Below are 57,671 nucleotides of genomic sequence, written 5' to 3' on the forward strand. Positions count from 1 at the left end.
CGCCCCGGCTCGTGCGGCCCGGCATGCACGGCGCGCCGCGCACGCGCTCGCCGGCCTCGCCGCCGCGCAGCCGGGCAACACCGAACTGAAGTGGCTGATGGCCGCGTTCGCCGACGTCCACGTGCTGCTGCACACGTACGCCGCCTATTTCACCGCCGTTCCGGAGCGCACCCGCGATGCTCAGTGAATTCCCGCTGGCCGGCATCTACCTGCCGCCCTTTTTCGTCTATGCGTGCGCGACCGTGCCGCTCTACATGGCCGTGCGCGCGCTGCTCGCCCGGCTCGGCGTGCTGCGCCGCGTGTGGCATCCGGCGCTGTTCGAGTTCGCGATTTCGCTCGTGCTGGTCGCCACGCTGATCCTCTATTTCTAGTCTCTCGTCGGAACGTATCGCGTCATGTCGCTCAAACCCCTCACCCGAACCCTGCTGACGCTCGCCACCGTGGCCGTCGCGATCGTGCTGGTCGCCGCGCTCTGGCATGCGTACGTCCTCGCGCCGTGGACGCGCGACGCGCGTGTCAGCGCGCACGTCGTGCGGATCGCGCCCGAAGTGTCGGGCACCGTCGTCGACGTCGCGGTGGTCGACAACCAGCGCGTCGCGAAAGGCGACGTGCTGTACCGGATCGATCCGCAACGCTTCGCGCTGGCAGTGGAACAGGCGGAAGCGCAGGTCGCCGCGACCGCCGAGTCGATGCGCCAGAAGCGCGACGAAGCGCAGCGGCGCACCGGCCTCGACGATCTCGTGCCGCGCGAGGACATCCAGCGTTCGAGCCGCGCGGTGTCGATCGCGCAGGCCGAACATCGCAAGGCGCTGGCCGCGCTCGACGTCGCGAAACTCGACCTCGAGCGCACGACGCTGCGCTCGCCGGTCGACGGCTACGTGACGCAGCTGCGCCTGCGTCACGGCGACTACGCGGTCGAGGGCAAGCCCGGTATTTCGGTGCTCGACGCACACAGCTTCTGGATCACCGGCTATTTCGAGGAAACCAAGCTGCGCCGCATCGCAACGGGTGCGCCCGCAACGATCCGGCTGATGGGCTTCGATCCGCTGCTGAGCGGGCACGTGACGAGCATCGGCCGCGGCATCGCGGACGAGAACGGCACGCTCGACGAACTCGGCCTGCCGGCCGTCAATCCGACCTTCAGCTGGGTGCGGCTCGCGCAGCGCATTCCGGTGCGCATCGAGATCGACCGGGTGCCGGCCGGCGTGCTGCTGGCGGCAGGCATGACGTGCAGCGTCGAAGTCGGCGAACGCGGGCGCGAACGCACGCCGCGCGGCCGGCTCGCGTCGTGGCTGCACGCGTGGATGTGAAGGGGGCGACGATGCGATGCCCGCTTCCTCCACTGCGTGCGACACGCTACGCGCGCACCTTCATCGCGGCCTGCACGTGCGCGCTGGCCGCATGCACGACGGTCGGCCCCGATTACGCGGCGCCGCAGCCCGTGCATCCATCCAGCTGGATCGCGTCGCGCGACACGGTAGCCGCCGATCCCGCGCAGTTGCAGGACTGGTGGCACACGTTCGGTGACGCGCAGCTCGATGCGCTGGTCGCGCAAGCGATCGCGCACAACCAGGATCTCGCGATCGCGCGCCAGCGGTTGCTGCAGGCGCGCGCCGAACGCGACCAGATCGCGAGCCGCCTCGGCCCGACCGTGACGGCAGGCGGGAACGCCGATGCGATCCGTTCGTCGCGGGCGCTCGACTGGCCGCCCGGCATCGGCCAGTCGCGCACCTACCGGCTCGGCTTCGATGCGTCGTGGGAACTCGACCTGTTCGGCGGCACGCGGCGCGCGGTCGAATCGGCCGATGCGCAGATCGACGCGCTCGACGACGATCGCCACGCGATCCTCGTGAGCCTGCTGGCCGAGCTCGCGTCGGATTACGCGGAACTGCGCGCGACCCAGGAGCGGCTGCGGATCGCGACGGACAACGTCGCGAGCCTGGATGCCACGCGGCGGCTGACCGAGCAGTCGAACCGGCGCGGCCTCGGCACGTCGTTCGCGGTCGCGCAGGCGCGGGCCGAGCTGCAGCTCGCGCAGGCGACGTTGCCGCCGCTGCATCAGGACGTCGCGCGGCTCGCCCATGCGATCGGCGTGCTCGTCGGCGGCTTTCCGGAAACGCTGCGCGCCACGCTGAGCGCGCCCGGCGCGACGCTGCCGGTCGCGCCCGCGCTGCCCGTCACGTTGCCGTCGGACGTGATCCGCGAGCGCCCCGACATCCGCGCCGCCGAACGGCGGCTGGCCGCCGCGACCGCGCAGATCGGCGTCGCGCGCGCCGAGCAGTTTCCGCATTTCGCGATTCCGTTGAGCCTCGGCACGACGGCCAGCCTCGTGCAGGACCTGTTCTCGGGCGCGAGCGTCGCGTGGTCGGTCGCACTCGACGGCACGCAGACGCTGTACGACGGCGGCCGCGCGAAAGCCGGCGTCGACGCCGCACGCGCAGCCGCCGAAGCCGCGCGGCTCGCGTATGAGCAACGCATCCGCGGCGCGTTTCGCGATGTCGAGGACGCGCTGGCGGCGATCGGCGCCGCGCGCGACCAGCAGGCCATGCTCGCCGCGGCGGTCGACAGCAGCCAGGATGCGCAGTCGCGCGCGACGCGGCTGTACCGCAACGGCCTCGGCGAATACCTGTCGGTGCTGACCGCGCAGCGCGCGACGTACCGCGCGCGCGATGCGCTCGCACTCAGCCGGCTCGCGCAGGTGCAAGGCGCGATCGCGCTCTACAAGTCGCTCGGCGTCGGCTGGCGCGACGCGCCGCCGGTCGCACAGGCCGGCGCGCCGCAAGCGAATGCGCAGTGAACGCCGCCACCCGGCGCCCCGACGCTTCGGCGTCGCTCATCCACCGGAGAAATCCCGATGCCCGCTCTCAATCCGAATGATTTCGCGTTACACGACATCCATCTGTTTCCGGTCTGCGTGTTTCGCGCCGAACACGCGACGCCGGGCTACGCGCCCCGCTGGGAAGGCGAGATCGACACGCTGATGCGCCACGGCGAGCCGTTCGTGATCGTCTACGTCGAACTCGATTCCGACGAAAGCCACGACGACCGCAAGCATCGCGCGGTCTGGCTCAAGCAGAACAAGGCAGCGCTGGGTGCCGTCTGCAAGGCGCTCATCAGCGTCGAACCCGATCCCGACCGGCGCGCGGAAGTGGCCGCGCAGGGTGAAGTCGCCGTCAAGGCATTCGGGATTCCGCATCATGCGGTGGCGTCGTTCGAGCAGGCCGTCTCGCTCGCCGCGCGGCTCACGCGGCAGCCTTCGGGGAAGGACGCGCGGCAGGCCGGACAACCGGCATGACACATGCCGGTGCGCTACGCCACGTTGCATTCACCCGCGACACGAGGGCCGGCATGCGCTATCCAAACCTGACGATCACGGGCTCGCACACGCTGGCGTCTTGTCCGTCGCGGCTCCCCGAACCCGGCGAGATCCTGTTGTGGCGACTGCGCGGCGAATGGCAGCTCGTCACCAGCGAGCGCGGCCATCTCTACCTGTCGAAAGCGGAACTGCGGCGTGCCCGCACGCATCCGAATCGCGCGCACGGCCGCCGCTTCGCGATCGGCCGGTCGGCGCTGCGCGCGATCCTCGGGACGCTGGCCGGCCGCGCGGCCGACGCGCTGACGCTGATCGACCGCGATGCCGACCATATCGCGGTCGCGGGCTGCGACTTGCTGGACGGACTCGACGTGGTGATCGGCCATGCCGGCATCTGGATCGTCATCGCGATCGCCCGTGGCCCGATCGGGCTGGGCATCGCGCAGACCAGCGCGCTCGCCGATCCGGTGTCGCGCGACCAGTTGCGGCTGGACAGCCTCTCGAATGCGTGCGGAACCGGACACGGCGCGACGCTCGGTTCACTGGCGCCGCTCGCGGGGGCATTCCGCGAGGTCGATACGCCGCATGCCGGCCGCTGGCGCCTGCTCGATATCCCGCTTTCCGGCCTGGCCTGCGCGGCCACCGTGGCCGCTCGCCGGATGGACCGGATCCACGCGGTGGGCTGGCGCGGCGAGCGGAAAGACTGGCTGGCCGATCGCGATCGGCATCTGCGGGCGGCGAAGGGGCGGGGTGAGGCTGCTAGCGTCGCGGCCGGATAGACCGGGGCGACATCCTCGTGTCGCATGCTTGCGGGACTCCCGCCTTCGACATCGCCGATGGGAGTCGTTCATGGGACCGCACAAAGGTTGTCGGTTATGGGAACGGCCGGCGTCTGAGCCCGGTGACCGTTCAATGTCCGTGCCCGGCATGCCCGTGATCGACGCCCAGCCGAGCCGCCATGTTGCTGCGATCCGCTATCCGGCGACCATCGCACCCGCTTGTGCGCGCTTGCCCGCACGTCCCGGCGATTGCTGACCCAGTCACAATCGTCCTCCACCGCAACACGCGGATGACGGTGGTCTTGCTTGCATTCGCCCAGACTTCGCGTTCCTGAACGAATTCCGGAACGAACACGACCGCAAAGAGCCATCTGCGCCATTCATTCCTTTGTGGGATGACGGGCAACCGCCATCGCCCTGAAGAACCTCAGCGGGACTCCCGACCATTCCCGTCCGCTTTGCATACCGTTGGCGACCCGCCCCTGCCCCTGCGCCGAGGCGGCGCCCCCCCTGCATGCATTGACGCAAGCGGGTTGCGCACCGACAGCCGAATTGCCATTCCGGCGATGTCAGGCCCTGCGCCCCCCTCTACCGGCGCGTACCACGCGACGACATCACCATCGCCCACCTCCCGATGCATGCCGCCCCGCCGTGTCATCGGGCAGCTCATTTCGTGCGGTAACATTGCGACTCGATGGAGCCACTAGCAGAATCCAAAGCGGACACCATGACGCAAGCATCCCAACTGTCCCGCACTAATCGAGCTGTTCGACCGCTGTCTCTGTCGGCCGGGAGCGATCCGGTCGACACCAGTGCGACCTTTTCCGCTCCTGGGCCACATGGCGCCTCCGGCGCCCCTGCCACCGGAACCCTCGACGCACCGACGCACGCAGCGACTTCCCGCACCGCTTCGGCCGCCCCTGACCGGCCCGCCGCTCACCCGCCCCGATTCCCCCTCTCCCCTGACACCACGGCAATCACGCTGCACAACCTTCCCGTCGTGAATCGACGCAACGCCACGCTTGGGAGCACGAAATGAAACTCGGTGGTCTGGGCCGCAAGATTGCGGTGTCGATGGCGGAGCTGGCGCTCGGCATCATGCTGATCGTCGTGCTGATGACCTATGTGTTCTACTACGTGATGCTCCGGCACTGGGGCGAGTTCTGCCACCAGGCAAGCTGGATTCCGTCCCCCCCCGAGTGGATATGCCTGGGCATCACGCTGCTGATCGGCCTGATACTCGCCATTGTCGTGTCGACCCGGCTCGCGCATCGGATCCTGGTGCCGCTCAACTCGGTCGCGGACGGCATTCGCCGCGTCGCCAGGGGCGACCTGACCGCGCGCGCCGTCGCCGGCGATCGATCGATTCGCGAAGCCGCGCTGATCGCGGACGACTTCAATGCGCTCGCCGCCCAGCTGCAACGCATGACGGACGAGCAGGCATTCTGGAATGCCGCGATCGCGCACGAACTGCGTACGCCGGTCACGGTCCTGCGCGGGCGGCTGCAGGGTCTGGCCGAAGGCGTCTTCCAGCCGGGCGAGGCGCTGTTCCGAAGCCTGTTGACCCAGGCGGAAGGATTGACGCGCCTGATCGAGGATCTGCGCGTGATCAGCCTCGCCGAAAGCGGGCATCTGAGCGTCAGTATCCAGGAGACCGACCTGGCGACGCACGTCAAGGCGGTCGTCGAGATGTTCGAGGATTCGCTGGCCGCGGCCGGTCAACACATGGTGCTCGATCTCGATACGCGGCCCGTGCGCTGCGACGCGTTCCGGATGCGCCAGGCGCTGCTCGCGCTGCTGGAGAATGCACGGCGCTACGCGGTGCCCGGTGCGATCCGCATTCACACCCGGGTCGAAGACGGTACGTGCCAGCTGGTGGTCGAAGACGAAGGCCCAGGCATCCCCGCCGATTGCGCAGCCCGGATCTTCGATGCCTTCCGGCGCGTGGACGATACGCATTCCGACCAGAAGGGCGGCAGCGGCCTGGGGCTGGCCGTGGTGGCGGCCATCGCGCAGGCGCACGACGGAGAAGCATCGTGTCGCCCAACCGCGCGCGGCGGCACGTCGTTCGCGTTGCGCTGGCCCGACAGCCCCGCGTCGGGGCGCACGGCGGCATCGGATCGGAAGGATGCGGCGCTCGCCCCGCAACGCACCCTCGATGCCGACCCGCGGTAAGCCTCGCCGCAAGCGGTCGACACGCCCCGTGCGCCGGTCTGCCGCCCAGCGGCGCGGCGCACACGCCCTCCACCGCTGAACCAGGGCGCCCGTGACCCGCGCGAAGCGCACGCCGCTCCGGCCGAAGCGAACCTCTCAATAGCATCCCCCGGGCACCGGCCCGTGCATGCCAATGGCACGCACGGAGACCGGCATTTCATCAGATGATTGCGGCATTCCGGGATGCCCACCCCGCATCCGGATAACGACAAGCCGCCCCGGCGCCCGTCCTCTTCCGGCTCGCCCCGCCTGCCGATCGCCCATCGGCCAATCTTTCACCCGCTCCATCAAACCTCCATCTTTCCGCACAAAAAACTCCATCGGGCGCACGCACACTTCGATCCGAAAATGCGGGCCGCTGGGTGCCTGCGTCTATGGAGTCCACATGAAAAATCAGAAACGAGCCTGCTACGGCGCCGTGTGCGCGCTGGTGGCGGCGATGCTGGCGGGCTGCGGGCCCACCGAACAGCAGGCCGCCGCGCCGGCCACCCCGGTTGCGGCGATGACGCTGGCGGCCGCTCCCCTCGACCTGACCGAAGACCTGCCGGGCCGCGTCGCGGCCGTCCGGATCGCCGAGATCCGGCCGCAGGTCAGCGGCATCGTGCAGCGGCGGCTGTTCGAGCAGGGCACGGAAGTCCGTGCCGGCCAGCCGCTGTTCCAGATCAACCCGGCGCCGTTCAAGGCCGACATGGACACGGCCGCGGCGGCCCTGCAACGCGCGGAAGCCGCGCTCGCGCGGGCCAAGGTGCAGACCACCCGTCTCAAGCCGCTGGTCGAGGCCGACGCGATCAGCCGCCAGGTGTACGACGACTCGGTGTCGCAACGCGACCAGGCTGCCGCCGACGTCGCGCAGGCGCGCGCGACGCTCGCCCGCCGCCAGCTCGACCTGAAGTTCGCGACCGTCGAGGCGCCGATCACCGGCCGCATCGACCAGGCTCTCGTGACCGAGGGTGCGCTCGTCGCCAGCAGCGACAGCCAGCCGATGGCACGCATCCAGCAGATCGACCAGGTCTACGTGGACGTGCGCCAGCCGGCCGCGTCGCTCGAAGCGCTGCGCGGCGCGCTCGCGGCCCAGCCGGACACCGCGGGCAACGGGCTGCCGGTCGACGTGCTGCGCGACGACGACTCGCGCTACGACGTGAAGGGCCGCATGCTGTTCTCGGGCGTCAACGTCGATCCGGGCACCGGCGACGTGCTGCTGCGCGTGCTGGTCGACAACCCGAAGCGCGAGCTGCTGCCGGGCATGTACGTGCGTGCCCGCATCCCGCGTGGGCACTTCGAGAACGCGCTGACCGTGCCGCAACAGGCGATCGTCCGCGCGGGCGGCAAGCCGCAGGTCTGGGTGCTCGACGCAAAGAGCCAGGCGCACCTGAAGGCCATCGAGGTGGGCGAGCTGACGAACCGCAGCTATCGGATCAAGTCGGGGCTGCAGGCGGGCCAGAAGATCGTCGTCGAAGGCATGGAGCGCCTGAGCGACGGTGCGCCCGTGACGGCGACCGCCTGGAAGGCGCCTGAAGCGGTCAAGACCGCTTCGTCGCACTGAGTCACGGGGAGCATCCAGTCATGTCCCAATTCTTCATCCGGCGCCCGGTCTTCGCGTGGGTGATCGCCCTCTTCATCATCCTGCTGGGCCTGATCGCCATCCCCGAACTGCCGGTTGCGCGCTATCCGTCGGTCGCGCCGCCGACCGTCACCATTACCGCCACCTACCCGGGCGCCACGCCGCAGACGATGACCGACAGCGTGCTGAGCCTCATCGAGCGCGAGCTGTCCGGCGTCCGCAACCTGCTGTACTTCGAATCGGCGTCGGATACGTCCGGCCAGGCGAAGATCACCGCGACCTTCAAGCCCGGCACCGATTCGGCGATGGCGCAGGTCGAGGTGCAGAACAAGCTCAAGTCGGTCGAGCCGCGCCTGCCGCCCGTCGTGCGGCAAAACGGCGTGATCGTCGAGTCCGCCTCCACCGGCTTCCTGTTGTTCGTCGGCCTGAAGTCGGACAGCGGCCGCTATGACGAAAACGCGCTGGCCGACTACATGGCGCGCAACGTCGTCGAGGACCTGCGCCGTGTCGAAGGCGTCGGCAAGGTGCAGCTGTTCGGCTCCGAACAGGCAATGCGCATCTGGGTCGATCCGCAGAAGCTGATCACCTACGGCCTGTCGATGAACGACCTGACGACGGCCGTCGCCCAGCAGAACGTGCAGATCGCCCCGGGCAGCCTCGGTGCGGCGCCCGCGCTGCCGGGCCAGCGCGTGACGGTACCGCTCACCGCGCAAGGCCAGCTCACGTCGCCCGAGCAGTTCGCGAAGATCGTGCTGCGCGCGAACGCGAACGGCTCGAAGGTCGTGCTCGGCGACGTCGCGCGGGTCGAGCTCGGCCCGCAGTCGTTCACCTTCGTCAACAGCGAGAACGGCAAACCCGCGACCTTCGCCGGCGTGCAGCTGGCGCCGGGCGCCAACGCGGTGAAGACCGCCGAGGCCGTGCGCGAGCAACTGGACATGATCGCCAAGACGATGCCGTCCGGCATGACCTACTCGATCCCGTTCGACACCGCGCCGTTCGTGAAGATCTCGATCGAGAAGGTGATTCACACGCTGATCGAAGCGATGGTGCTCGTGTTCCTGGTGATGTACCTGTTCCTGCAGAACGTGCGCTACACGCTGATCCCGGCGATCGTCGCGCCGGTGGCGATGCTCGGCACCTTCACGGTCATGCTGATGACAGGCTTCTCGATCAACGTGCTGACGATGTTCGGCATGGTGCTCGCGATCGGCATCATCGTCGACGATGCGATCGTCGTCGTGGAGAACGTCGAACGCCTGATGGTGGAAGAAGGCCTGTCGCCGAAGGACGCGACGATCAAGGCCATGAAGGAAATCACCGGCGCCATCATCGGCATCACGCTGGTGCTGACGGCCGTGTTCCTGCCGATGGCGATGTCGAGCGGCTCGGTCGGCGTGATCTACCAGCAGTTCACGATGTCGATGGCCGTGTCGATCATGTTCTCGGCCCTGCTCGCGCTGACGCTGACGCCGGCCCTGTGCGCGACGATGCTCAAGCCGGTCGAGCACGGCCACCACGAGAAGCGCGGCTTCTTCGGCTGGTTCAACCGCCGCTTCGACCGCATGACGAGCTGGTACGAAACGCGCGTCGGCAAGCTGGTCGGCCGCACGGGCCGCGTGATGCTGCTGTTCGTCGCGATCTCCACCGCGCTGGTGTTCGGCTTCCGCATGCTGCCGTCGTCGTTCCTGCCCGAGGAAGACCAGGGCTACTTCATGACCGGCTTCCTGCTCCCGTCGGATTCGACCGTCGAGCGCACGGGCGATGTGGTCAAGACCCTCGAGAAGCATCTCGCGTCTCGTCCGGGCATCGAGTCGAGCATCTCCATCATCGGCTACGGCTTCTCGGGCCTCGGCTCCAACGCGGCGCTGAACTACGCGGTGCTCAAGGACTGGGACAAGCGCGAAGGGGCAAACGCGATGGACGAAGCGATGCGCGCGCAGGCCGCGATGGGCGGCGTGACGGAAGGCACGGTCATGAGCCTGTTGCCGCCCGCGATCGACGGGCTCGGCACCAGCTCGGGCTTCACGATGCGCCTGCAGGATCGCGCGAACCAGGGCTACGCGGCACTCAAGGCGGCTGAAGCCAAGCTGCTCGAACTGGCCGCGCAAAGCAAGGTGGTGACCGGCGTCTATCCGGACAGCCTGCCGGCCGGCACGAGCGTGAAGCTGGACATCGACCGCGACAAGGCCGAAGCGCTCGGCGTGTCGTTCACGACCATCAGCGACACGCTGTCGGCCGCGATGGGTTCGACCTACGTGAACGACTTCCCGAACGCGGGCCGCATGCAGCAGGTGATCATCCAGGCGGATGCGCCGGCCCGCATGCAGATCGAGAACGTGATGAAGCTCTACGTGCGCAACGCGACCGGCGGCATGGTGCCGCTGTCCGAAGTGGTGCGCCCGGTCTGGTCGGAAACCCCGCTGCAGCTGGTGCGCTTCCAGGGTTATCCGTCCGCCCGTATCTCCGGCGGCTCGGCCCCCGGCTACTCCAGCGGCGCGGCGATGGCCGAAATGGAGCATCTGGCCGCGCAGTTGCCGCCGGGCTTCACGGTCGCGTGGACCGGCCAGTCGCTGCAGGAGCGTGAGTCGGCTTCGCAGGCGCCGATGCTGATGGCGCTGTCGATGGTCGTCGTGTTCCTGGTGCTCGCGGCGCTCTACGAGAGCTGGGCGATTCCGCTGTCGGTGATGCTGGTGGTGCCGCTCGGCCTGATCGGCGCACTCGCCGCGGTGATGTTGCGCGGGATGCCGAACGACGTGTTCTTCAAGGTCGGGATGATCACCGTGATCGGCCTGTCGGCGAAGAACGCGATCCTGATCGTGGAAGTCGCGAAGCAGTTGCGCGAGGAAGGCATGGGGCTGATCGAGTCGGCCGTGCAGGCATCCAAGCTGCGTCTGCGCCCGATCCTGATGACCTCGCTCGCGTTCGGCCTCGGCGTCGTCCCGCTGATGATCGCGACCGGCGCCAGCGCCGAAACGCAGCACGCGATCGGCACCGGCGTGTTCGGCGGCATGGTGACCGCCACCGTGCTGGCCATTTTCTTCGTTCCGGTTTTCTACGTGTTCGTGATGAGCATCCAGGAACGCATCTCGGCCTGGCGCGCATCCGGCAAGAAGCCCGCCGCCGTGACCCACGAACATGAAGGTTGATGCCATGCGATTACTCATTCTTTCCGCAGCGGTTTCCGCCGCGCTCGCGCTGTCGGCGTGCTCGATGGCGCCGAAGCTGGTCAAGCCCGAAATGCCGGTGCCGACCGCCTATACGACCGCTGTCGCGGCCGACCAGCACGCGAACGCGGCCGATCTCGGCTGGCGCTCGATGTTCGGCGACCGTCGCCTGCAGCGCCTGATCGAGCTCGCGCTCGAGAACAACCGCGACCTGCGCCTGGCCGCGCTGAACGTCCAGGCCGCCGAAGCGCAGTACGGCATCCAGCGTTCCGCGCGCCTGCCGTCGATCGGCGCCGGCGCGAGCTTCACGCGCCAGCGCACGGCCGCCGACTCGCAGTCGAACCCGCCGCTGCTCGAAAACACGCAGAACCAGTACGGCGTGAACATCGGTCTCAGCGCGTTCGAGATCGACCTGTTCGGCCGCGTGAAGTCGCTGTCGGATGCCGCGTTCGCGCGCTACCTCGCGACCGATCACGGCCGCCGGGCGGTGCAGATCGCGCTCGTCGGCTCCGTGGCCAACGCGTATTTCGCCGAGCGTCTCGCCCAGGAGCAGCGCGCGCTGTCCGAACGCACGCTGAACGACTGGCGCCAGTCGCTCGACCTCGCGCGCCGCCTGAAGCTCGCCGACCAGGCGAGCGGCGTCGACATCGCGCAGGCCGAAGGCCAGGTCGCGAGCGCCAGCGCCGATCTCGAGGCGCGTTCGCGCGCCGTCGAGCAGGCGGGCAACGCGCTGCGGCTGCTGGTCGGCACCGACCTGCCGAAGAACCTGCCCGATCCGCTGTCGCTGGAGCGCCAGCCGGTGATGACCAAGCTGCCGGCCGGCCTGCCGTCGGAATTGCTGTACCGCCGGCCGGACATCCAGCAGGCCGAGCAGAATCTCGTCGCCGCCAACGCCGACATCGGCGCGGCGCGCGCGGCGTTCTTCCCGCGCCTGTCGCTGACGTCGTCGATCGGCTTCCTCAGCCCGGGGCTGGGCAGCCTGTTCGACGGCGGCCAGCGCGTGTGGAGCTTCGCGCCGCAGGTCACGCTGCCGATCTTCCAGGGCGGCCGGCTGCGTTCCGAGCTGAATCTCGCGGAAGTGCGCAAGTCCAGCGCGGTCGTCGAGTACGAACGCTCGATCCAGACCGCGTTCCGCGAAGTGGCCGACGGCCTCGCCGGGCGCGAGACCTTCAGCCGCCAGATCGACGCGCAGACCAAGGTCGTCAAGAGCGCCGAGCGCCGTACCGATCTCGTGAACCTGCGCTATCGCGCCGGCATCGAGGATCGGCTGGAACTGCTCGACTCGCAGCGCCAGCTGTACGCCGCGCGCCAGACGTTGCTGGATCTGCGCAACGCCGAACTGGGCAACGCGGTCGCGCTCTACAAGGCGCTCGGTGGCGGGCTGACCGATACCGACGTGCCTCCCGCCAACAGCGTGGCAAAAAACTGAGCAATGGGCCGTCGCCCATCCGTTCGCGACGACTGAAAGCACGGTGAAGTCCGGCGGCGCACGTGCCGCGCCGCCGGGTCGCCAACACGCTCACTTCCAGTGAACCCGATGAACCCTCTGATACTCATTGCCGAAGACGATCCGGAAATCGCCGACATACTCGACGCGTACCTCGCCCACGACGGCTTTCGCACCTACCGCGTCGATCACGGCCAGGCCGCGCTCGACGTGGAGCCCGTCCTGAAGCCCGACCTGATCCTGCTCGACGTCAGGATGCCGAAGAAGGACGGCTGGGAAGTCCTGGTCGAACTGCGCCGCCGCAGCGACACGCCGATCGTCATCATCACGGCGCTCGACCGCGAGATCGATCGCTTGCAGGGGCTGCGTTTCGGCGCGGACGACTACATCACGAAGCCGTTCAATCCGGCCGAGGTGGTCGCGCGCATCCGCGCGATCCTGCGTCGTGTCGAAACGGCCACGTCCGGCCGCTTCCTCAAGGTCGGCAACCTTGAAATCGACACGCAAAGCTACCTGACCACGGTCCGCACCGACACCGGAGAAACCGGCGTCTCGCTGACGCTGACCGAATTCCGGCTGCTCGCGCACCTGGCCGGCTCGCCGAACCGCGTGTTCACGCGCAGCGAACTGATCGGCGCCTGCCTTGCCGACGTCGATGCGCTGGAGCGCACCGTCGACAGCCACATCAGCCGGCTGCGCAAGAAGCTCGAATGCGCGGGCGCGTCCGGGGTGCCGGAGGTGATGCGCGGAGTCGGCTACCGGCTGCGCAGCAGCCAGTGAACGCGCGTCACGGATCGCGTCGGCGCGGGGCGTGGATCGTCGGACTCCTGACGGTCGTTGTCGTGCCGACGATCGCGACCGGATGGTTCGTCGCCTACGGCCTGCTCCTGGCCGTGTCGTCTCCCGCGACCGACAACCCGATCGCGGTGGTGATCCGGGAGACGCCGAGCTATCTGACGCTGGCGGCCGTCTTGCTGGCCGTGCTGGTCGCGACGATCGTCGATCTCGTCAGGCTGGCGCGCGCAACGGGCTCATAGCAACAGGCCGACGCGCATTGCACGCCGGCCGCTACGCTGCGATTCCGTTGTTTTCGAATCGTCATCGGAAAAACGTCTTTTCCAGAGATCTGATCAACCGCATGCGCGCAGCGAGGGTCGAAATGAGCAATCACGGCAATGTCGCTTCGTCGATCGATGGCGATGCTTGCGAACGGGAACGAAGCGACGATTCACGGATCGGCCGCGTAACGTTGATTCCGATCGACGCAATCGAACCGGAGGAACGCTGGCGCCACATGATGCACTCACTTAACGCATGCAGCGACAGCGCGCGAATCAACCGGCAGCGCAACGACGGCGCACTTGATTCACGCAGAAAAATGACTTCGGGCGATCGATCGAGGTACAGCGCGACGATCGACATCCTGGATCGACCGACGTCCAGCACGGTGGTGCTTTAGTGGCGGGATTCGACGGGCGGACATTACGGCTATCAAAACTGGCACAAAGGATTCGCCAGACGGGCAGGGATATGCGCGATGAGCGGTATGCCCATCACCCCCGGCGACGAGATATTTCGGCCAAGCGTGCGAAATGGCCGACCGACGAACGCGTCCGCGATGATTCTCGCGATTCGCATCGCCTGCATCGACTTTGCGCGGATCACGACATAGACGTGGCGCCCTTCCCGCTCCCGGCCGGGCGCCGACGCTGTCCGGCTCCTGGAAACCGGGCCGCTCACTGCGCCTTCGATCCGGCCGAAGCGCTCATGGGCCACTCACCACCGAAGCGCTGAAGCGCCGACTACAGAACCCTCACCATGGCTATTTTCGAATTGATGATCGCGCTGCTGCTGGCGATCCTTGTCTTGCACTACGTCGGGCACAAGCTCGGGCTGCCCCCTGCCGTCGCGCTGATCATCGGCGGCGGTTTCATCGCCTTCCTGCCCGGCCTGCCCGAGGTGCATATCGATCCGGAACTGGTGCTGGTGATTTTCCTGCCCCCGTTGCTGATGGACAGCGCCCTGGGCATCTCACTCGACCATCTGCGCCGGCACATGCTGGGCGTCGGGGCATTGGCGATCGGGGCGGTGCTCTTCACCACGGTCGTGGTGGCCCTCGTCGCGCACTGGCTCGTGCCCGCCCTGCCCTGGGCCGCCTGCGCGGCCCTGGGCGCGCTGGTCGCGCCGCCGGATGCGGTGTCGGCCCGCGCCGCGCTGCAGCGGGTGAAACTGCCGCGCCGCCTCCTGATCCTTCTGGAGGGCGAGAGCCTGTTCAACGACGCAACGGGCCTCGTGCTGTTCCGCTTCGCGGTGGCAGCGGGCGTGACGGGCCTGTTCAGTCCGGCCGAAGCCCTCGGCAGCTTCGCCCTGCTCGCACTGGGCGGCGTACTGGTCGGCGCGCTCGTGGGGGGCGCGTGGGTCATCCTGATGCGCCATCTCGACGAAGACAGCCTGGTCATCGCCGCCGGCCCGCTGTGTGCGTGGGGCTCCTATCTGCTGGCCGAGCGCTTCCACGTGTCGGGGGTGATCGCCACGGTGACGACGGGCCTCATCTGCGCCTGGTTCCAGCACCGCGTGCTCGGCGCGTCGGCGCGCCTGTACGGCACCGGCTTCTGGTCCGTCACGATCTTCATTCTCGAGGCGTTCGTGTTCCTGATCATCGGATCCTCGCTGCATGAGTTGATCCAGCGGGGCGACGGGCTCGACTCGATGCTCGCGGAGATGGGCGTGCCAGTGCTGATCGTCGTGCTGGCCGTCATCCTCGCGCGGTTTGCCTGGGTGTATGTGTCGGACGTCGCGCTCATCCTGCTGCGGAAGCTGGGCGTGACCCGCTTCCATCCGCTCGGGCTGGCCGATGCCACGGTATTGAGCTGGGCCGGCATGCGAGGGGTGATCACCCTGGCGCTCGCCGCCAGCCTGCCGGAGAGTTTTCCGGGGCGCGACTTCATCCTCGTCACCGCCATCGCCGTCATCCTCGCCACCGTGCTGGTGCAGGGGCAGTCGCTCGGCGCCCTGATCCGCTGGACCGGGCTCGCGGCGCCGGAAAGCGACCAGCCTCGCCTGAGCACGAGCGAGGCGCAGGCCGTGATTGCCAAGGTGCAGTACGAGTTGATGGCAAAACGGGCCTACAACGCGGCAGGCGAACTCGTTCACCCGATGCTCCTGGACATTCACCGGCACAAGGCCGAGGACATGGCCCGCTACGCGCGCCACGCCGACGAATACAAGCCCCACCTCGTTGCACGTTCGGACACCGTGCTGGCATTGATCGCGGCGGGTCGGACCGAGCTCATGCGCCTCTATCGCGCCGGCGACATCGACGAGCACACGCTGCACGAACTGACGCGCGACCTCGATCTCGAGGAACTCCGCGCCATTTCCGCGAAGGCGTGACGCGATCGCCATCGATGGAGACGCAACGCCTTCGAGCCCGCTCCGGCTCCATCATTTCTCCATCAAACCGCACAAAAGCGTCCATCGACGCCCAGCACACTGCGAAGCCCGTCATCGAGACCGCATGCGCGAGCAATACGAACCCATGGACACGTTTCCAGCCCTGATCGCCTGCGAGCATTGCGACAGCGTCTACCGACGCCGCGCGCTGGCGCCGCACGAGGTCGCGCGTTGCGAGCGCTGTTCGGCCGTGCTGTTTCGCTCGAGCTGGCTCGATATCGACCGGTGGCTCGCGCTGGCGATTGCGGCAGGCGTGGTGTTTGCCATCGCCAACCTCTGTCCGATCATGCGGATCAGCGTGCAGGGGCTGCACAGCGAAGCCACGCTGTGGCAATCCGCGCTCGCGCTGGCCAAAGGCTACGCCGCGCCGATCGCGATTCCGACGGCGCTCGCCATCGTGGTGGTGCCGTTCCTGCAGATCGCCACGCTGATCTGGTTGCTGGCCTTTGCCCGTGCCGGGCATCGCGCGCCGGCGTTCGGCCCGCTGATGCGGCTGCTCGTCGCGCTGCGACCGTGGAGCATGATCGAGGTCGGATTGCTCGGCATCCTGATCGCCATCATCAAGCTGTCCAGCATCATGCAGATCATTCCCGGCGCCGGCTTGTGGGCCACGGCCGTGCTGATGGTGCTGATCCCGCTGATCGCGGGCCACGATGCGCGCCAGCTGTGGGACTGGATCGTGCCGGTGGAACCCGCCGGAGGCCGCCCGTGAGCCTGCCCGTGCGCGCCAGCGAGCTAGGCATGGTCGGGTGCCATGCGTGCGGCCTCGTCTGCCGGCCCCCCGCCTGCGCCGCGCAGGATGCGCACGCGCATGCCGCCGCAGCGCAACGCTGCCCGCGCTGCGGGTCGGCACTGCACGCGCGTCGCCCGGACAGCCTCGTGCGCGCGTGGGCGCTGCTGATCGCCAGCCTGATCTTCTATCTCCCGGCCAACCTGTTGCCGGTGATGCGCACCACGCTGCTCGGCAGCCACAGCGAATCGACGATTCTCAGCGGCGTCGTGGTGTTCTGGAAAGCCGGCTCGTACGGCATCGCGTCGGTGATCTTCATCGCGAGCGTCGTCGTGCCGTGCACGAAGTTTCTCGCGCTCGGCACGTTGCTCGTCACGACGGGCCGGCGCAGCGTGTCGGCCATGCGCGAGCGGGCCGTGCTGTATCGCGCGGTCGAGCTGGTCGGCTACTGGTCGATGCTCGACGTGCTGGTCGTCGCGATCATCTGTGCGCTGGTGAAGTTCGGTCCGCTGTCCGAGATCGAGCCGCGCGCCGGCATTTTGTTTTTCGGCATGGTCGTCATTCTCACGATGCTGTCTGCGATGAGTTTTGACCCACGCCTCATTTGGGATGCCGAAGAAGCATGAATCCTCCATCCGGCCCGCAAGGCCTCGAACCCCACGACCCGCCCGTGACGCGCAACCGCCTGCGGCTTTCGCTCGTCTGGCTCGTGCCGCTCGTCGCGGCATTGATCGGCCTGTCGATGGTGATCCACGCGTGGTTGTCCGTCGGACCGGAAATCACGATCACGTTCAACACCGCGCAAGGCCTCGAGGCCGGCAAGACGCCCGTCAAGTACAAGGACGTCGTGATCGGCACCGTGACCGCCATCTCGCTGAGCGACGACAGTTCGCACGTCGTCGCGACGGTGTCGTTCGTGAAGAATGCGCGCAACCTCATTCGCGACGACACGCGCTTCTGGGTCGTGCGGCCGCGCGTCGGCATGAGCGGCGTATCGGGCATCGATACGCTGTTCTCCGGCGCCTACATCGGCATGGACACGGGCGGCTCGACGCAATCGCGCAAGGCCTACACCGGGCTCGAGACGCCGCCCACCGTCATCAACGGCATGCCGGGGACGAGCTTCGCGTTGCGCGCCACCGATCTCGGCTCGCTCGATATCGGCTCGCCGGTCTATTACCGCCACCTGATGGTCGGCCACGTCGCGTCGTACAAGCTCGACATGCAGCGCCACGACATGAACCTGCAGGTGTTCATCGATGCGCCGTACGACCGGCTGGTGACGACCGATACGCGCTTCTGGAACGCGAGCGGGATGGATCTGTCGCTCGACGCGAACGGCCTGAAGCTGAAGACCCAGTCGGTCGCGACGATCGTGGGCGGCGGCATCGCGTTCGCGACGCCGGAAGACAGCGATGCGGCGGCGGCCCGTGCAAACCACCTGTTTACGCTCGCCGACAACGAAACGTCCGCGATGGCGGCGCCGGACGGGCCATCCCAGCTCATTCGACTCCGCTTCGAGCAGCCGTTGCGCGGGCTCGCGGTCGGGGCGCCGGTGGAATTCTCCGGCGTCAACATGGGCAAGGTGGTCTCGACCCAGCTCGACTTCGACCGCACCACCCGGCGCTTCCAGTCCATCGTCATGGTCAAGGTCTATCCGTACCGGCTCGGCCCCGTCATCGAGAAGCTGCAGAAGACCGAAGGCAACGGCAATCCGCGCGCGGCCCAGTTTCTCGCCGGCCTGGTCGAGCATGGGCTCCGTGCGCAGGCGCGTACCGGCAACCTGCTGACGGAGCAGCTCTACATTTCGTTCGATTTCGTGAAGAACGCGCCGAAGGTGCCGTTCGACGCGAATGCCACGCCGCTGACCTTGCCCACCGTGCCGAGTACGTTCGACAAGCTGCCGGAGCAGCTCGCCGACATCGTCGACAAGATCAACAAGTTGCCGCTGGCGTCGATCGGCAAGCATGTCGATTCGAGCCTGACGAACCTGGACGCGACGCTCAGGCAGGTCAACGGCCAGTTGCTGCCGTCGACGACGCGCGCGCTCGACCAGGCGAACCAGACGTTCGGCGCGTTGCGCCAGGGCATCGCCGAGGACGGCCCGCTTCAGGAAAACCTGGCGAACACGCTGACCGAAGTCCAGCGTACCGCGCGCTCGCTGCGCACGCTCACCGACATGCTGGGCCGCCGTCCCGACGCGCTGCTCCGGGGCACCGGCGCCGATCATGCGCCGATCGCGCCGGTCGCCCCTTCCACCTCGCCTGTCCAGCAGGAGCCACGACAACCATGAGCTTCCCGATTCGCGCCAGGACGATCGCCCTGGGCGCCGGCGCCGTCATCGCGCTGACCGCCTGCGCGTCGAACCCGGTGCATTACTACACGCTGGTCTCGCCGGCCACGTCCCCCTCCACGACGTCGACCACCGCGCGCGCCGCCGCGCCGCTGGCGATCAACGTGTTGCCGGTCGGCATCCCTGCCCAGCTCGACCAGCAGCAGATGGTCGTACGCAGCGGGACCGGCGCCGCGCGGATACTCGACAACGAACGCTGGGTCGCGCCGCTCGGCGACGAGCTGCGCGCGGCGCTTTCGTCGGCACTCGTCGAGCAGCTGGGCGCGCGCAACGTCACCGGCCTGCCGCGTCCGTCGAACCAGACCGTCATGAGCATCCGCACGCAGGTGCGCCGCTTCGATGCGTGGCCCGGGAGCATGGCCCAGTTCGAAGCGGATTGGGTCGTCGGCGTGCAGCAGGACACGCCGGGCACGCCGGGCACGCGCATTTCGTGCAGCACGCGGCTCAACGAGGCGGCGCCCGGCGGCTACGCGGACATGGTGCGGGTGCAACAGCGCATGATCGAGCAGTTCGCCACGCGGATCGCGAGCACCGTGCGCAGCTTCGGCAACGGGCGCCCCGCCTGTCCCGCCGATTCGTAAACCCGTTCCGCCAGGGGAGCCGTCCATGGGAGCGCGCGAAGGTATCCGGTTATGGGAACCGGCTACCTTGAAGCGATGCATGACGCGTGACGTGCTACGCGCGCCGCCGGTAAGTGCCCGGCGTGCTCCCTGTCCAGTGCCGGAACGCGCGATGGAACGCGCTCGGATCGTCGAAGCCGATGTCGGCGCCGATCGCCGCGATCGTATCGGGCGTATCGGTCAGCCGCTGGATCGCGATGTCGCGCCGCAGTTCGTCCTTGAGCGCCTGGAACGTCGTCCCTTCGGCGGCCAGGTGGCGGCTCAGCGTGCGCACCGAGCAATGCAGGTGCTCGGCCGCCTGGTCGATCACCGGCAGGTCGGGCAACGCTTCCGACAGGTACTGCCGCACGCGATGACACACGAGCTGTTCGCTGAACGATTCGAAGATCCAGTCGCCCGGTGCGCGCGCGAGGAACTTGCGCAGGTTGCGCTTGCTCTGCCGGATCGGCGCGTCGAGGTAGTCCGCGCTGAAGCGCATCAGCGTGCGCTCGCAATCGAACTGCACGGCGCCGGTGAAGAAGTACAGGTGCTCGACCGCATGGCGCGGCCGCGGGCACGCGAACTCGATCTGCAGCAGCGGGATCTTCTGCCCGATCAGCCAGGAGCACACGCCGTGCACGAGCTTGAGCATCAGCTCCTGGCCGAGCGCGCCGATCGGGCCGATGGCGTCGTTCGGGCGCAGTACCGTCTGTGCGACGAGACCGTCGCGCTTCGATTCGACGAAGAAATCGTCGAGCAAAATATGGAAGAATTGCCCGAAGCGATGCAGCGCCGTTTCGAGGTTGCGCGCATCGAGCAGGCTCAGGCACAGGTACTTCAGCGTGCCGCCGCGCAGCGGGCGCGAGAAGATGCCGGGCATCTCGTCGTCGAGCTCGATCGCGAGCGTGCGGTACAGCGTCGAGAACTGTTCCTCCGTCACGCGCGCATGCGGTTCGCCGAGCAGCTCGATCGGGATGCCGGCCCCGCCCAGGTAGCGCTCGACCACGTCGCGCTGCACGGCCGCGCTCGCGAGAAAGCCGTTGACGAGCGAGATCGGCACCGTCGCGCTCGGCGACGGCAGCGCACGCCCGGGTGCGGGCCCGGGCTGGGCGGAAAGTGAATCTGAACCGGTCATCGCGTCCCCGTCGATCGAACCGCTCGCATTGTACTTGAGCGGCCCGCGCGGAGGCTTCCGGGCGATCGGCACGCCGGACACTGCGCGGCGCGGCGCGCCGACGCCATCAGTCGGTGCGGCTGAGTTCCCGGCGCAGGATCTTGCCGACGGTCGACTTCGGCAGCCGGTCGACGAAGCGAATCAGCTTCGGCACCTTGTAGGCCGCGAGGCTCTCGCGGCAATGCGCGACGAGTTGTTCCTCCGTCACGTCGGCATCCTGCGCCAGCACCACGAACAGTTTCACGGCCTCGCCCGTGCGCGCGTCCGGCACGCCGATGCACGCGCATTCGGCCACGCCCGGCACGGCGGTCGCGACCGCTTCCACCTCGTTCGGGTACACGTTGAAGCCCGACACGATGATCATGTCCTTCTTGCGGTCGACGATCCGCAGGAACCCGGCTTCGTCGAACACGCCGACGTCGCCGGTGCGGAAATAGCCGTCGGCCGTGAACGCGGCCGCATTCGCGTCCGGTTTCTGCCAGTAGCCGCCCATCACCTGCGGCCCCTTCACGCAGATCTCGCCCGCGCCGCCGATCGCCACCTCGTTGTCCTGGTCGTCGAGCAGCTTCACGTCGGTCGACGGCAGCGGCAGGCCGGTGGTGCCCGTGAACGAGTCGATCGACTGCGGGTTGAACGACACGACCGGCGACGTTTCCGACAGCCCGTAGCCCTCGCGGATGAAGTTGCCCGTCACCGCCTTCCAGCGCGACGAGATCACGTCGATCACGGCCGCGCCGCCGCCGGCCGACAGCTTCAACCGCGACCAGTCGACTTCCGTCAGGCGCGGATGGCCGGCGAGCCCCGCGTACAGCGTGTTCACGCCGACGAACACCGTCGGCCGCGCGGCCTTCAGCACGTCGATGAAGCCGTCCATGTCGCGCGGGTTCGCGATCAGCCAGTTCTGCGCGCCGATCGCGAAGTAGGACAGGAAGTTCACCGTCAGCGCGAAGATGTGATACATCGGGATCGCCGTGACGACGACCTCCTCGCCCGGCACGCGCGCGGCCGGCACGATCGCCCCGAACTGCTCGATGTTCGCGACGAGGTTGCGGTGCGACAGCGCGGCGCCCTTCGACAGGCCGGTCGTGCCGCCCGTGTACTGCAGCAGCAGCAGGTCCGCGCCGCCGAGCGCAACCGGTTCGAACGTGAGCGATTCGCCGGCGGCAATGGCGCGCGCGAGCGGGATCGAACCGGGCGGCAGCGCGTCGCATGTGCCGGCCGGCGCATCGACGACACCGAGATCGCCGCGCCCGACGCTCAGCACGGTGCGCACGCGCGTGCCGCCGACCACTTCGGCGAACGTGCCCATCGACCCGCCGCACACCAGCGCGACCTCGACGCCCGCGTCGTTGAGCTGATGCTCGAGCTCGCGCGCCGTGTAGAGCGGATTCACGTTGACCTGGATCGCGCCGATCTTCGCGACCGCGACGAACGCGACCGCAAACGCGAGCACGTTGGGCAGCATCACGGCCACGCGATCGCCCTTGCGCACGCCCACGACCTGCTGCAGATAGGCGGCCAGCGCGGTCGACAGGCGGTCGACGTCGCCATAGGTCAACGTGCGGCCATATGAGTGGAACGCCGGGCGATCGGCGAATCGGCGCATTGCGTCGTCCAGCAACGCGCTTACGGAAGGAAAGCGATCGGGATCGATCTCGGCGGGGATCGAGCCATACGACCCGGTCCAGTGTCTCTTCGTCATGTCTCACTCCACGGGGGACGGCGCGCCGGCCGCGCCGTTCGCACGATGGCCTGCACGCCGGAGAAGCGCGGACCATCGCCTGATCGGCGACTATCGCCCGCACGGCGCACTTTGAAAATGATCCGGGCGGCCGAAAAGATGATCGAAACGGACAAGCGGGCCGCACCTGTCCAGGTAACTTCGCCGGATACCGCCGACCTGGCCGGCCGGCACGCGCCAGGCCGGCTGCGGTCGTGCGGGCGCAACCGAAGCCCGCTGCGCCGGGTCGCACTGGCGCACGTATCAGGGTGAACCCTGTGGCGCATGGGACCGATCCCGAGCAGAATTGCGTGCCGTCAACGATATCGATTCGGACGCAGGATGCTCCCATGCCGCGCAGTGCGCTCTTGACCCCGACGACCGCCCGCGCAGCCCGCCTGCCGGACGTCGAGCCGACTCACGCGTTGCGCCAGCAGCGCTTCACGCCGGCCAAGCTGGCCGTGCTGCTCGACGTGGCCGCGCAAGCCGGCCTCGACCCGGTCGCGGTGCTCGACGGCACCGGTCTCACACCGGCCGCCGTCGCGGACCCGTTCACGCTCACGTCGCCGCTGCAGTTCCTCACGGCCGCGCGCAACGCGATCGGCCGCTACGACGGCACCGACCTCGGCGTGCGTGTCGGCCACCGGCTGCACGTGTCGAGCTACGGGATGTACGGCTACGCGATGCTGTGTTCGGAATCGCTCGCGCACGCGTTCGAATCCGCCGTCAAATATCACCGGCTCGCGAACGGCATGCTCGCGATCCGCTGGGTCGAACACGGCGACATCGTGTCGTGGCAGTTTCCCGACCGGCACGAAGTCGCGCTACCGGATCTCGACGAGCCGCTGTACCGTTTCCTGATCGACATGCAGTTCGCGCTGCACGTGACGATCATCAAGGACGTGATGGGCGCGTGGTGCGTGCCGGCGCGCGCGCAGTTCGCGCAGCCGCAGCCGGCGCACGCGGCAATGCTGGCCAATGCGCTCGAATGCCCGATCGCGTTCGACCAGCCGCATCATGTGCTCAGCTACCCGGCCGCGTGGCTCACGCGCGCGCCGCAGCTCGCGAATCCGATTACCGCCGCGCAGGTGTCGTCGCATTGCGCGAGCCTGCTCGATGAATTGCGCAGCCAGGCCGGCGTCACGCGGCGCGTGTACCAGGAACTCACGCGCACGCCCGGACAGTTTCCGGACATCGACGCGATCGCGGCGATCCTGTGCATCACGTCGCGCACGCTGCGCCGCAAGCTCGAAGCCGAAGGCACGTCGTACAGCGAACTGCTGGCCAGCGTGCGCAAGGCACTCGCGATCGACTATCTCAGCACGACCACGCTCAGCACCGAGGACATCGCATCGACGCTCGGCTTCAGCGACGCGGTGGGTTTCCGCCACGCGTTCAAGCGCTGGACCGGCATGACGCCGAGCGACGTGCGGCGCAAGCGCGGCGGTTGAACGCCGGCATTGCAGGGGCGACGATCAGCGCCCGTCGCCGGCCCCGGGCGTGGCCACCGCCAGCGCGAACTCGAACACCGCGCCGCGCCCGGCCCGGTCGACCAGCCGGATACGGCTGCCGTTGAGCGCCAGCATCCGGTGCACGATCAGCAGCCCGAGCCCGCCGCTCGTCACCGCGCCGCCGCTCATCGGCCGCTGCGGCCGCTGGAACAGCCCTTCGCGCCGCGCCGCCGGAATCCCTTCGCCGGTATCGGCCACGGTCACGAGCACGCGGTCGCCGCGCGGCTCCAGCGCGACCTCGACCTCGCCGTGCGCGGGCGTGTGCCGCAGCGCGTTGTCGAGCAGGTTGGTCAGCACGCGCTCGATCATCCCGAGATCGGCCGACACGACCGGCACCCGCGGCGGAATCCGCGCATGCAGCGCGACGCCGCGCGCCTGCGCGGTCAGCTCGAATTTCTGGAACACGTCCTGCACGAGATCGACGAGCGAGAACGGCTCGCGCTCGGCCTGCACGCCGCCCGATTCGAGCCGCGCGAGCTCGAACAGCGCCTGCGCGAGCCGGCCGACCTTCGCGCTCTGCGCGAGCGCGATCGACAGGTAGCGCCGCCGCTCGTTCTCGGCGAGCGTGTCCGACTTCAGCGACAGTGTCTCCAGGTAGCCGTGCAGCGACGTGAGCGGCGTGCGCAGGTCGTGCGAGATGTTCGTGATCAGTTCGCGCCGCTGCTGGTCCTGGTGCGTCAGCGCGCGCCACTGGTCGCCGATCCGGTCGGCCATCTGCGCGAACGCGGATTCGAGCACGACGATGTCGTCGCCGCGCCGGCCCGGCCGCGAGCGCGGCACCGGCGGCTGCGTGTCGGGCGTGCCGTTCGCGTCGAAGCGGCGCATCGCGTCCGTCAGCCGGCGCAGCGGACGCGTGATGAAGCTGAACGCGGTGAGGCCCGCGAGCAGGCCGAGCAGCGCGACCAGCGCCATCGACCACAGCGTCGTGCGCAGCACATTGCCGGCGTCGACGCGCGCGGCCAGCTGGTCGTGCGCCTCGCCGAGCAGCACCACGTAGATGTACCCGGACGGCGGCTGGCCCGCCAGCTGCAGCGGCGCGGCGCTGAACACCTTGCGCGCATCGGGGCTGCGCGGATCGTCGCCGAGGATCGGCAGCGGCTCGCCCGCGATGAAGCGCTGCACGGGCGCGAGATCGACGCGGTCGCGCTTCACATGGCCGGGCGGCGCATCGTCGCCCTTGATCCGCCCCGCGTTGTCGAGCAGGTACACCTCGACGCTCGGGTTCACGCCCATCAACTGCCCGAACAGCGTGCGCACCGCGTCCGGGCGCAGCCCGTTCGCGTCCATCAGCGGCGCGCTGTGGGTCACGCTGTTGACGATGTTGGCGGCCAGGTCGCGCGACAGCCCCTGCACGACTTCCTGCTCGCGCATATCGTTCGCGCGGATCTGCAGCCACGCGGACGCGCCCGAGCACGCAAGCAGCAGCACCGAGAACACGAGCGACAGCCGCTGGGTAAGGGTGAGCTTCATCATGCGTCCCGCTGGCCCGGCGCGGCGAGCTTGTAGCCGCGGCCCCACACGGTGAGGATCCGCACGGGTTCGGCCGGATCGGCCTCGATCTTCGCGCGCAGACGGTTGATGTGGGTGTTGACCGTGTGCTCGTAGCCTTCGTGCTGGTAACCCCACACGGCATTGAGCAGGTCCATCCGCGAGAACACCTTGCCCGGGTGCCGCGCGAAGAAATACAGCAGGTCGAATTCGCGCGGCGTGAGGTCGATGCGCGCGCCGTCCACGCTCGCCTCGCGCGCGATCGGGTCGATCGCCAGCCCCGCGACGTCGAGCGTGCCCGCGTCGATCCGCGAATCGCGTGCGAGCGCATCGACGCGCCGCAGCAGCGCCTTCACGCGCGCGACGAGTTCGAGCACCGAGAACGGCTTGGCCAGATAGTCGTCGGCGCCGAGCTCGAGGCCGAGGATCCGGTGCACCTCGCTCGAACGCGCACTGGTGATGATGATCGGCGTGTAGCGCGTCATCGCGCGCGCGCGTCGGCAGATTTCGAGGCCGTCGACGCCCGGCAGCATCAGGTCGAGGATCAGCGCGTCCCAGCCGCCCTGTTCGAGCAGGCGCAGCCCCTCGGCGCCGTCCGCGCTGTGCACGACCTCGTAGCGCTCGTCGCGCAGGTGCAGGCTCAAAACGTCGGCGATATCGGCGTCGTCCTCGACGATCAGGATGCGTTTCGGTTGGTCCATGGCGGCGGGCGGCGGCACGTCGGTGCCGGGTATCGGTTCGGGCCGGCCCCGGTCCGGCTGGCCGGGTTCTCCGGGGGGAATCGCGGCCATGGGCCGCGCTGCCGCCATTGTGCAAAATTTTTCGGCGGCGAGTGATCACATTTCGTTTATCTTTGGATCACGCCTCTTTCGCGAGCCAATGCCGGCAAGGCCTCCTGGTCCGGCCCCTGAAATTCGATCCGTCGCGGGTCGACACGAACACTCAATAAACACTAACAGGCGAACGCACGTTGCTGCGTGCCGCCTCACCCTCACTCCGGCGCGACGACGTGAGTGCCCCGCCCACGTATGCCATGAGCAGGACGTCGTCCCTTTTCACGCGTCCTGATCCTCACGCTTCGTCGCGGCCTTCATGGATCGATCCTTTCCATCGCCGAACAGGGCGCCGATCGTCTGGCGGGCACGCGAAAGCCGGCTCATGATCGTCCCGACGGGTACGCCGAGCGCCTCGGCCGCTTCGTCATAGCTCAGCCCCTTCACGGCGACCAGCAACATGACCACGCGCTGCGCTTCGGGCAGTTGCTGCACCGCCCTGACGATCTGCGCGTCCAGCGCCTGCTGTTCCAGTGTCGGCGCGGCGGGATCGGCGACGGTTTCAAGCAGATCGTCGTCCCAGTCCATGCCCGAACGCCGACGCACGCTGCGTGCGCGAAGCTCATTGAGCCAGATGGATTGCACGATCGAGAACATCCAGCTGAGCGGCGCGGTTCCTGGTCGTAGCTGATGCGCTCGTTCGAGTGCACGGACACACGCGCTCTGCACCAGATCCTCGGCGTCGTGCCGGTCGCCTGAGATTCGCAGCGCGAAGGTCCAGAGACGCGGCAGCATCGCGGGGAGCATGGCGGACAGTTCGGCTGCGGTCATCTATGTCGATCCTCCCGCGGTGCAACCAAGCCGACGTTGATGAACTGCAGTATCTGGCATGTCTATATGGGTTCAGGCGAAATCAAGCGGGCCGCGCCCGCCTGGATATAGCCGCGGAACACGCTTCTTCCTCGAACGCGACCGGCAGAAGGTTGTCGAGCCCCCCAGCCACGCGAAATGCGGCCACCTCGGCCCACCAGGCAATCGAGAAGCAGAGCGCCGATGTCGCCGCGCACGCGACGACCGACGCGATTCACCCGTGTCGACAGCGGCGTCTCCGGCAGAACCCACGGGTATGCCAGCACCAGCCGCGAGCAGGATCGGCGTCAGCCCGCGAGGCATCTTCGAGATCGCCGCCCGTGCGGCAAGAAAAATCGCGCACCACGTCAATACAGTCGTTGCGCCTTCCGGATCGTTGCCTACAGGCCGTCGGCGTCGACGCCCGGCACGCTGACGGCATGATCGGTACCGTGTTGAACGGGATAGGTGAACGGCGATGCCGAAAATCGGCATCGCATCGGCAGCAGGCAATCAACCGCCTCGATAGAGCTTGTCGAGCGCCGCAAGCTGACCGTCATGCTCTGCCTGCACCAATTCCGCGCGAACCTGGGCGCGCGTTTTTCCCTTCGGCGACTTGGCGACCGTCGCCCATTGGCTCGCTTGCCCGACGGCCTGGTCGTTGGCGCTCGTGTCGACGGGGCTGCCTGCAAAAGCGGAAGTGGTGGCTGCAACAGCGGCGCACGCCGCGAAAACCAAAGCAATCGTCTTTACTTTCATGTCGTTCTCCTGGATAAATTCGGCTGCCGCGAATCTGTCCGGGCGCTCGGCGGTCGCTGATCTCGCGAAGCCGGTTCGAGCGCCCTGATCGGATTCGATCGGTAGATGCATTTAATCCAGATCACGTATCTGACGTGTGTCCCGGGAAATGGCTTTTGCAAGGCCATGTATCCCGACCGGTTTCATACACATTGAGAAACAAATCTGCCGTCTCGTTTTCGATCGATCGCCAAACGAAGCCGCGCTTTTCCGACAAAATGGCGCCACGACAGCGCGTTCACCCCATACGTCGCTGCCATGAAAAAATCGAAGGAGAGAGAGCTGATGTGCAGATACGCCCTCGCAGCACTGCTGTTGTTCAGCGTCGTGACCTCGGTCGACGCGCACGCTGAAACGATCAAGCCGATCAAGGCGTCGCGGTCCGACCTTGCCGGTGCGATATTCAATCGCGCCGACGCCGTGAAAAACGACCAAGGCGGCGAAACGAGCGCGGACGTCGCGACCTTCACGTCGACCGACAACGCTTACCAGACCGGCGTGTATCGCTCCGGGCCTTCACACGAGGAAATCAAGGGGCCGCACGGGCTGCCGTACAACGAGTTCCTGTACTTTCTTTCAGGCAGCGTAAAGCTGACGTCGTCGGACGGTTCGGTGATGCTCGTGAAGACCGGCGACGCCGTCACGCTTCCCAAGGGATGGACGGGACATTTCGACACACCGGGCTATACCAAGCTCTATGTGACCTACAGCCCCGACGACGGAAAGAAATAGTCCGGCGTGTCGAGCGGTCCGGCCATGGCGGAATAGCGCACCCGCCTCGTCCGCGCTCGATGCCGACCATCCCGCGCGTCGCATCGGCAGGCGGATTCGGGAACGCCGGCGCGTGCATTCAGCACGCCACCGCCAATACCCGCTTGCGGTGCTCGACGATCGAGAGAAGCAGCGCCGCCAGGCCGCATGCCGCGATCAGTATCAACAGCATCGTCTTGCCCATGCTGACCAGCACCATGCTGCCGAGCGCGGGGAATCCGAATACGCCGACGAAATACGACGCCACGAACCACGTCAGCACGGCGTGCCGATGCCGCGCATCGGCACTGTTGACGGCCTGCGCCTGAACGATCGGATAGACGAGGCCATATCCGGTGCCGAGCAGCACGGCGCTGGCCGAATGAAGCAGCGCGCTGTGCGGGACGGCGAACGTCACGGCCACGCTCAGGATCATGAAGCCGAGCAGGATCTGCGTCGTCGCGCCGACGCGGATCTGAATCACGACCGCACCGAGCAGCCAGCGGATGACGACCACCGTGGCGGAATACAGACCGAAAAACGTTCCGGCCGTCACGCCGGGGCCTTGCGCCATCGACATCTGGAACGTCATCAACCCCGAGAAGACGCTCGAGCCAAGCGCGATGATCGCGATCGGATAAATCGCATGCGTACGGGCGATCGCGCCCATCTCGCGTACCCAGCTATCGCGCACCGGCCGCGCAACGGCATGCGAAGCAGGCGACAGGTGTCCGAAACATTCCAGCATCACCGCGGCCGTCACGCACAGCCCGCCGACCGTGAAGAACACCGCGCCCGTCGTCCAGTGCCAATTGCGAATCGCGAGTGCCGCAACCGCGGGACCGCCGCCGACGCCGGCCATCTGAAACGACCCGAACCGCATGAACCAGCGTTCACGTTCGATCTCGGCCGTGCGCTCCACGAGCATGATCGGCGCCGCGAGGCAGAACCCGCCCCAACCGATGCCGACCAGCAATCCGGGCACGACGCGCAGCAAGCCGGTGCGCCCGACCAGCGCGAAGCCGACGACGCCTGCGCCGACGACCAACGCCGCGAGCGCGGTCGTGCGCGCGGCGCCGATCCGGTGCGCGCACCACGCGACCAGCGGCAGGCCGATCAACGCACCGATCATCGCTTCGGCGAGCGCAGCCCCCGTGTCGATGTCGCTTCCGCCCGCCAGATGGAAATGCATCGACAACAGAAATGTCGCGCCGTAGCCGCATGCGGTCAGCAGCGCGCCGAACAGCACGAATGAGGCGACGCGCGGCGACATCGTGCGTGTCATCGGCGGTCTCCGGCGGCCGGCTTCATTCGGGCTGCGCCGGCGGAAACGAAACCGATTCGCTCAATTCGCGCCATTGTGCGTCCTCTTCCGCACGGAACCTTGCCGCCGCGCCGGCTACCGCGACCGCGTCGCTGCCCATCAGCAATCGCAACGGCGCTGTCGGCGATCCGGCAATGCCGAGCAGCGCCCGGGCAATCCGCGCGGGATCGCCGGGTTGCATGCCGTCGATGCGACGCAAGCGTGCCGCTACCGGTTCGATGATCGGCTTGTACGCGTCGCTGACCGGCGGAATGGTCATCGACGAACCGGCCCAACGGGTCCGCATCGATCCCGGCTCGACGATCGTGACCTGGATGCCGAAATCGCGGACCTCCTTCGCAAGCACTTCGGAGAATCCGCCCACCGCCCATTTGGCTGCCTGATAGGCTGCGAGCCCGGGGCCGCCGACTCTTCCGCCAACCGACGAGATCTGAATGATGTGGCCGGCCCGTTGCCGGCGCATGAACGGCAGTGCCGCACGGGTGACATTGCACACGCCGAAGAAGTTGACGTCGATCTGCTCGTGCAGCGCGTCATCGGTGATGTCTTCGATCGACGCCAGATCGGCGTAGCCCGCGTTGTTCACCAGCACGTCGAGACGACCGAATTGCGCCACCGCCAGGCTGACGGCGCCGCGCACCGCGTCCGGGTCGGTGACGTTCAGCTGGATCGCCAGGATCCGGTCGCCATATGCGTCCGTCAGGCTGGCCAGACGCGTCACGTCCCTCGCCGTTGCCGCCAGTTTGTGGCCCGCGGAAAGCACCGCGTCGGCAAGCTGAAGACCCAGGCCGCCGGAGCAGCCCGTGATGAACCAAACTTTGCTGTCATTCATTGTCGTACTCCAGGTCATTTACGATCGACGTCCGGTCCCCCAACCGCCGTGAACACGGGGCCGCCGTGCTTCTGCGGCATCGCGGACCCGCCAGACTCGACGTCATGCATCATTGGGAGCCCGCCATGTATCTCGCGTATGTCGCCGGCGTATCGGAATGTATCTGGCGATTCCGTGGGTACGACGCGGCGATCGCGCAATCGCGCGGTTCGGAACACGGAAGTCGACGCAATGCCGGAACGCCGCGCTGCGCACATCGCCTGCCTGCCGTCATGCGACAGCGAGCGGCAACGTCACGCGCGCTTCGAGCCCTCCGGTACTGCGATTGTTGAGCTGCAGTTCGCCCCGCATCGCTTGCGTCAACCGCCGTGCGATCGCAAGCCCCAATCCGGATCCCGGCGCACGTGCCGATGTCTGCGGCGCCCGATACCACGGCGTGAATACCGCTTCCATCTCCGCCGGCACGATGCCCGGCCCCGAATCCACCACCGCAAGCATCACGCGCCGGGCATCGACGCGAACGCACACGCGGACATCACGCCCGTAGCGCAGTGCGTTGTCGATCAAGTTGACGAGCACGCGCCGCAGTGCATGCGGAAACGTCACGAGCGGACAGTCCAATCGCCCGTCCAGCCCGACGGCAAGCCCCGCGTCGCGATAGTTGTCGACCAGCGAGCCGAGCAACTCGTCCACGTCGACGCTGCGCGGCGGCTCCGCCACGCTGCACTGAAGCCGTGCGCAGGCAAGGCTCGCGTCAATCAGTTCCGCCATCTCGGCAAGGTCGCGCTCCATCGCATCGCGCAACGCGCGATCTTCCAGCATTCCGCTACGCAGCATCACGCGCGTCAGCGGCGTGCGCAGATCATGCGCATAGGCCGCGAGCACATGCAGCAATTCCGTCATGCGATCCGCGTGCTGGCGATGCGCGTCGTTGATCGCGGCCGCCAGTCTCGCGATCGGCGGCGTACCGCGCTCGACCAGCGAACAGGGCAGCGCTTCCAGCCCATGGTCCTCGATCGCCGCGGCGAGTTGCCGGATTGCCGCGTCCAGTCGCCGTGCACGTAGCCACAGCACTGCCGCCGCCAGCGCCAGCATCGCGCCCGCCACGCTCGCAATCAGAAGACCGTCGTCGACGGCGGGAAGCAATGCATTCGCGAGCAGGTCACGAGCGTCGTACAGCGCCGCCGCGACGAACAGCACGCCAGCCACGACGAACAGCCGGGCCGGACATGCGACGAGACCGCGTGCCTGCCCGCGGCATGCACGGCTGAGGTTGCGTAGGGAGCGCGTGAGCCGAGCCTCGAACCAGGCTTCGGACGATAAGGTAGGAATGTTGGCCATCTTCGTTCTCCTGTCGCCGTCGCGGCGGACGGTACAGGGAAGATGAAAACATGCGTGCGGGGGGGCGCACCATCAAACAAGCGGCCATCTACCCCCTACGAAGGTTTAGGTCACCGTTGCGGCGCGGATCGGCAATCAGCCGTATCCGAGCGCACGGGCGAGCCAGCCTTCGAGCTCCTGGGCGTCGATCGGTTTCTCGAGGAGACAAAGCGCGGTGCTGGCCCGCGCTCGCTCGGACGCGCGGGCGCTGACGAACGCCGTGACCAGCACGGTCGGAATGTGCAGGCTGCGTGCTTCCATCTCGGCCAGCACTTCGAGGCCATCCATCTCGGGCATCTGGAGGTCGCAGATCAGGCAACCCGTGCGCGACACCACGTCCGACGCCAGGAATGCCGGGCCCGACGCGAACTCGCGCGCCTCCCCGCCCAGCGAACGCACGAAACTTCCGGCGGCGGCGCGTACGAAGGGATCATCGTCGACAATGGATACGAGATCGGAGGCTGAGAGTGAAAAAGGCATCCCTGCTTATGGCGAAGGGGACGGAACGGCCCGTCCCGAGCACTGTTACCCAAGTTGCCAGCATACCGTCACGCCGCAGCGCCGCCATCATACTTACGTATGGGTATGCCCGGCGCGGTGCATGGGCCGTTCGACGAAGATCCGGGAAACGCGCGGTGCTAGCGCGACGGCACGTTGATGCCGAGCGCGGTCATCTTGCGCACCAGTTCGGCCACCGAGCGGCACTTCATTTTTCGCATCGCCTGGCTGCGATGAATCTTGGCCGTGATCTCCGCGATGCCCATGTTGCCCGCGACCTGCTTGTTCATCAGGCCCATCGCGACGTGTTGCAGCACCTCGGATTCGCGCGGGGTGAGCGATTCCCAACACGCGCGCAGATCGAGCAGCGAGTGATCGTCCTGCAGCCGTTTCGCATCGCGCTCGAGCGCCGCGATCACCGCATCGATCACGTCCTGGTCGCGGAACGGTTTCGTCAGGAAATCCATCGCGCCGGCTTTCATCGCCTTCACCGTCATCGCGATATCGCCGTGCGCCGTGATGAAGATGATCGGCATCTGCGGACCGCCGCTCTCCGCCAGCGACGTCTGAAACGCGATTCCGCTTTGCCCGCGCAGCCTTACATCCAGTATGAGGCACGACGGTCCCGCGCCCTTCGTTGCCGCGAGAAACTCTTCCGTCGACGCAAAGGCGCGAACCTCCAGGTCGATCGATCGCAGCAGGCTGATCAGCGCGACACGGACGAATTCGTCGTCATCGACGACGTAGACGACGCGGCTGTTCCGATCAGGTGTCGCGTGGGGCATTCTGGTTTCCGGCATCGATATTCGCTGATGAATTTTCTGGAGTGGCCGCGCAGCGGCTCATGCACAACTCGAAGAACCTGTCCGCCCGCCGCGCGTCGCGCCGACGGACGACTCGTCATGGATCGACACGCGGCAGCATCACGGTTGCTCGCGTACCGGCACCCTGGCGCGGCGACAGCGTCAACGTTCCGCCGTGAGCATCCACGATCGAATGCGAGATGGCGAGGCCCATGCCCATCCCGTTCTCCTTGGTCGTGAAAAGCGGTTCGAGCAGCCGGTCCGCGATGTCGGGTGCAATGCCGCTGCCCGAATCCTCGACGCTCACGCGCACACTGTCAACGCCGTGCACTTCGCACGCTAGCGAAAGACAACGCGCCGTCTCGAGTTCGGCCATCGATTCGGCACCGTTCGTCAACAGGTTGATCACGACCTGCTGGAGCTGGATCCGGTCGCCGTGTACGTAGACGGGGCCATCGTGACTGCGCAGCTCCAGCACCACGTCCAGCGTGTCGAGCTGCCGCGCGACGAGCGCCGCGGCCTCGCGAACGGCCTCCACGAGGTCGACCGTCGCAAACTGCGGTGCGGCCTTGCGTGCCTTCGCGCGCAGCGTCTGGATGATGCTCTTGGCCCGCGCGGCGCTCCGGTTGATGTGCTCGAGCATCGCCCGCACTTCGCCGACGTCCGGCGGTTCCCGGTTCAGCCAGCGCAATGCGGCGCTTGCCGACGTGTCGACGGCGGCAAGCGGCTGTCCGATCTCATGGACGATGGACGCGACGAGCTCGCCCATCGCGGTCAACCGGCTCGCGCGCTCGAGGCCGGCCAGAGCGGCACGCAACTGTTCCTCGGCATGCGCGCGCTGACGGTTCTGCTCGACCAGCTCCTCATAGAGCCGCGCATTCTCGAGCGCGAAAGCGGCCTGCGACGCGATCACCTCGACCAGCGCCGCCTTGGCCGCGGTAAACATCCGCGCCGCCAGATTGTTTTCCATATACAGCACGCCGACGAGCGTCGCATAACGCATCAGCGGTACGCACATCACCGAACGCGGGCGCCGGCGGCGAACGTAAGCATCCTGACCATGAACCGGCGACTCCGATGCATCGTCGATCACGACCCCTTCCTGCATCCGGGCGACCGCCTGCACGACGGAGACAGGCAGCACGCTCGCCGTCAACGACACGGCCTCCTGCGTCACGACGATCGTACCGTCGATCACATCCGCACGAGCCGGTACATGCCAGACGCCGTCGCGCAGCACCGCGAGCGCGCCATGCTCCGCCCCGGCGCTTTCGAGCGTGGTGCGCAACAGCGTTTCCACGAGACGCGCCGGCACGATGTCGCTCGCCAACGCGTTCGACACGCGAAGCACCGCGTTCACGTCCAGTGCGTGCATCCGGCTCCCGACGGAATTGCCGGCGCCGGCATCGAATACATCGGGATGCGCGGCCTGCAACTGGCGCACCTTTGCCAGCGCCCCCAAGCGCTGCCATGCGCTCAGCGCATGGCGCAAATAGGCGTGCGCGGCGATATTGTCGCGATCCGCATGGAAGCGCGCTGCATACTCGGCTGCCAGCGCCTCGACCTGTGTAAAGCCATGCCGGCCCGCGTGCGTCACGGCGCGCGCATAGGCTTCCGCCGCGTCCAGCGGCTGGCCGTTCACGCGCGCGTGCTCCGCGCGCACCAGCTCGCGTCGCGCGGCGAAGTTCGCCGGGCAGGCCTGCGCCCAGACGTCGAGCTGCGCGAGATGGCGCTGCAGCGCAGCCTCCTCGGACGCATCGCGGCCGGGCCGCGCAAGCAGTGCGAGCGCACCGTAGAACGGCAAATCGGCCCGCTCGGCAAACGAACGCGCCGTATGCTCGCAAGCTTCAGCGTGCCGACGCGCGTCGAGCGCGCCCGGAAGATCGCCGAACAACAGTGCGGCCTGCAGCCTGTAGACCCAGTAGGCGAGATCGACCAGGTTCGCCGGCCGGCCCTCCTGCGGCGGCAACACGTCGTGATCGTCGCGCTCGCCCTCCTGTAACTGCCTCAGCAGCATCTGCTGCACGAGCAGCCCGTCGATCACGAGCTGGAAATTCGCATCACGCGCGATCACGAGCCCGTGCGCCACCGTATCGCGTACGTCGCCGAGAAATTCGCCGGCGAACAGCATGCCGGTCGCCTCGTTGCGCTTGCAATAGAGCGCGAACGTATGATCGCAGCACTCGACCGTGATCTCGAATGCCCGCGAGATATACCCGCGGGCCGAGCGCGCCGGCAACACCCACGGCACCACGATCGTGCCGTGCGCCATATAGACGCGGCCGCGATACCGATCGAGCCCGCGCTCGTCGACCAGATGCAGCGCGAGCTCGCCAAATGCCAGCGACGCGGCGTAATCGCCGTAACGTGCGCCGAAGATCTGGTTCATGCAGACGTAGACGTCGGCCGAAGCATCGGAGTGGCCATGCTCGATCGCCAGATTCACCGCGCGCAGCAGGATCATGTCGACCAGGTCCTGATCGGAATAGAGTGCCGGCGGGATCAGGTCTGCAAAGATGTCGACAATCGCGCGCTGCAGCGGATCGGCGATGATCGGCAGCTCACGCAGCGCGTCGATCCCGTTGCGGTCCAGCCAGCCGCGCAGGCGAAGGTATTCGCGATGCACGTCCGCGCTGTCCGGATGGGGCGGGATATCGATGCCGGCGCGCTTCAGGAACGCAAGGCCGACACCGAGCGCCAGATCGAAGCGGCCCAGCGCCGTGTACAACGCCGCGCGCAGGCGCGTGAGATCCGCGCCGAACGTGCCGTCGCCGGCTACCCGCTCCAGCTCGGCCAGGCGTGCTTCGGCGGCTTCGAGCGCTCCGGTCATGAACTCGGCCTCGCCGCACAGCATGCGCGCCTCGAGCCCGTCGTCGCTGGTGTCCCGTTCGCCGAGGAAATCGACGGCTGCCCGAAAAAAGCCGAGCGCGGAATGATGCGCGGTGGCAGCCCGGGCCTGCTGCCCGGCTTCCAGATTCACGCGCGCGAATGCGCGGCGCTGCGCGGGCGTCTCGACCACCGTCCTGCCGAGGTTCGCCTGCGCGGCCAGCACGAACGCGTCGGCACAGGCATCGCCGGCCGCCAGCAAACGACAGGCGATTGCATGATGCAGCGGCGCCCGCTCGGCCTCCGGGATCGACGCATACGCGGCCTCGCGAATGCGATCGTGCCAGAACGTCCAGTCGTCGCCGTCGCGCTGGAGACTGCCGGCCTCGAGCGCCGCCTGCAGCCCCGCGATCGCATCGGGCTCGCTCAGGCCGGCCGCCGTGGCCAGCAGGCGCGTCGACGCACGCTGGCCGATGCAGGCCAGCAGGCGCAACATGAATCGCGCGGCATCCGGCAGCAGTTCGAACTGCCGTGCCAGCATCATCGCGACGTCATCGCCGCCGCGATGCGCGGCGATGCGCGCCATGTTCCAGCGCCACCGGCCGGCGCCCGCATCGTAATCGAGCATGCCTTCGTCGGCCAGCAGGCGCAGCAGATGATGCACGAAGAACGGATTGCGGCCGGTCCGCCGCCCGATCAGGTCGGACAGCGGCCGAAGCGCATCGGTATCCTGATGCAGCGCGTGGGCGATCAGCTCGGTCGTCGCCCGTTCGTTCAGCGGCCCGAGTTCCACCGTCAATGCGTCGGGAACGTCGGCCAGCGGCCCCGCCCGCAACGGGTGATGCGCATCGATCTCGTTGCCGCGATATGCGCCGACGAGCAGCAACGCCGCGTCGTGGTGTTGCTGCACCAGCCGTTCCAGCACCTGTATCGTGCCCGCATCGGCCCATTGCAGATCGTCGAGCAGCAGCGCGAGCGGGCGCTCCGGTGCCGCGAAACACGCGATCAGCCGGGCGATCGCGTGCAGCACGCGCTCTCGCTCCAGCCCGGGCGCCAGTTCGGTTTGCTCCGGCGGGCCCGCCTGCGGGCCAAGCACCGCCGAAAGCGCCGGCAGGAATCTCGCGAGCGTGCGCCCGACGGGCGCCACGGCCGTTCCGATTCGCGCGCGCCACAGGTCGAATTCGTCGTCCGCGCAACCGAGCACGAACTGCAGCAGCGGCTCCAGCGCCTGGGCAAGCATCGCGTACGGCGTGCCGCGGCGCCCTTCCTCGCCCTTGCTGGTGGCCACGAGCAGCGCCCCGTCGTACCGGATTCGCGCGACGGCCTCCAGCAGCAGCGTCGACTTGCCGATGCCCGAGTGGCCGGAAATCCATGCGACGCGCATCTCTCCACCGGCGGCCACGGCTCGGTACTGTGCGCGCAACGCATCGATCTCCTGGTCACGGCCCACCACGTGATCAGCTTGCTGCAGGCGCTGCAGCGCCGCATGAGCATCGAGCACGAACATCGGAATGCGCCCGTCGCGACGAAGGCACTGCTCACATCGCTGCAGGTCGGCGACGAGCCCCGCGGCCGTGCCGTAACGCTGCTCCGGCGCCTTTTCGAGCAACTTCACGACGATCCGGGAAATCTGCTCGGGTACGTGCGGAACGAGTTCGTGAGGGGGGCGCGCCGAATGCGTGGCGTGCGCGTGCACGAGCCCGGCGGCATCGGTGGCATCGAACGGCGGCACACCGGTCAACTGCTCATAGAGAATGCATCCGAGCGAGTAAAGATCGGCGCGCGCGTCGACACGCAGATTCATGCGCGTGCCGAGTTCGGGCGCCGTATAGACGAAATCCGCGTCGTCCCACTCGAGACCGGTGTCGCACAACGGCTCGGTCACATCGGGGCCGATCGCATAGCCGAAGCCCGTCAGAAACGCACGATCGTCGTCATCCACGAGGAAGCGATGCGGTGCAAGCGCGCGATGCACGATGCCGGCCGCATGCATCTCGCCCAGCGCAGTCGCGAGCGAAATCGCACGCCGCAGAAACGCGGATAACCGCGGCTGCGGGACATCTGCGACGGATAGCGGCATCCCGCCCGGATCCGCCAGGACGAGCACGGCTCCGCCGCCATGCGACACGATCGCTTGCGGCACGGCGGACCAGCGTTCGTGCAGTGCCGAGCGCAACACGTACTCGCGTTGCAGCGCGGCGACCGCGGACGGCGCCGCGACGCCGCGCCCCGCCACCAGGACCGGCGGCGCATGGTCATCGATCGCACGGTGCAGCCGGGGCGGGCCGGGGCTCAATTCGATGAAGCGGCGTGTCGAAAGTTCGATCATGCGAATGCAGTAAGGAAACGGTGGCGTCGTCAACTCGAACGCCGCCGGCACGGCGGCGTGGAGCATGGCATGCGGCACCCGCGCCACGTGCCGCGGCGGGATGCCAGGTTGTATCCGTTCGTTCGAACACGCGGTCGCGACGCGGGCCGCGCGGCGCCCTCGATTTCGCTCGTGCGGTGTTGCACCTCACCGGCCGCCGCGCCCTTCTTCCAGGTACCCGTGATAACACGCGAACCCGCCGATTATTCCAGCACGATGTCGTCAATGCAACAATGCGCGCCGGCCATTGCATGCGAGCTGCCTAAGCGCACGCGCGTCGCGTCATGATCGGGGATTTCGTATCCGGATGTATCGCGTGTCCGCATCGATACATGACATTGCAAAACGCCGCGCCGCGGACATGTGCGGGATACCTTGGTGGCGCTCAATACACGTGCGACGGGTTCTGACGACATTCGCGACGCGGCCGGCGTATCCGGCTCCCGCGTTCGCCAGATACCGCGCGTACCGTTCGACCGACCCACTTTCCGGATTCCGACATGAAGACCTCAAGGATCACCTTCGCGCTCGTCGCCTTTGCTACCGCAGCCTTCGCCCATGCAGCGACCCCTGTCGATTCGACGACAGGGAATCAAGATGCCGTGGCCACGACCGAATGGGCACCGGCCATCGCGATGCCGATGGGAAAGACACGAGCCGAAGTGCGTCAGGAGCTCGATCGCGCGCGCCAGAGCGGCGAGCTCGACGCGCTCAGGAAACGCTATTCCGGCCATTGAAGCACCGACGTGCTGTGGAGGGCCGGCACGGGCGGACGCAATGCTCGCCGGCTCGATAGGGCTCATTGACTTGCGGCAACGCAATCATCGCAACGGCCTCGTGCTCGAGCTGAGCGACACATTGCCGGAAACGATCTCCGATTCCGGCTCCCCCCGAAGCCGGGCCGGCCATCCGCCCAATCGTCGACGCTACCGGGCGGCTGCAGGAATCCCGACGCACTGCATTGCTGCTCGTCAGCGTCGACGGGCGCCGCTATCGGCAAGCAGCCGATACGCTCGACATACCCACCGGTACCGTCGTGATCCGGATCCCCCGTGAGCGCAAAGCGATTCGGATGGTGTTCGACGGCTCCGGCGAATCACGAATGGAGACGGGACATCGCATCGACGTGCAGTGCCGACGTCGACGTGCGACGTCGCGCGCCTGCCGATGCGACCCGGCCGCGACACGATCGCCCGCGTGGGGAATCGCATGGGAATAAACGATCGCCTTCGCGTGTTCAGTGTTGGCAGTCGCGCCCGCTTCCGTGCATGTGACCGAACGCCGACCGCCTGTACCGGTGCCCGACACGGGCGATCTTGTTCCCTCGCCGCCAATCTCGAAGATGTCATCGCTGTCCAGAATGCTGCTCGTCTATGACGGAACCAACGAAGCAAACGCCGCGCTCGCACGATGTGCGTCGCTTTCCCGCGCATTGTCGGCCACGGTCGACGTCGTCGCCATCGTCGACAATGTCACTGCCAACGCACGGTCGGCCGGGCTGCTCGGCGAGCTCGCCCATCAGCGTCTGGCGGAATCCGCCCATCGCGATCTTCAACGGGCGGTCGACACACTGACGGACGACGGCATCGCCGCGCGCGGTTATCTCCGTTTCGGACGCGCGGCCGATGCTGTCGCCGCCCATGCATCGACGACCCGCGTGGACCTGATCGTCGTCGGATATCGCGCCCCCACCGGGTTCGGTCGCTGGTGGCGCGAGCCTCTCGTTCACTTCGACCTGGCCGAGCGCGTTCCGGGTGCCGCGCTTGTCGTCGTCACGACCCCGTCGACCTAGCGTCGGCCGCATCGATGCTCGACTGAACGGTCGCGGCAAGAATCATCCGCTGCCGGTTGGCGGGCAGGCAGGCCTCGCTCCCCCGCGGACGAAACACCGGGTCCCCGCGTTGTATCGCACGCCCCGTCAGCGCGCATGTCGACGGGACACGCGCGCGGCTCCTGCACCAGATTTGCTCGGCATACCGCCCGGAACACGAGTCGCTCCACGAGACACTGATCATGTACGACGACAGGCATTCCATCACGGCTATCCTGGCAGGCGGCTCGGTGCGCGCACGCGCATCGTCCTCCTCCCATTGACGCAGCCCGACGCGTCGCGCCTTGTATCGCGTGCGCTGCGCTCGCAAACACACGCTGCGCTGTTCCTGCGAAGGATCCAGGACATTGATCAACGTGCGAGCCACGATATCCGCTTCATGCAGCATCACCATCACCTCTTCTCCCGGTCAATCGGATCGATCATGTGAAAGCGGGCGCCCGAATCACCGACACACCGTCATTCGGCCCCGCGATGCGCGCGCCCTCGCTCAGGCGCCGCCTTTCTCACGCAGCATCAGCTCGCTTTTCACCGATTTGACGCCGCGGATCTTCCTGGCCGACTCGACCGCGAGATGGTCTTCGTCTACGGTCTGCACCTGGCCGGCCAGCGTCACCTGTCCGGTCGCGGCATTGGCGAAAACCGTGATCACTCGCCCTTGCAGCCCCTTCGTTCGCGACAGCGTGTTCTGAATCGACCGCGAGAACCTGCGATTGGCCGCACGCGTGGCCTTTTTCGTCTGGGCGGATGTCTGGGCGGACGTCACCGCTGCCTCCGTGCCTGCACCATTGGCACTTTCGTCGGCGCTTGCCTGAAGTTGCAGGCAAGCGAGCAGGACGGCCGCCAGGCCGCCATTCAGGATGACTTGTCGAATTTTCATGATGGGTTCCTTGGGTTGCGGGTATCGAATGGCACGCATGTTCCGGCCGTGTGCATCGTCGCGACGCACGCGAATCGCACCATTGCCACATCGCCACGCCGACTCGATCACCTGTCGCCGGCGTCGTCACCGATGCGATTCGTGTACCGGTGGAACCAGAATAAGGGGCGGCGTCAACGGCATCCATAGCATCTGCAGCTAGCGGCACAACCCGTCGGGATAGATGGCCGCATACGTTCGTATAGGCTGTGGAAATGGCTGCACGCGTCGCTGCGCATCACGCCGCCTGATGCGCGGCCCCGTCAACCGGAAAACGCGGGAGTCACCATTGAGTGCGTACCGCCGCCCACGTGCGGCGTCAGTCAATGAAGGGCGAGCGCGGCAGGACGAACTGGCCGGTGACGAACTACACGGATGGCAAGAATGGCTCGACCTCCGCATCACGGGTATATTCCTCGTCTGCGCGGGTGAGCGGACGATCTGGATCGGCCGGAAGGTGATACGCACATGATCGCTACCTGTTGCGGCGTGGATGTACGACGGGCTGACGCGTTGCCGCACGTGACGCCATTCAGCTTCGACCGGATGTGACCTGCCCCGTCGGGGATGACCGAAGTTGCACACACAAATAAACAAGAGAGATTCCGGGAAAATGCTTCGATATGCTTGCCTGTTTGCTCACGACCACCCGTCCACGCCCGAGACCCTGTGGGATATCGACAACGGCCAGATGGACGGCTGGGCCGAATGGTTCGAACAGATTCCGCACCTGTTCCTCTACCTGATCGGCGATGCAGCGCATCTGCCACGGATCGCACCGTGCGCGATATTTAGCGATGTTGAATCCCCCGCCTGCCTGATGGCGCCGATGGCCGAGGTGCGCGCGCGCTGGCATGCGCTGGACCGGCACATGCAGCCGCGGCTGCCGCAGCTGCCGGCCGATGCTCAGGCGCAATGGGCGCACATGCACACGACCGTCTCCACGACGACGCGCGAATGGCTGATCCTCGATTGCAGCCAGTGTTGCGACGCGGCCCTCGGCACGCCCGACATGAACGCGTTCCTGCAGCAGACGCGACAACGCTGCGCCGAATGGGGCCCGGCACCGGAGCCGGGCGCGGACGACCTGCCGCCCGCCCTTCTACCGTTGCTGAGCGACGCAACGGGGCAATGGGGATGGTGGAATCCGAACGTGATCGAGCGCATCTACGCGATCGACGCGCAGCCGCATGCGGAATGGCCGGACGATCTGCGGGAAAGCTACGAGCCGGCAAGGGACTGGCAACCGTGGATCGAGGAAGTGCAAGCGTACTACGTGCGGCGGATCGATCGGGCTGCCGGCGAATCGCCTTCGGGCGACGCCGATCGGCCACGCGCTCCGGCCGGGCTCGTCACGCCCTATGGCCGCTGGCTGGTGCACCCCGACGAAGGAGCGGAATGGATCGACATCGAGGCAGGCTATATCGTCATCAGGCAACACGGTGACTGGCATGCCGGCTCGCCGGGCGGCCTCAAGGATCTGAATGGCCGGTGGGTCGTGCCAGTTTCCGCCGGCTACGTCAATGTGTCTCCCCTCACGCGAACGCTGGCACTGGGGCGACGTGCGCCGCTGCCGGAAGGCACGAGCGGAATCGTCGAGTTGCTGCGTTGGCCCGGTGGCGAGTCGCTGTTCGAAAACTTGACCGGCGGAATGCTCCACGAAGATGGCAAGGTCCGCATCTTCCATGCCGACGATACGGTGTCCGCGCTCGATGCGACAACCGGCGAACCGCTGTTCGACACGCGTTACAAGAACGTGTTCGCGTTCCACCGGAAGCTGCGCCTCGCCGTGGTCGAGTGGTGTCGGCCCGGCGAGCCTTCGCCGGACAATCCGGGCATCCTGCAGGGTGTCGTGCACGAAAGCGGACGGCTGGTGATCCCCTGCGAATACGCACACGTCCATCACGCTTACAAGCAGCCGCCGAAGCTCCTGCACGGGCGCCAGTTGCTGGCGATTACCGCGGACGGGCGGCCCCATTTCTACAGTCCCGACGGCACGCTGCTGGCGGCGCCGGAGTGTGACATGAAGCCATGGATCTGGACGCCGATCGTGAAGGAAAATCAACTGTTGGCGTTCGACGGCGAAGGCATGGACGCACGCGTGATCTGGATAGCGTTGAGCGACTACAGCTTCATCGAGACCGGCGAAACCCGCGCCGATTGCGTGAACATGTTGACGGAAAGCCTGAAAGGCTGGCTCCCGAAGTAACGGCATTCGCGGATCGTGCGTCTGCACGGTACCGTCCGGTGCGTCATGCCTGACGAGCCGTGCGCGCGTGGGCGCAGGAAAAAACCTTCAATTTGTCGCCGTCGTGCCGTGATACTGGGCGACACGAAAACTACAAGAAGCAATGGACATTCACGACTACACGTTACTGAGCGCCATCCTGATGCGCCATGGTCAGCCCGAAGGACACGCGATCAACGCTTACGGTACGCCGGAAGACCGCGAGGACTTCATCTATTTCACGGTCTTTCCGGATCGGTTGCAGTTTGACCTGCAGCGAATCCTGACCGGTGTTGCGAGCCTGCGCTTTCGCTTCACGCTGTACGCACGAGAAGGGGCAGTCCGGATAGAACGTACCCTGCTCGACGCCGAGGGCGCCAACCGCCGCATTCGCGGCGCACTGGGCGATCACTACACGAAGGACAAGATCGGTGTGCCGTTCGACGATGTGTCGGACGACGAGCGTGAGTGGGTCGCGTCCGCGCTGCAGGCATTCCATGTCTATTTCATGAAACCCGCGACCTCGACTTGATCGCTCGACGACCATGACGATGACACGCCGCCTGTTCCACCGCGGCGTCGCGCTTCCCCTCTCGTTACTCCGAATCCGCCTGCGCGAACCCGAGCGTCAACCCGAACGCATCGAGGATCGTCGCCGCGGTGCGGGCCATGCGCTTCGCCATGGCCTCCGGCGTCTCGCGCATGGCGCCCTGGCGAAGCCAGTGCACCGCCGTCCAGACCAATCCCCCGCCGAGCACCGTCAGGCAATCCTGCTCTGCTTCCGTCCGGACGCCTTCATAAGGCGGAAGGAGACGGCCGGAAACGAAGGTCACCAGTTCATCGAAAAACGCCGATGTCGCCGCATCGTTGAACACGGTCAGATAGAAAGGCTGATGCGCATTCAGATGCTCGAGAATCAGCGCGGTTTCCACCTCCATTGACCTGAAGAAAGTGGCACTCGGCGGGTTCAGCCGTTTGCCTTGCTCCTCGACGAACGCAAAAGCGTCGTCGAGCCTCACCAGCGCTGCCCGCTGGGCGGCCGACTGAAGGTCGGGAAAGTGCTGATAGAACGTGGGACGCGCGACGCCCGCGCGTTGCACCAACTGAGCAATGCTGAGCGTGTTCAGCGGCGCGTCGTCGAGCAGTTCGGTCATGGCGCGAACGAGCGCGTCGTAACTCCGTTGAAAGCGAGGATCGGCGGTATTAGGGCTTACATCAGGTGACATAAAAAGCTCTGGACACGTGGTTTTGTCTATTTTACATTTGTTCAATAGATCGAGATGCGATGTGCTAACACACCTCTGAAAGGCTATTGAAATGAAGTCCTCATCCCTCGTCCCCCAGCCGCCCCTGAAACCCGTCATCGGTCATCTGATGGAGGTCCTCGGGCCGTCGCCCCTTGCCAAGATGATGGATCTCGCGCGCACTTACGGGCCGGTCTACTGGTTCGAGGTGTTCGGGCAAGGTTACTACGTTGTCAGCGGGCAAACACTGGTGAATGAGGTGTGCGATGAAAGCCGATTTCAGAAGTGTGTGCACCAGTCGCTGCTCGAACTGAGGCCCGCGATCGGCGACGGGTTATTTACGGCATTCGGTGACGAACCGAACTGGGCCAAGGCGCATCGTGTGCTGATGCAGGCGTTCGGCCCGCTCAGTATCTGGTCGATGTTCGACAAGATGGTCGACATCGCCGACCAGATGTTTCTCCATTGGGAGCGGTTCGGCCCGGAGACGCCGGTCGATGTATCCGATCACATGACTCGACTGACGCTCGATACGATTGCCCTGTGTGCGTTTGATTGTCGTTTCAACAGCTTCTACCGTGAAGATCAGCATCCGTTTGTCGATGCCATGGTCAACACCCTCAGCGAGGCCGGCAAGCGCGAGCTGCGGCCAAAGCTTGTGTCGAAGCTGATGGTCAATCGCAGTCGAAAGTTCGACGCGGACATCGCAGTCATGCGATCGCTTGCGACCAAAATGATCGAGGACCGGCGCAAGCACCCGCACGTCAACGAAGAGTCGATGGACCTGCTCGACCGCATGCTGAACGGCGTCGATCCGGTGACGGGAGAAAAACTCGATGACGAGAACATCGTCTTCCAGATGATTACCTTTCTCATCGCCGGACATGAAACGACCAGCGGGCTCCTGTCCTTTGCCACCTATTTCCTCCTCAAGAACCCGGACATCCTGCAAAAAGCACGGGACATGGTCGACGAGGTGGTGGGCAGCGAGACCCCGCGGATCGAACATCTCGCACGACTGCGTTACATCGAACACATCCTCATGGAGACGTTGAGAATCTGGCCGACCGCGCCGGCATTCGCCGTGTCGCCGCTCGCCGACACCACGTTCGGCGGGAAATATGCCGTTTCTCCCGACGACATCATCATGATCCTGACGCCCATGTTGCATCGGGATGTGAGCGTCTGGGGCGAGGACGTCGAGGCGTTCCGTCCGGAGCGATTTGCCCCGGAGAATGCGGAGCAACTCCCGCCCAATGCATGGAAGCCCTTCGGCAATGGGGCACGTGCCTGTATCGGCCGCCCGTTTGCGATGCAGGAAGCGCATCTCGTTCTGATCATGCTCCTTCAGCGATTCGATTTCTCTTTCGCCGATCCGGACTACGAGCTGGATGTCGCCGAAACGCTTACGCTGAAGCCGACCGGTTTCCGGATCAACGTGAAACCGCGGGCCCGAGGTGCGCTCAAAGTGCCCGATACGGCCGTTCGCGCCCGCCCGAGCGCGCAAGGCCCGAGCGTCGCCCCGGTTCAGTCGGCCCCTTCCAGCGAAGAGGTGTCGACCATGCTCGTGCTCTTCGGGGGAAACACGGGCTCCGCCGAATCCTTTGCAAGACGCATTGCAGGAGACGCGAGTCGGCACGGATTTCACGCGACGTGCGCGCCCCTCGACGATTTCGCGGGAAAACTCGACGGATATCCGGCCATCGTGATCGTCACCGCTTCCTACGAAGGACAGCCGCCGGACAACGCCCGATCATTCGTCCCGTATGTCGAAGCACTCGGCGAAGGCGCGCTGGACGGTGTCCATTTTTCGGTTCTGGGGTGCGGCAACAAGCAATGGGCCCGGACCTACCAGGCGATTCCCAAGCGAGTCGACGAAGCGCTCGAGAAGGCCGGTGCCACGAGAGTGCACGTCAGGGGCGAACTCGATTCCGGTGGCGACTTCTTCGGTGAATTCGACAATTGGTACACCGAAATGTGGGACCGATTTGCGATCAGCGCCGGGAAGGAAGTCTCGACCGTGCAACAGGGCGATACCGCGCTGAAGGTCAGTTTCGCCGAGAATACCCGTGAAAAATTGCTGAACTTCGGCGACATGGCGCATGCGTCCATCGTCGACAACAGGGAACTGGTCGATATCAGCGTGGCCGGCAGCCGCTCCAAAAAGCATATCGAACTGAAACTGCCGGACGCGATGACGTATCAATCGGGAGATTACCTGGCCGTTCTGCCGCGCAACTCGAAAAACAACGTCGATCGCGTCTTGCGCCGGTTTCGCGTGAGCTGGGACACGCCGGTGGTGATTGAAGGCACGTCAAGTAATCCGCGCCTTCCGCTCGGCCAGCCCATCAGTTGTGGTGACCTGTTCTCGAGCTATGTCGAACTCGCCGTTCCTGCCACCCGATCACAAGTATCGACCCTGGCCGCCGCCACGCGTTGCCCTCCCGAGAAGGTCGAGCTCGAGCGCCTGAGCGCCGACGATTTCGAAGGCGAGATCCTCGGAAAACGGACCACCGTCATGGATCTGCTCGAACGCTTCGGATCCGTCGACCTGCCGCTCGAAAAATTCCTCGATATGCTGCCCGCGCTGAAAGCACGCCAGTATTCGATCTCGTCTTCCCCGCTTTGGAAAGCCGACCATGTCACGCTGACGGTAGCCGTGGTCGATGCACCGGCGCTCTCCGGCCATGGTCGCCATGAAGGGGTGGCGTCGTCGTATCTCGCGCGGCTCAACACCGGGGACAACCTGTCCGTTGCAGTCAGGCCATCGAATGCACACTTTCGGCCACCCGCCGAGACCGGCCTTCCGATGATCCTGATCTGTGCCGGTTCCGGTATCGCCCCCTTCCGCGGCTTTCTGCAAGAGCGCGCACTGCAGAAGCAGCAGGGGGAAAACATCGGCAAGTCGTTGCTCTTCTTCGGCATCGATGACCCCGACGTCGACTTTCTCTATCGCGACGAACTCGACGAATGGGCACGATGCGGTGTGGTCGAAGTGATGCCGGCTTACTCGAACCGCCCGGAGGAAGGTGCCCGGTTCGTTCAGGACAAAGTCTGGCTGGAGCGCGAGAAGATCGCCGCCCTGTTTGCGCAAGGCGCCACCGTCTTCGTCTGCGGGGATGGAAAGAACATGGCGCCTGCCGTACGCGCCACGCTCGCTCGCATTTATCAGGAGGCGACGGGAGCGAACGACGAAAGCGCCAACGCGTGGATCGACACGATGGAGCGGGAGCATGGCAGGTATGTCGCCGACGTGTTTGCATGACGGTGACGGGATCCTGTCGCGTCCAGTTGCTGCAGACAGCTGACCTGCCCCGCCACCGCTTTCAGGAACGGATGCGACACGTGCTTCGATCCCGGCCTGCGCCCTGTTTTCCTTGCGTCCGTCACCCCGATTCCGGTCGAGTTCCGACCGGAACCAGGGGTTGATCACACGCCGCTCAACCGCTTCGAATCGCCCCACGTCTTTCAATGACGGCACGGTTCGGAAAGCGACGGGTTAACCACGATCGACCGTCGATGAACACCATGCTAATTTCATCGTCCACATGACTTGGTCATTTGATCAACATCGAAATGGACATGCCGTCCCACTGTAAACCACGCGAATCGCTCCATGCATACCGCCTCCGGATATGCATGACCGATCCCCCCGAGGTCGTGGCGGAGTGGACGACGCCGATCACCCCATGATGTCCTTCAGTGTTTCCGAGCGCGATCGCTTCAAACCCATAATTTCGCATTCCAGAATTTATTGAAGACAGTCGAAATCGCGCCAAGACACCCGACACTCACTCATTCGATTCCATGACTAGCGAACTCACTCTCTCCCGTCGCGACGTGGAGTTCATTCTTTTCGACTGGCTGCAGGTCGAATCGCTTACGCGCCGGCAACGATTTGCCGGGCAGGACCGCTTCGACTACACCTCCGTGCTGGATGTGTACGAATCGCTTGCCACGGATCTCTTCAAACCGCATAACAAGAAGAACGACAGCAACGAACCCGCATTCGACGGAGAACGCGTCACCATCAACCCGGAAGTGGGTGTCGCATTGCGTGCATTTGCGGCCGCCGGCCTGATCAGCGCGTCGTTCCCCAACGAGTGGAACGGCATGAGCCTGCCCAGCACCGTGGAACGGGCCGGCATGGCGTATTTGCTGGCAGCCAATCCGGGAACCGCGGGCTACGCGTTTCTCACGATCGCCAACGCCAATTTGCTGATGGCCCACGGCGAGCGCGACCGGGTCGAGCACTACGTCAAGGCCATGGCGGAAGGGCGATGTTTTGGCACGATGTGCCTGTCGGAGCCGCAAGCCGGGTCAAGTCTTGCCGATATCCGCACGCGCGCGGTTCCAAGCCGGGACGGCCGCTACCGCCTGTTCGGCAACAAGATGTGGATCTCCGGTGGCGATCACGAGATTGCCGAGAACATCGTCCACCTGGTACTGGCAAAGATTCCCGATGAAAACGGCCAGCTTCCTCCGGGCGTTCAAGGGATATCGCTCTTCACCGTCCCGCGCAAGTTGATCAATGCCGACGGGCTGCCGGGCGAGCGAAACGATGTCGTCCTCGCCGGCATCAATCACAAGATGGGGTACCGCGGCACCGTCAATTGCCTGCTGAACTTTGGTGAGGGTCGCTACCGCCCGGAAGGCGAAGCGGGCGCCATCGGGGAGATCGTCGGCGAGCCTGGCAAAGGCCTGGCCTATATGTTCCACATGATGAACGAGGCGCGTATCTCGGTCGGCCTCGGCGCCGCCGCGATCGGCTATACCGGCTACCTTCACTCGCTGGATTATGCGAAGACGCGCCTGCAGGGCCGGACACGCGGTGACCGGTCGCCCGCCTCGGGACAGGCCCCCATCATCCGTCATGCCGATGTCCGGCGCATGCTGCTCGCGCAAAAGGCCTACGTGTCGGGTGCACTCGCGTTGTGCCTGTATGCGGCTCGACTGAGCGACGATATCCATTCGCAGGAAGACGCCGGCGCCCGCGAAGACGCGCATGGCCTGCTCGACCTGCTCACGCCCGTCGTCAAGAGCTGGTCGTCCCAATGGGGCCTCGTCGCCAACGATCTCGCCATTCAGGTGCATGGCGGCTACGGCTACACGCGCGAATACAACGTCGAGCAGTTCTATCGCGACAATCGGCTCAACCCGATACACGAAGGCACATTCGGTATCCAGGCGCTCGACCTGCTGGGTCGAAAGACGCGTGCAAACGGCGGTGCCGCGATGAATACGCTCGACCGGAAAATCGCCGCGACGGTATTCAAGGCACGGTCGATCCGTTCGCTCCATGGCCATGCCGACACGCTCGAATGCGCGTGGGAGCGCATCCGACTCGTCACCCACGCGCTGCACCGGCTCGACGACCCGGAGCTCCAGCTGGCGAATGCGGCGGCCTACCTCGAAGCATTTGGCCATGTCGTCGTCGGCTGGCTTTGGCTCGATCAGGCGCTCGTGGCCAACACGCTCGAGAGCGGCCCCACCGGGAGCGACTTCCATCGCGGCAAGCTCGCCGCGTGCGACTACTTCTTCGGGTGGGAAATGCCCAAGGTGGCCGCGTGGCTGGCGGTACTCTATCCCGTGGAAACCACGCCCCTGACGATGCCGGAGCATTGGTTCTGACCCGTGCGCGCAACCTCCATTTCGTTGCTTCCGTTTAATTCATGAGGATGTCATATGATTGATGCCGTCATCGTTTCCACCGCGCGCACGCCGATCGGCAAGGCCTATCGCGGCGCATTCAACCTCACGCACTCGCCCACCCTGCTCGGTCACGCCATCCGGCATGCCGTGCTGCGCGCCGGGATCGAACCGGATCGCATCGAGGACGCCGTCATCGGTTCGGTGCTCAACGCGGGAACCGCCGGCAACAATGTCGCCCGCCAAGGTGTGCTGGCGGCCGGGCTGCCTGCTTCGGTCGGCGCGCAAACGCTTGACCGGCAATGTGCGTCGGGCCTGATGGCGATCGCCACGGCCGCCAAACAGATCATGTGCGACGGGATGCAGGTGGTGGTCGCCGGCGGCCAGGAAAACATCTCGGCGGTACAGACGCGCTACTTCGAGTGGACGCGCGCCGACCAGGATCCCAACGTGCTGGCCGTGCAGCCCGCCGCCTACATGCCGATGCTCGAGACCGCCGAGTTCGTTTCCCGCAAATACGGGATCGCGCGGGACGTGCAGGATCAGTACGCGCTCGATTCCCAGCTGCGCACTGCCGCCGCACAAAAGGAAGGCCGCTTCTCGGACGAAATCGTCCCGATCACGACACAGATGCTGGTCGTCGACAAAGCGACCGGCGAAACGTGGCGGAGGGAGGTCACGCTCACGCAGGATGAGGGGAATCGTCCCGGCACGACGCTCGAATCGCTTGCCGGGCTCGCACCGGTGGTTGACGGTGGCGTGGTGACCGCCGGGAACGCAAGCCAGCTGTCGGACGGTGCAAGCGCCTGCGTCCTGATGAACGGCAAGACCGCCGAACAGATCGGCGCGACGCCCCTCGGCATCTATCGCGGCATGACCGTCGTCGGCAATGCGCCCGAGGAAATGGGCATCGGCCCCATCTATGCGATCCCCAAGCTCCTGAAGCTTCACGGCCTGACGGTCGACGACATCGGACTGTGGGAGCTCAACGAGGCATTTGCCTGCCAGGTGCTGTACTGTCGCGACAAGCTGGGAATCGATCCGGCCCGATACAACGTCAACGGCGGCAGCATTTCGATCGGCCATCCGTACGGGATGACGGGCGCCCGCCTGGTCGGACACGCACTGATCGAAGGCAAACGACGCGGCGCGCGCTACGTCGTCGTAGCGATGTGCGTGGGGGGCGGCATGGGTGCGGCCGGCTTGTTCGAAGTCGTCTGACGGAACGCGCCTTTGCCCGCGGCACGAATGGGCGGCAGCCCCGCTCATGCGGGCCTTGCAGACCTATACGGGGATGCGTGAGCGGACCTTGTGTCGCAAGCGCGCCTGATGCGCCATCGCACCAGGCGCCGACGCGCGCCGGGCTTTTTCTGAAATGCCATTCGCGTGCCGGTTAAGAGACGGGTGATGCCGACCGCTCAATCTGCCGGCATCACCTCGGTCGATCACGTCAATGGTTCGACACCCGCAACTCGCGCCGAAGGATCTTCCCGACGTTGCTCTTTGGCAGGCTGTCGCGAAACTCGATGCTTTTCGGGCGCTTGTAACCGGTCAGCTGGCCTTTACAGAACGCCATCAGGTCTTCGAACGTCAGCGCCGGATCCTTCCTGACCACGAACAGCTTGACGGCCTCTCCGGAATGCTCGTCGGGTACGCCGATCGCCGCGACCTCGAATACACCAGGGTGGTTGGCGACGACGTCTTCGATCTCGTTCGGGTAGACGTTGAAACCGGACACGAGAATCATGTCCTTCTTGCGGTCGACGATTCGCACGAAGCCCGCCTCGGAGATCGACGCAATGTCACCCGACCTGAAGAAGCCGTCCGCGGTCATCACCTTCGCGGTCTCGTCCGGCCGCTGCCAGTAACCCGCCATCACCTGCGGACCACGAATGCACAGCTCTCCGGCTGCGCCGGGCGGCAATTCGTTGCCGTCGTCGTCCCGGATCGACACTTCCGTGGAGGGCAACGGCAGGCCGATGGTGCCGTTGAACTCACTCCCGGTCACGGGATTGACCGCGACGCAAGGTGATGTCTCGGACAGCCCGTATCCGTCGATGATCGGCGCGCCGGTCATCTCCTTCCAGCGCCTGGCGACGGCTTCCTGCGTGGCCATCCCGCCACCGCTGGCCAGCAGCAGATTGGAGAAATCGAGGCGCGAGAAGCCGGGATGATGGAGCATCGCGTTGAAGAGCGTGTTGACGCCCGGAAAATTCGTGACCTTGTATCCGGCGAGCGACTCGATCATCCCGCCGATGTCCCGCGGATTCGGCACCAGTACGGAAAGCGCACCCATGTGAATCGTCAACAGGCAGCAAACATTGAGTGCAAAGATGTGATAGAGCGGAAGTGCCGCCACCGTGATGAACTGCGTCACGTCAGGGCGCAAATCGCGCGCCGGGTTGAACCAGACGTCCGACTGCAATACATTCGCGACGATGTTCCGATGCAACAGCGTCGCGCCTTTCGACACGCCGGTTGTCCCGCCCGTATATTGGAGAAAAGCGACGTCGTCCGGCGACTGGGAAGCCGGTACGAATGTGCCCCGACGTCCCTCCTCGATCGCGTCGTCAAATGCCGCATACGGGCTCGGCTTCCGTTCCGCGCCGGACGCGTTGCCCTGCGCGGCTACCAGAACATGCTTCACCTGCGTGTGCGCAAGGATTGCATCCAGCGTTGCCGTGCAGCCGTCGAGAATGACGATCGCCTCCGCGCCGCTGTCATTCAGCTGGTGTTGCAGCTCGCGGGGCGTATAGAGCGGGTTGACGTTGACGACGACGTAGCCGGCGCGCAGGACTGCACAAATCGAGATCGGGTACTGCAACACGTTCGGCATCATGATGGCGACCCGCGCACCCCGCTCGAGGCCGCGTGACTGCAGCCACGCGGCCAGTGCTCGGGACATCACGTCGAGCTCACCATAGGTGATCTGCTTTCCATCGCACGCAAACGCCGGATTCGCGTGAAACCGGCTGAAGCTTTGTTCGATCAATGCACTGATGTTTCGATACGCGCTGGAATCAAGCTCTGCCGGAACCCCCGGCGGATAGGCATCAAGCCAGATCTTTTCCATACCCAATCTCCTCTGTCCCATTTGAATAAGTGCGCGACGCCCATCCCCTCATCACGCGCGTGAACAAGCCGGGGCACCTCGAATCACGCGAGGCGCATCGCGCGTCGCAACGATAGGGCTGCGTGGTCGACCGACAGTCAGCGGCGCCGTGGACCACGTCGTCGGCAGACAGTTGACGGGCGACGGCCACCATCCTGTTTGTTTCACCGCCATCGCCCCCTGCTTGGCAGGCAAATTCTTGCCCCCCGAAACGCGACTTCCGAGTCAGGGGGCCACACCCAAACTGGTCAATTGATATGGTCATTTGACCATACAGGGAAACTTGCGGCAACTTGGTAGTTGCACGAGGCTGCGACGCGGGATTTGTCGATGCCATACGTGCGGCTACGGCCCTGGATTCCGTATGCAGTGCCATTGATCGAATCGACCGACGGGTTCCCTGCGCCCGCCGCGAACAGACCGGCGTTGTTCGCTTGCGAGCAGGCAGCACCCCGCTTCAGGCCTTCAAACTGATACGTCACGCCGGCGCTATATGCGCGGTTGTTCGCAAGGTTCGTACTATTCGAGAGCGAGTACGTGCCACCGAATTGCGGGCCGCAGCGTCTTGTTCATTCGTGACGCTCCATTCAAAAAAAGGAGGCAGGTCTCGCGACCTCGTTCATCAACAGCCGGCAAACACCGGGAGGACCTTGTCCTGTTGGTCACACCCGGGTTTCCAATGCGCCCGCATTGACGGGCGCAAAACGGCTGGGCGACCCGTTTCAACATTTCCCGGGCGCATCGACGGCTCCGGAACCGAAGAGCTTCCGGCTCCAGCCGGACAGCCTGTCGCTGAACAGCAGTTCATACAGCACCGGCACCATGCCGAGCGTAATCAACGTCCCGAGCAGCAGCCCGCCCATGATGGTGACGGCCATGCCGGTCCACAGCGTGCCGGCGAACAGCAGCAGCGGAACCAGGCCGGCGATGCAGGTCAGCTTGGTCATCACGATCGGCCGCAGGCGCGCCACGGCCGCCGCGACGACCGCTTCGCGGCGCGACTTGCCGGCCGCCAGCTCGACCTCGATACGCTCCAGCAGCAGCACCGCGTTGTTGACAATGATCCCGGCCAGCGACAGCAGGCCGAAGTTCGCCATGAAGCCCAACGGTTCGCGGGCGATGATCAGTGCGGGCCCGACGCCGATCATCGCGAACGGAATGATCCCGACGATCAGCAGCAGCTTGCGGAACGAGCCGAACTGCCAGATGAACAGCACCAGCATCGCAACCACCGCGTGCGGCAGATACTCGCCGAGCGCCACGTTGGCCTCGGTGGACTCCTCGATTTCGGCGCCCAGCTCGATCCGGTACCCCGGCGGCAACGCGATCCGGCCGACGGCCGGCGCGAGCTGATCGACCGCCTGCTGCGCGGTGCCGTGGGTATTGCGGCCCTTCACGGTGAGCGTGCGCATCAGGTCGCGGCGTCGAATCGTCGACGGCTCGGTATTCAACGTGACCGTCGCAACCGCGGACAGCGGAACCGGCGCGCCGCCCGCAGCCGGATGGATCAGCGTATTGGCGAGATCTTCCGGCCGCGCGCGCTCGGCTTGCGCGCCGCGCACGACCAACGGCACCAGCGTATCGCCGTCTCGCAACACCGACACGTTGACGCCGGTATACCGCGTGGCCAGCGCCGTCGAGATGTCCTCGCTGCTGACGCCCAGGCGCCGTGCCTTGTTCTGGTCGATCTCGACGTCGACACGCGGCACGCGCGGCCCCCAGTCGTCGTGAATCTGCACGATGCCCGGCTGGGTATGCAACGCTGCCTGGATCTTGCGGCCGATCTCGCGCAGCACGGCTTCGTCGGGACCGGACACGCGATACGCCACCGTGCCGGCGTCGTGGGCGCTGCGCGAGAAGCGTTTCGCATCGGTTCGCACTTCGGGATGGTGTTGCGTCATCCACGCCTGGGTTCGTGCGATCACGGCGTCGAGATCCTGCGGCTTCGCGACGCTGACCGTGACGTAGCCGATATGCGACGCAGGCAGCGGCGGATTGAGCACCAGGACGACACGCGGGCCGCCGTCGGCGACATAGCCGATGCTGGTCGTCACCTCGGGATTGCGCTTGCGATCGTCGAGCCAACGGCTCAGGTCGCGAACCACGTCGCGCGTGAGCCGCGCATCGCTCCCCGGCTGCAGCTCGAGTTCGACCTGGAACTGCGGCCGGTCGGAAGCGGGCAGGAACCCGGCCGGACGCGTGGCCAGGATCGCGAGCGCGCCGACCAGCAAGGCAGTCATCACGACCAGGAACCGCCCCTTGTGGTCGAGCACGCGGCGAATCAGGCGGGCATAGGCACCGTAGAAGCGGCTTTGCTTGACCGTCGCGTCGGCATCGTGCTCGTGCGCATCGCCTTCGCCGTGATGGCCGGATTTCAGGAAGAAATAGCAAAGCAGCGGCGTCACCGTCAGACAGAGCAGCCACGACCCGAGCAGCGACAGCGTGAGCACGACCACGAGCGGGCGCAGGTATTCGTTGGTGGCGGTGTCGCCGAAGAAGAACGGCGAGAACGCGAAGATGATGACCAGCGATGACGTCAGCAACGGGATCGCCAGCGTACGGCCTGCTTCGATGCACGCGTGACGGCGCTCCTCGCCCGCGGCGAGGCGGCGTTCGACGTCCTCCGCGATCACGATGCCGTTGTCGACCAGCAAGCCCAGCGCGATGATGATCGCGGCCATCGACACGATGTGCAGCTCGATGCCCAGCGAGCGCATCACGAGCAGCGTGGCCAGGATGGTCAGGGGCACGATGCCGCCCACCACGACGCCGGCGCGCCAGCCGAGGAACAGCACGACGACGATCATCACGATCACGATCGTCTCGATCATCACCTGGTTCATGCGGCCCATTTCCCGCTCGACCACGTCCGCCTGGAAGGTCACGTAGTCGAGCGAAAAACCGGCGGGCAACTGCTGCTTCAATTCGTCCAGACGCGCGCGCAGCGCCTGGCCGACCGCCTTCACGTTCTGGCCTTTGCGCATCGAGATGCCGAGGACGACCGCGTCTTCGCCGCGGAAGATCGCCGCAGACTCGGGCGGATCGACGGGCCGAACCTGCACCTGGGCGATGTCGCCCAGACGCACGGTGCCCTGCGCGGCTTCCGCGCGCGCGCCGGCCGGCGGCACGGTGAGCGTGAAATCCTGCAGCGCCTGCAGCGAGCGGATTTCGCCGGAGCTGACGACCGCGCTGTTCAGGCCCGACAGCACGAGCCGGCCGCCGGACTGCACGACGTTCTGCTTCTGCAGCTGTTGCATGACCGACGCGGCGGACAAATGCAGCCCCGCCATTCTGGCGCGGTCGAATTCGATATAGACGCGCTCCTCCTGCAGGCCATGAAAGCTGACGCCCTGCACGCCGGGCACGCGGTACAGCCCTTCGCGCAGCAGCTTCAGCGGTTCGCGCATCTCGCTCATCGAAAACCCCGGCGCGGTCACCGCGATGGACGCGATCGCCACGCGACCGAAGTCGTCGTCGATCTGCGGAGGCAGCGTGCCGGCCGGGAACAGCGGCACCGCTTCGTCGACCTTGGCGCGCATGCGCTGCAACACCGGCATCAGTGCATGCACGTCTTCCCGGAACGAAACCTGGAGGATCACGCTGCCGTCACGCACGGTGCTCGTGACGTGCTTCAGTTCGTTCAATTGGCGCAGGCGCTCCTCCACCGGCCGGGCGACGAGCTGCTCCATCCGCTCGGCCGGCATGCCGGGGTTCGCGACGAACACCAGCGCATCGCGAACGGTCGTGGAAGGCTCTTCCTGGGACGGGAACGTGAGGAAAGTGAACGCGCCGGTCACGAGAATCAGCAGCGCGACAAAGAAGGTGAGCCGGCTGGAATTGAGTGCGGCCTGGGTCAGCTTCACGAGCGCGCTCCCTGCAGAAGGGTCTGCGCCCGATACGTGACGACGGACTGGCCCTCGTTCAGGACGGCGGTCCCCGCGACCACGACCTGCTCGCCGGCGCGCAGGCCTTGCGTCACGGC

Annotated in this window: 46 protein-coding genes and 1 pseudogene (1 of these 47 running past the window's edge); 27 read left to right on the forward strand and 20 right to left on the reverse strand. The window is 66.3% G+C overall.

All coding sequences use genetic code 11. The features are described from left to right. The 12 genes from G3N98_RS04655 to G3N98_RS04710 all read left to right on the forward strand — a co-directional run. A partial coding sequence (locus tag G3N98_RS04655; protein WP_206147403.1) for a hypothetical protein occupies positions 1 to 187 on the forward strand: 187 nt, incomplete at its 5' end. Beyond that, positions 177 to 371, forward strand: coding sequence for a DUF1656 domain-containing protein (locus G3N98_RS04660; protein WP_089429479.1), 195 nt, complete (start codon positions 177 to 179; stop codon positions 369 to 371). The genes G3N98_RS04655 and G3N98_RS04660, both read left to right, overlap by 11 nt. Before the next feature lie 24 nt (positions 372 to 395). Beyond that, positions 396 to 1,310 (forward strand): HlyD family secretion protein, encoded by a 915-nt coding sequence (locus G3N98_RS04665; protein WP_069250160.1) that lies wholly within the window; start codon positions 396 to 398, stop codon positions 1,308 to 1,310. An 11-nt stretch (positions 1,311 to 1,321) separates the two neighbouring features. Further along, a complete protein-coding gene (locus G3N98_RS04670) occupies positions 1,322 to 2,797 on the forward strand; it encodes an efflux transporter outer membrane subunit (RefSeq protein ID WP_206147404.1) in 1,476 nt (491 codons plus the stop codon). A gap of 57 nt (positions 2,798 to 2,854) precedes the next feature. Continuing rightward, positions 2,855 to 3,295, forward strand: a complete 441-nt coding sequence (locus G3N98_RS04675; RefSeq protein ID WP_089476792.1) for a hypothetical protein — start codon at positions 2,855 to 2,857, stop codon at positions 3,293 to 3,295. A 53-nt stretch (positions 3,296 to 3,348) separates the two neighbouring features. Beyond that, a complete protein-coding gene (locus tag G3N98_RS04680) occupies positions 3,349 to 4,092 on the forward strand; it encodes a hypothetical protein (RefSeq protein WP_089476791.1) in 744 nt (247 codons plus the stop codon). Between the two features lie 1,035 nt (positions 4,093 to 5,127). Beyond that, positions 5,128 to 6,267, forward strand: coding sequence for an ATP-binding protein (locus G3N98_RS04685; RefSeq protein ID WP_206147407.1), 1,140 nt, complete (start codon positions 5,128 to 5,130; stop codon positions 6,265 to 6,267). A 424-nt stretch (positions 6,268 to 6,691) separates the two neighbouring features. Beyond that, on the forward strand, positions 6,692 to 7,849 hold the full coding sequence (locus tag G3N98_RS04690; RefSeq protein ID WP_089429474.1) for an efflux RND transporter periplasmic adaptor subunit: 1,158 nt from the start codon (positions 6,692 to 6,694) through the stop codon (positions 7,847 to 7,849). 20 nt (positions 7,850 to 7,869) lie between these two features. Next, entirely contained in the window at positions 7,870 to 11,013 is a 3,144-nt protein-coding gene (locus G3N98_RS04695; protein WP_089429473.1) for a multidrug efflux RND transporter permease subunit, read from the forward strand. 4 nt (positions 11,014 to 11,017) lie between these two features. Continuing rightward, positions 11,018 to 12,460, forward strand: coding sequence for an efflux transporter outer membrane subunit (locus tag G3N98_RS04700; protein ID WP_089444013.1), 1,443 nt, complete (start codon positions 11,018 to 11,020; stop codon positions 12,458 to 12,460). Between the two features lie 108 nt (positions 12,461 to 12,568). Then, positions 12,569 to 13,258: a response regulator gene (locus tag G3N98_RS04705; protein WP_206147409.1), complete on the forward strand. Its 690-nt coding sequence runs from the start codon at positions 12,569 to 12,571 to the stop codon at positions 13,256 to 13,258. After that, positions 13,255 to 13,515 carry a hypothetical protein gene (locus tag G3N98_RS04710; protein ID WP_206147410.1) on the forward strand — a complete coding sequence of 87 codons (261 nt, stop codon included), beginning with the start codon at positions 13,255 to 13,257 and terminating at the stop codon, positions 13,513 to 13,515. Before G3N98_RS04705 ends, G3N98_RS04710 begins: the two co-directional genes overlap by 4 nt. 130 nt (positions 13,516 to 13,645) lie before the next feature. Here the strand turns inward: G3N98_RS04710 and G3N98_RS04715 are convergent, their stop codons facing one another. Continuing rightward, positions 13,646 to 13,900 carry a hypothetical protein gene (locus G3N98_RS04715; protein WP_206147411.1) on the reverse strand — a complete coding sequence of 85 codons (255 nt, stop codon included), beginning with the start codon at positions 13,898 to 13,900 and terminating at the stop codon, positions 13,646 to 13,648. A gap of 396 nt (positions 13,901 to 14,296) precedes the next feature. On the opposite strand from G3N98_RS04715, the gene G3N98_RS04725 reads away from it, so the two are divergent. From G3N98_RS04725 to G3N98_RS04745, 5 genes are all read left to right on the forward strand, one after another. After that, positions 14,297 to 15,871 carry a Na+/H+ antiporter gene (locus G3N98_RS04725; RefSeq protein WP_206147412.1) on the forward strand — a complete coding sequence of 525 codons (1,575 nt, stop codon included), beginning with the start codon at positions 14,297 to 14,299 and terminating at the stop codon, positions 15,869 to 15,871. Between the two features lie 124 nt (positions 15,872 to 15,995). Then, positions 15,996 to 16,643: a paraquat-inducible protein A gene (locus G3N98_RS04730; protein WP_206147413.1), complete on the forward strand. Its 648-nt coding sequence runs from the start codon at positions 15,996 to 15,998 to the stop codon at positions 16,641 to 16,643. Then, positions 16,640 to 17,287 (forward strand): paraquat-inducible protein A, encoded by a 648-nt coding sequence (locus G3N98_RS04735; protein WP_175240442.1) that lies wholly within the window; start codon positions 16,640 to 16,642, stop codon positions 17,285 to 17,287. Before G3N98_RS04730 ends, G3N98_RS04735 begins: the two co-directional genes overlap by 4 nt. After that, positions 17,284 to 18,954, forward strand: coding sequence for an MlaD family protein (locus tag G3N98_RS04740; RefSeq protein WP_206147414.1), 1,671 nt, complete (start codon positions 17,284 to 17,286; stop codon positions 18,952 to 18,954). Before G3N98_RS04735 ends, G3N98_RS04740 begins: the two co-directional genes overlap by 4 nt. Continuing rightward, a complete protein-coding gene (locus tag G3N98_RS04745) occupies positions 18,951 to 19,595 on the forward strand; it encodes a PqiC family protein (RefSeq protein ID WP_206147415.1) in 645 nt (214 codons plus the stop codon). Before G3N98_RS04740 ends, G3N98_RS04745 begins: the two co-directional genes overlap by 4 nt. A gap of 94 nt (positions 19,596 to 19,689) precedes the next feature. Here the strand turns inward: G3N98_RS04745 and G3N98_RS04750 are convergent, their stop codons facing one another. Then, positions 19,690 to 20,829: an AraC family transcriptional regulator gene (locus G3N98_RS04750; RefSeq protein WP_346779063.1), complete on the reverse strand. Its 1,140-nt coding sequence runs from the start codon at positions 20,827 to 20,829 to the stop codon at positions 19,690 to 19,692. Between the two features lie 25 nt (positions 20,830 to 20,854). Then, positions 20,855 to 22,489: an AMP-binding protein gene (locus G3N98_RS04755; RefSeq protein WP_206147417.1), complete on the reverse strand. Its 1,635-nt coding sequence runs from the start codon at positions 22,487 to 22,489 to the stop codon at positions 20,855 to 20,857. Between the two features lie 368 nt (positions 22,490 to 22,857). On the opposite strand from G3N98_RS04755, the gene G3N98_RS04760 reads away from it, so the two are divergent. Continuing rightward, entirely contained in the window at positions 22,858 to 23,958 is a 1,101-nt protein-coding gene (locus G3N98_RS04760; protein ID WP_175240438.1) for an AraC family transcriptional regulator, read from the forward strand. A gap of 24 nt (positions 23,959 to 23,982) precedes the next feature. Here G3N98_RS04760 and G3N98_RS04765 read toward each other — a convergent pair whose 3' ends face one another. From G3N98_RS04765 to G3N98_RS04780, 4 genes are all read right to left on the reverse strand, one after another. Continuing rightward, complete coding sequence (locus G3N98_RS04765) at positions 23,983 to 25,488, reverse strand: HAMP domain-containing sensor histidine kinase (RefSeq protein WP_206147418.1); 1,506 nt, start codon at positions 25,486 to 25,488, stop codon at positions 23,983 to 23,985. Further along, entirely contained in the window at positions 25,488 to 26,207 is a 720-nt protein-coding gene (locus G3N98_RS04770) for a response regulator transcription factor (RefSeq protein WP_039353478.1), read from the reverse strand. The genes G3N98_RS04765 and G3N98_RS04770 overlap by 1 nt, the downstream gene beginning before the upstream one ends. Before the next feature lie 354 nt (positions 26,208 to 26,561). Further along, entirely contained in the window at positions 26,562 to 27,110 is a 549-nt protein-coding gene (locus G3N98_RS04775; protein WP_206147419.1) for an RNA polymerase sigma factor, read from the reverse strand. Between the two features lie 531 nt (positions 27,111 to 27,641). Beyond that, positions 27,642 to 27,887: a DUF4148 domain-containing protein gene (locus tag G3N98_RS04780; protein WP_175240435.1), complete on the reverse strand. Its 246-nt coding sequence runs from the start codon at positions 27,885 to 27,887 to the stop codon at positions 27,642 to 27,644. Between the two features lie 324 nt (positions 27,888 to 28,211). Here G3N98_RS04780 and G3N98_RS04785 point away from each other — a divergent pair, with 324 nt between their 5' ends. Further along, positions 28,212 to 28,658: a cupin domain-containing protein gene (locus G3N98_RS04785; protein WP_206147464.1), complete on the forward strand. Its 447-nt coding sequence runs from the start codon at positions 28,212 to 28,214 to the stop codon at positions 28,656 to 28,658. Between the two features lie 118 nt (positions 28,659 to 28,776). Here the strand turns inward: G3N98_RS04785 and G3N98_RS04790 are convergent, their stop codons facing one another. The 6 genes from G3N98_RS04790 to G3N98_RS04815 form a co-directional block, all read right to left on the reverse strand. Continuing rightward, positions 28,777 to 29,961 (reverse strand): MFS transporter, encoded by a 1,185-nt coding sequence (locus G3N98_RS04790; RefSeq protein ID WP_206147420.1) that lies wholly within the window; start codon positions 29,959 to 29,961, stop codon positions 28,777 to 28,779. 22 nt (positions 29,962 to 29,983) lie between these two features. Beyond that, positions 29,984 to 30,832 (reverse strand): SDR family NAD(P)-dependent oxidoreductase, encoded by an 849-nt coding sequence (locus tag G3N98_RS04795; protein ID WP_206147421.1) that lies wholly within the window; start codon positions 30,830 to 30,832, stop codon positions 29,984 to 29,986. A gap of 270 nt (positions 30,833 to 31,102) precedes the next feature. Continuing rightward, on the reverse strand, positions 31,103 to 32,173 hold the full coding sequence (locus tag G3N98_RS04800; protein WP_206147422.1) for a HAMP domain-containing sensor histidine kinase: 1,071 nt from the start codon (positions 32,171 to 32,173) through the stop codon (positions 31,103 to 31,105). 135 nt (positions 32,174 to 32,308) lie between these two features. Further along, complete coding sequence (locus tag G3N98_RS04805) at positions 32,309 to 32,692, reverse strand: response regulator (RefSeq protein WP_046546642.1); 384 nt, start codon at positions 32,690 to 32,692, stop codon at positions 32,309 to 32,311. A gap of 158 nt (positions 32,693 to 32,850) precedes the next feature. Further along, entirely contained in the window at positions 32,851 to 33,495 is a 645-nt protein-coding gene (locus G3N98_RS04810; protein WP_226206237.1) for a response regulator, read from the reverse strand. A gap of 115 nt (positions 33,496 to 33,610) precedes the next feature. Continuing rightward, a complete protein-coding gene (locus tag G3N98_RS04815) occupies positions 33,611 to 38,668 on the reverse strand; it encodes a trifunctional serine/threonine-protein kinase/ATP-binding protein/sensor histidine kinase (RefSeq protein ID WP_206147423.1) in 5,058 nt (1,685 codons plus the stop codon). A gap of 539 nt (positions 38,669 to 39,207) precedes the next feature. Here G3N98_RS04815 and G3N98_RS04820 point away from each other — a divergent pair. The 3 genes from G3N98_RS04820 (at position 39,208) to G3N98_RS04830 (ending at position 40,499) form a co-directional block, all read left to right on the forward strand. After that, positions 39,208 to 39,444: a DUF4148 domain-containing protein gene (locus tag G3N98_RS04820; protein WP_206147424.1), complete on the forward strand. Its 237-nt coding sequence runs from the start codon at positions 39,208 to 39,210 to the stop codon at positions 39,442 to 39,444. A gap of 179 nt (positions 39,445 to 39,623) precedes the next feature. After that, positions 39,624 to 39,926, forward strand: coding sequence for a sigma factor-like helix-turn-helix DNA-binding protein (locus G3N98_RS04825; RefSeq protein WP_346779065.1), 303 nt, complete (start codon positions 39,624 to 39,626; stop codon positions 39,924 to 39,926). 141 nt (positions 39,927 to 40,067) lie between these two features. Further along, complete coding sequence (locus tag G3N98_RS04830; protein ID WP_206147426.1) at positions 40,068 to 40,499, forward strand: universal stress protein; 432 nt, start codon at positions 40,068 to 40,070, stop codon at positions 40,497 to 40,499. On the opposite strand, the gene G3N98_RS04835 is transcribed toward G3N98_RS04830, so the two are convergent. Beyond that, positions 40,480 to 40,932, reverse strand: a complete 453-nt coding sequence (locus tag G3N98_RS04835; protein WP_206147427.1) for a DUF3331 domain-containing protein — start codon at positions 40,930 to 40,932, stop codon at positions 40,480 to 40,482. The two genes, G3N98_RS04830 and G3N98_RS04835, sit on opposite strands and share 20 nt — an antisense overlap. Positions 40,933 to 41,028: 96 nt before the next feature. Further along, the gene (locus G3N98_RS04840) at positions 41,029 to 41,418 is read right to left on the reverse strand and encodes a BON domain-containing protein (RefSeq protein ID WP_206147428.1); all 390 of its coding nucleotides are present in this window, start codon (positions 41,416 to 41,418) and stop codon (positions 41,029 to 41,031) included. A 652-nt stretch (positions 41,419 to 42,070) separates the two neighbouring features. On the opposite strand from G3N98_RS04840, the gene G3N98_RS04845 reads away from it, so the two are divergent. Both G3N98_RS04845 and G3N98_RS04850 read left to right on the forward strand, forming a co-directional pair. Continuing rightward, the gene (locus G3N98_RS04845) at positions 42,071 to 43,666 is read left to right on the forward strand and encodes a hypothetical protein (protein WP_206147429.1); all 1,596 of its coding nucleotides are present in this window, start codon (positions 42,071 to 42,073) and stop codon (positions 43,664 to 43,666) included. A 142-nt stretch (positions 43,667 to 43,808) separates the two neighbouring features. Next, positions 43,809 to 44,216 carry a hypothetical protein gene (locus G3N98_RS04850; protein ID WP_089429459.1) on the forward strand — a complete coding sequence of 136 codons (408 nt, stop codon included), beginning with the start codon at positions 43,809 to 43,811 and terminating at the stop codon, positions 44,214 to 44,216. A 64-nt stretch (positions 44,217 to 44,280) separates the two neighbouring features. Here G3N98_RS04850 and G3N98_RS04855 read toward each other — a convergent pair whose 3' ends face one another. After that, the gene (locus G3N98_RS04855; protein WP_241025743.1) at positions 44,281 to 44,838 is read right to left on the reverse strand and encodes a TetR/AcrR family transcriptional regulator; all 558 of its coding nucleotides are present in this window, start codon (positions 44,836 to 44,838) and stop codon (positions 44,281 to 44,283) included. Positions 44,839 to 45,001: 163 nt separating this feature from the next. Here G3N98_RS04855 and G3N98_RS04860 point away from each other — a divergent pair, with 163 nt between their 5' ends. The 3 genes from G3N98_RS04860 (at position 45,002) to G3N98_RS04870 (ending at position 51,798) form a co-directional block, all read left to right on the forward strand. Continuing rightward, positions 45,002 to 48,193 carry a cytochrome P450 gene (locus G3N98_RS04860; RefSeq protein ID WP_206147431.1) on the forward strand — a complete coding sequence of 1,064 codons (3,192 nt, stop codon included), beginning with the start codon at positions 45,002 to 45,004 and terminating at the stop codon, positions 48,191 to 48,193. A gap of 542 nt (positions 48,194 to 48,735) precedes the next feature. Next, a complete protein-coding gene (locus G3N98_RS04865) occupies positions 48,736 to 50,559 on the forward strand; it encodes an acyl-CoA dehydrogenase (RefSeq protein WP_206147432.1) in 1,824 nt (607 codons plus the stop codon). 54 nt (positions 50,560 to 50,613) lie between these two features. After that, entirely contained in the window at positions 50,614 to 51,798 is a 1,185-nt protein-coding gene (locus G3N98_RS04870; RefSeq protein WP_206147433.1) for an acetyl-CoA C-acyltransferase, read from the forward strand. Between the two features lie 229 nt (positions 51,799 to 52,027). On the opposite strand, the gene G3N98_RS04875 is transcribed toward G3N98_RS04870, so the two are convergent. The 4 genes and pseudogenes from G3N98_RS04875 to G3N98_RS04885 form a co-directional block, all read right to left on the reverse strand. Continuing rightward, positions 52,028 to 53,650 carry a long-chain-fatty-acid--CoA ligase gene (locus G3N98_RS04875; RefSeq protein ID WP_206147434.1) on the reverse strand — a complete coding sequence of 541 codons (1,623 nt, stop codon included), beginning with the start codon at positions 53,648 to 53,650 and terminating at the stop codon, positions 52,028 to 52,030. 371 nt (positions 53,651 to 54,021) lie between these two features. Beyond that, positions 54,022 to 54,246 (reverse strand): annotated as a pseudogene (locus tag G3N98_RS39665) (porin); the annotation flags it as partial. Between the two features lie 165 nt (positions 54,247 to 54,411). Continuing rightward, positions 54,412 to 57,552 (reverse strand): efflux RND transporter permease subunit, encoded by a 3,141-nt coding sequence (locus tag G3N98_RS04880; protein ID WP_206147435.1) that lies wholly within the window; start codon positions 57,550 to 57,552, stop codon positions 54,412 to 54,414. Continuing rightward, positions 57,549 to 57,671 carry the end of an efflux RND transporter periplasmic adaptor subunit gene (locus tag G3N98_RS04885; protein WP_206147436.1) on the reverse strand. It continues 996 nt past the right edge of the window, so only the last 123 of its 1,119 coding nucleotides appear in the window; the start codon falls outside the window, past its right edge — the gene reads right to left on this strand; its stop codon occupies positions 57,549 to 57,551. The genes G3N98_RS04880 and G3N98_RS04885 overlap by 4 nt, the downstream gene beginning before the upstream one ends.

The organism is Burkholderia sp. Tr-20390, from assembly GCF_017104595.1.
In the GTDB taxonomy this organism is placed as follows: domain Bacteria; phylum Pseudomonadota; class Gammaproteobacteria; order Burkholderiales; family Burkholderiaceae; genus Burkholderia.

Excerpts from the sequence above, each read along its gene's own strand:
- G3N98_RS04660 (WP_089429479.1), top strand. The coding sequence starts at position 177 with ATGCTCAGTGAATTCCCGCTGGCCGGCATCTACCTGCCGCCCTTTTTC.
- G3N98_RS04665 (WP_069250160.1), top strand. The coding sequence starts at position 396 with ATGTCGCTCAAACCCCTCACCCGAACCCTGCTGACGCTCGCCACCGTG.
- G3N98_RS04670 (WP_206147404.1), top strand. The coding sequence starts at position 1,322 with ATGCGATGCCCGCTTCCTCCACTGCGTGCGACACGCTACGCGCGCACC.
- G3N98_RS04675 (WP_089476792.1), top strand. The coding sequence starts at position 2,855 with ATGCCCGCTCTCAATCCGAATGATTTCGCGTTACACGACATCCATCTG.
- G3N98_RS04680 (WP_089476791.1), top strand. The coding sequence starts at position 3,349 with ATGCGCTATCCAAACCTGACGATCACGGGCTCGCACACGCTGGCGTCT.
- G3N98_RS04685 (WP_206147407.1), top strand. The coding sequence starts at position 5,128 with ATGAAACTCGGTGGTCTGGGCCGCAAGATTGCGGTGTCGATGGCGGAG.
- G3N98_RS04690 (WP_089429474.1), top strand. The coding sequence starts at position 6,692 with ATGAAAAATCAGAAACGAGCCTGCTACGGCGCCGTGTGCGCGCTGGTG.
- G3N98_RS04695 (WP_089429473.1), top strand. The coding sequence starts at position 7,870 with ATGTCCCAATTCTTCATCCGGCGCCCGGTCTTCGCGTGGGTGATCGCC.
- G3N98_RS04700 (WP_089444013.1), top strand. The coding sequence starts at position 11,018 with ATGCGATTACTCATTCTTTCCGCAGCGGTTTCCGCCGCGCTCGCGCTG.
- G3N98_RS04705 (WP_206147409.1), top strand. The coding sequence starts at position 12,569 with ATGAACCCTCTGATACTCATTGCCGAAGACGATCCGGAAATCGCCGAC.
- G3N98_RS04715 (WP_206147411.1), bottom strand. The coding sequence starts at position 13,900 with ATGTCGATCGTCGCGCTGTACCTCGATCGATCGCCCGAAGTCATTTTT.
- G3N98_RS04725 (WP_206147412.1), top strand. The coding sequence starts at position 14,297 with ATGGCTATTTTCGAATTGATGATCGCGCTGCTGCTGGCGATCCTTGTC.
- G3N98_RS04730 (WP_206147413.1), top strand. The coding sequence starts at position 15,996 with ATGCGCGAGCAATACGAACCCATGGACACGTTTCCAGCCCTGATCGCC.
- G3N98_RS04740 (WP_206147414.1), top strand. The coding sequence starts at position 17,284 with ATGAATCCTCCATCCGGCCCGCAAGGCCTCGAACCCCACGACCCGCCC.
- G3N98_RS04745 (WP_206147415.1), top strand. The coding sequence starts at position 18,951 with ATGAGCTTCCCGATTCGCGCCAGGACGATCGCCCTGGGCGCCGGCGCC.
- G3N98_RS04755 (WP_206147417.1), bottom strand. The coding sequence starts at position 22,489 with ATGACGAAGAGACACTGGACCGGGTCGTATGGCTCGATCCCCGCCGAG.
- G3N98_RS04760 (WP_175240438.1), top strand. The coding sequence starts at position 22,858 with ATGCCGCGCAGTGCGCTCTTGACCCCGACGACCGCCCGCGCAGCCCGC.
- G3N98_RS04765 (WP_206147418.1), bottom strand. The coding sequence starts at position 25,488 with ATGAAGCTCACCCTTACCCAGCGGCTGTCGCTCGTGTTCTCGGTGCTG.
- G3N98_RS04770 (WP_039353478.1), bottom strand. The coding sequence starts at position 26,207 with ATGGACCAACCGAAACGCATCCTGATCGTCGAGGACGACGCCGATATC.
- G3N98_RS04775 (WP_206147419.1), bottom strand. The coding sequence starts at position 27,110 with ATGACCGCAGCCGAACTGTCCGCCATGCTCCCCGCGATGCTGCCGCGT.
- G3N98_RS04780 (WP_175240435.1), bottom strand. The coding sequence starts at position 27,887 with ATGAAAGTAAAGACGATTGCTTTGGTTTTCGCGGCGTGCGCCGCTGTT.
- G3N98_RS04785 (WP_206147464.1), top strand. The coding sequence starts at position 28,212 with ATGTGCAGATACGCCCTCGCAGCACTGCTGTTGTTCAGCGTCGTGACC.
- G3N98_RS04790 (WP_206147420.1), bottom strand. The coding sequence starts at position 29,961 with ATGACACGCACGATGTCGCCGCGCGTCGCCTCATTCGTGCTGTTCGGC.
- G3N98_RS04795 (WP_206147421.1), bottom strand. The coding sequence starts at position 30,832 with ATGAATGACAGCAAAGTTTGGTTCATCACGGGCTGCTCCGGCGGCCTG.
- G3N98_RS04800 (WP_206147422.1), bottom strand. The coding sequence starts at position 32,173 with ATGGCCAACATTCCTACCTTATCGTCCGAAGCCTGGTTCGAGGCTCGG.
- G3N98_RS04805 (WP_046546642.1), bottom strand. The coding sequence starts at position 32,692 with ATGCCTTTTTCACTCTCAGCCTCCGATCTCGTATCCATTGTCGACGAT.
- G3N98_RS04810 (WP_226206237.1), bottom strand. The coding sequence starts at position 33,495 with ATGCCCCACGCGACACCTGATCGGAACAGCCGCGTCGTCTACGTCGTC.
- G3N98_RS04815 (WP_206147423.1), bottom strand. The coding sequence starts at position 38,668 with ATGATCGAACTTTCGACACGCCGCTTCATCGAATTGAGCCCCGGCCCG.
- G3N98_RS04820 (WP_206147424.1), top strand. The coding sequence starts at position 39,208 with ATGAAGACCTCAAGGATCACCTTCGCGCTCGTCGCCTTTGCTACCGCA.
- G3N98_RS04830 (WP_206147426.1), top strand. The coding sequence starts at position 40,068 with ATGCTGCTCGTCTATGACGGAACCAACGAAGCAAACGCCGCGCTCGCA.
- G3N98_RS04835 (WP_206147427.1), bottom strand. The coding sequence starts at position 40,932 with ATGGTGATGCTGCATGAAGCGGATATCGTGGCTCGCACGTTGATCAAT.
- G3N98_RS04840 (WP_206147428.1), bottom strand. The coding sequence starts at position 41,418 with ATGAAAATTCGACAAGTCATCCTGAATGGCGGCCTGGCGGCCGTCCTG.
- G3N98_RS04845 (WP_206147429.1), top strand. The coding sequence starts at position 42,071 with ATGCTTCGATATGCTTGCCTGTTTGCTCACGACCACCCGTCCACGCCC.
- G3N98_RS04850 (WP_089429459.1), top strand. The coding sequence starts at position 43,809 with ATGGACATTCACGACTACACGTTACTGAGCGCCATCCTGATGCGCCAT.
- G3N98_RS04855 (WP_241025743.1), bottom strand. The coding sequence starts at position 44,838 with ATGACCGAACTGCTCGACGACGCGCCGCTGAACACGCTCAGCATTGCT.
- G3N98_RS04860 (WP_206147431.1), top strand. The coding sequence starts at position 45,002 with ATGAAGTCCTCATCCCTCGTCCCCCAGCCGCCCCTGAAACCCGTCATC.
- G3N98_RS04865 (WP_206147432.1), top strand. The coding sequence starts at position 48,736 with ATGACTAGCGAACTCACTCTCTCCCGTCGCGACGTGGAGTTCATTCTT.
- G3N98_RS04870 (WP_206147433.1), top strand. The coding sequence starts at position 50,614 with ATGATTGATGCCGTCATCGTTTCCACCGCGCGCACGCCGATCGGCAAG.
- G3N98_RS04875 (WP_206147434.1), bottom strand. The coding sequence starts at position 53,650 with ATGGAAAAGATCTGGCTTGATGCCTATCCGCCGGGGGTTCCGGCAGAG.